This window comes from Halobacterium hubeiense, from assembly GCF_001488575.1.
Lineage (GTDB): Archaea > Halobacteriota > Halobacteria > Halobacteriales > Halobacteriaceae > Halobacterium > Halobacterium hubeiense.
In genome coordinates this window covers 1-55,074 of sequence record NZ_LN831305.1, presented here as the reverse complement: position 1 = coordinate 55,074, position 55,074 = coordinate 1, and the positions used below count along the sequence as shown (strand labels likewise).

At 58.7% G+C, this 55,074-nt stretch carries 58 protein-coding genes and 1 tRNA gene (1 of these 59 only partly in view); 30 read left to right on the top strand and 29 right to left on the bottom strand.

Going from position 1 to position 55,074, the window contains the following annotated elements; translation table 11 throughout:
- Positions 1–504: the 5' portion of an ABC transporter ATP-binding protein gene (locus HHUB_RS15695; protein WP_059059152.1), read on the bottom strand. The gene continues 267 nt to the left of window position 1, outside the view; the window shows 504 of its 771 coding nt (coding positions 1–504); it begins with the start codon at positions 502–504; its stop codon lies beyond the left edge, outside the window.
- A gap of 78 nt (positions 505–582) precedes the next feature.
- Here HHUB_RS15695 and HHUB_RS15690 point away from each other — a divergent pair, with 78 nt between their 5' ends.
- Together HHUB_RS15690 and HHUB_RS15685 are read left to right on the top strand one after the other, a co-directional pair.
- Positions 583–2,532: a NosD domain-containing protein gene (locus HHUB_RS15690; RefSeq protein ID WP_059059150.1), complete on the top strand. Its 1,950-nt coding sequence runs from the start codon at positions 583–585 to the stop codon at positions 2,530–2,532.
- 188 nt (positions 2,533–2,720) lie between these two features.
- The gene (locus tag HHUB_RS15685; RefSeq protein WP_059059149.1) at positions 2,721–3,788 is read left to right on the top strand and encodes an iron transporter; all 1,068 of its coding nucleotides are present in this window, start codon (positions 2,721–2,723) and stop codon (positions 3,786–3,788) included.
- 17 nt (positions 3,789–3,805) lie between these two features.
- On the opposite strand, the gene HHUB_RS15680 is transcribed toward HHUB_RS15685, so the two are convergent.
- The 3 genes from HHUB_RS15680 to HHUB_RS15670 form a co-directional block, all read right to left on the bottom strand.
- Entirely contained in the window at positions 3,806–4,237 is a 432-nt protein-coding gene (locus tag HHUB_RS15680; protein WP_059059146.1) for a disulfide bond formation protein B, read from the bottom strand.
- Complete coding sequence (locus tag HHUB_RS15675) at positions 4,227–4,757, bottom strand: DsbA family protein (protein ID WP_059059143.1); 531 nt, start codon at positions 4,755–4,757, stop codon at positions 4,227–4,229. The genes HHUB_RS15680 and HHUB_RS15675 overlap by 11 nt, the downstream gene beginning before the upstream one ends.
- A 360-nt stretch (positions 4,758–5,117) precedes the next feature.
- Positions 5,118–6,626, bottom strand: a complete 1,509-nt coding sequence (locus tag HHUB_RS15670) for a hypothetical protein (RefSeq protein WP_238324136.1) — start codon at positions 6,624–6,626, stop codon at positions 5,118–5,120.
- Positions 6,627–7,045: 419 nt separating this feature from the next.
- Here HHUB_RS15670 and HHUB_RS15665 point away from each other — a divergent pair, with 419 nt between their 5' ends.
- Positions 7,046–7,636, top strand: a complete 591-nt coding sequence (locus HHUB_RS15665) for a COX15/CtaA family protein (RefSeq protein ID WP_238324134.1) — start codon at positions 7,046–7,048, stop codon at positions 7,634–7,636.
- Positions 7,637–7,902: 266 nt separating this feature from the next.
- Positions 7,903–8,823 (top strand): metal-dependent hydrolase, encoded by a 921-nt coding sequence (locus tag HHUB_RS15660; protein ID WP_059059139.1) that lies wholly within the window; start codon positions 7,903–7,905, stop codon positions 8,821–8,823.
- Positions 8,824–8,874: 51 nt separating this feature from the next.
- On the opposite strand, the gene HHUB_RS15655 is transcribed toward HHUB_RS15660, so the two are convergent.
- Genes HHUB_RS15655 through HHUB_RS15645 form a run of 3 tightly spaced genes read right to left on the bottom strand, consistent with a single transcriptional unit; the run spans position 8,875 to position 11,122 of the window.
- The gene (locus HHUB_RS15655; protein ID WP_059059138.1) at positions 8,875–9,609 is read right to left on the bottom strand and encodes a hypothetical protein; all 735 of its coding nucleotides are present in this window, start codon (positions 9,607–9,609) and stop codon (positions 8,875–8,877) included.
- Complete coding sequence (locus tag HHUB_RS15650) at positions 9,606–10,364, bottom strand: hypothetical protein (protein WP_059059136.1); 759 nt, start codon at positions 10,362–10,364, stop codon at positions 9,606–9,608. Before HHUB_RS15650 ends, HHUB_RS15655 begins: the two co-directional genes overlap by 4 nt.
- Complete coding sequence (locus HHUB_RS15645; protein ID WP_082687318.1) at positions 10,361–11,122, bottom strand: ABC transporter ATP-binding protein; 762 nt, start codon at positions 11,120–11,122, stop codon at positions 10,361–10,363. The genes HHUB_RS15650 and HHUB_RS15645 overlap by 4 nt, the downstream gene beginning before the upstream one ends.
- A 334-nt stretch (positions 11,123–11,456) precedes the next feature.
- Between HHUB_RS15645 and HHUB_RS15640 the strand changes: the two genes are divergently transcribed.
- Together HHUB_RS15640 and HHUB_RS15635 are read left to right on the top strand one after the other, a co-directional pair.
- Positions 11,457–12,359: a cation diffusion facilitator family transporter gene (locus tag HHUB_RS15640; RefSeq protein WP_082687328.1), complete on the top strand. Its 903-nt coding sequence runs from the start codon at positions 11,457–11,459 to the stop codon at positions 12,357–12,359.
- A gap of 238 nt (positions 12,360–12,597) precedes the next feature.
- The gene (locus HHUB_RS15635; RefSeq protein WP_059059131.1) at positions 12,598–13,752 is read left to right on the top strand and encodes a multicopper oxidase domain-containing protein; all 1,155 of its coding nucleotides are present in this window, start codon (positions 12,598–12,600) and stop codon (positions 13,750–13,752) included.
- A 200-nt stretch (positions 13,753–13,952) separates the two neighbouring features.
- On the opposite strand, the gene HHUB_RS15630 is transcribed toward HHUB_RS15635, so the two are convergent.
- The 3 genes from HHUB_RS15630 to HHUB_RS15620 form a co-directional block, all read right to left on the bottom strand.
- Entirely contained in the window at positions 13,953–14,138 is a 186-nt protein-coding gene (locus HHUB_RS15630; protein WP_059059128.1) for a DUF7333 family protein, read from the bottom strand.
- Between the two features lie 405 nt (positions 14,139–14,543).
- Positions 14,544–15,296, bottom strand: coding sequence for a DUF7260 family protein (locus HHUB_RS15625; protein ID WP_082687317.1), 753 nt, complete (start codon positions 15,294–15,296; stop codon positions 14,544–14,546).
- Between the two features lie 103 nt (positions 15,297–15,399).
- A complete protein-coding gene (locus HHUB_RS15620) occupies positions 15,400–15,963 on the bottom strand; it encodes a plastocyanin/azurin family copper-binding protein (RefSeq protein ID WP_059059123.1) in 564 nt (187 codons plus the stop codon).
- A gap of 98 nt (positions 15,964–16,061) precedes the next feature.
- On the opposite strand from HHUB_RS15620, the gene HHUB_RS15615 reads away from it, so the two are divergent.
- The 3 genes from HHUB_RS15615 (at position 16,062) to HHUB_RS15610 (ending at position 17,934) form a co-directional block, all read left to right on the top strand.
- Positions 16,062–16,136, top strand: a tRNA-Glu gene (locus tag HHUB_RS15615).
- A gap of 39 nt (positions 16,137–16,175) precedes the next feature.
- Entirely contained in the window at positions 16,176–16,595 is a 420-nt protein-coding gene (locus HHUB_RS16380) for a hypothetical protein (protein ID WP_082687316.1), read from the top strand.
- A gap of 535 nt (positions 16,596–17,130) precedes the next feature.
- Positions 17,131–17,934 (top strand): hypothetical protein, encoded by an 804-nt coding sequence (locus HHUB_RS15610; RefSeq protein ID WP_143416472.1) that lies wholly within the window; start codon positions 17,131–17,133, stop codon positions 17,932–17,934.
- A gap of 301 nt (positions 17,935–18,235) precedes the next feature.
- Here the strand turns inward: HHUB_RS15610 and HHUB_RS15600 are convergent, their stop codons facing one another.
- Positions 18,236–20,611, bottom strand: coding sequence for a heavy metal translocating P-type ATPase (locus tag HHUB_RS15600; protein WP_059059230.1), 2,376 nt, complete (start codon positions 20,609–20,611; stop codon positions 18,236–18,238).
- A gap of 362 nt (positions 20,612–20,973) precedes the next feature.
- Between HHUB_RS15600 and HHUB_RS15595 the strand changes: the two genes are divergently transcribed.
- Together HHUB_RS15595 and HHUB_RS15590 are read left to right on the top strand one after the other, a co-directional pair.
- Positions 20,974–21,270, top strand: a complete 297-nt coding sequence (locus HHUB_RS15595; protein WP_059059120.1) for a PadR family transcriptional regulator — start codon at positions 20,974–20,976, stop codon at positions 21,268–21,270.
- A 68-nt stretch (positions 21,271–21,338) separates the two neighbouring features.
- Positions 21,339–22,226, top strand: a complete 888-nt coding sequence (locus HHUB_RS15590) for a hypothetical protein (protein WP_059059119.1) — start codon at positions 21,339–21,341, stop codon at positions 22,224–22,226.
- 319 nt (positions 22,227–22,545) lie between these two features.
- On the opposite strand, the gene HHUB_RS15585 is transcribed toward HHUB_RS15590, so the two are convergent.
- The 5 genes from HHUB_RS15585 to HHUB_RS15565 all read right to left on the bottom strand — a co-directional run bounded on the left by HHUB_RS15585 (position 22,546) and on the right by HHUB_RS15565 (position 26,465).
- Positions 22,546–24,828 (bottom strand): copper-translocating P-type ATPase, encoded by a 2,283-nt coding sequence (locus HHUB_RS15585; RefSeq protein WP_059059117.1) that lies wholly within the window; start codon positions 24,826–24,828, stop codon positions 22,546–22,548.
- A 131-nt stretch (positions 24,829–24,959) separates the two neighbouring features.
- Positions 24,960–25,157: a heavy-metal-associated domain-containing protein gene (locus HHUB_RS15580; protein ID WP_049938511.1), complete on the bottom strand. Its 198-nt coding sequence runs from the start codon at positions 25,155–25,157 to the stop codon at positions 24,960–24,962.
- 145 nt (positions 25,158–25,302) lie between these two features.
- Positions 25,303–25,698 (bottom strand): hypothetical protein, encoded by a 396-nt coding sequence (locus tag HHUB_RS15575; RefSeq protein WP_059059115.1) that lies wholly within the window; start codon positions 25,696–25,698, stop codon positions 25,303–25,305.
- Between the two features lie 137 nt (positions 25,699–25,835).
- The gene (locus HHUB_RS15570; protein WP_004515576.1) at positions 25,836–26,111 is read right to left on the bottom strand and encodes a DUF7521 family protein; all 276 of its coding nucleotides are present in this window, start codon (positions 26,109–26,111) and stop codon (positions 25,836–25,838) included.
- A gap of 3 nt (positions 26,112–26,114) precedes the next feature.
- Complete coding sequence (locus tag HHUB_RS15565; RefSeq protein ID WP_049938495.1) at positions 26,115–26,465, bottom strand: ArsR/SmtB family transcription factor; 351 nt, start codon at positions 26,463–26,465, stop codon at positions 26,115–26,117.
- A gap of 114 nt (positions 26,466–26,579) precedes the next feature.
- Here HHUB_RS15565 and HHUB_RS15560 point away from each other — a divergent pair, with 114 nt between their 5' ends.
- Together HHUB_RS15560 and HHUB_RS15555 are read left to right on the top strand one after the other, a co-directional pair.
- Complete coding sequence (locus tag HHUB_RS15560) at positions 26,580–27,140, top strand: DoxX family protein (protein ID WP_011222420.1); 561 nt, start codon at positions 26,580–26,582, stop codon at positions 27,138–27,140.
- Positions 27,141–27,168: 28 nt separating this feature from the next.
- Entirely contained in the window at positions 27,169–27,567 is a 399-nt protein-coding gene (locus HHUB_RS15555; RefSeq protein ID WP_059059114.1) for an SHOCT domain-containing protein, read from the top strand.
- An 11-nt stretch (positions 27,568–27,578) separates the two neighbouring features.
- Here HHUB_RS15555 and acnA read toward each other — a convergent pair whose 3' ends face one another.
- Together acnA and HHUB_RS15545 are read right to left on the bottom strand one after the other, a co-directional pair.
- Positions 27,579–30,362 carry an aconitate hydratase AcnA gene (gene acnA, locus HHUB_RS15550; RefSeq protein ID WP_011222418.1) on the bottom strand — a complete coding sequence of 928 codons (2,784 nt, stop codon included), beginning with the start codon at positions 30,360–30,362 and terminating at the stop codon, positions 27,579–27,581.
- Between the two features lie 71 nt (positions 30,363–30,433).
- Positions 30,434–30,631 carry a heavy-metal-associated domain-containing protein gene (locus tag HHUB_RS15545; protein ID WP_049938510.1) on the bottom strand — a complete coding sequence of 66 codons (198 nt, stop codon included), beginning with the start codon at positions 30,629–30,631 and terminating at the stop codon, positions 30,434–30,436.
- Between the two features lie 134 nt (positions 30,632–30,765).
- On the opposite strand from HHUB_RS15545, the gene HHUB_RS15540 reads away from it, so the two are divergent.
- The 7 genes from HHUB_RS15540 (at position 30,766) to HHUB_RS15515 (ending at position 37,648) form a co-directional block, all read left to right on the top strand.
- Positions 30,766–31,356, top strand: a complete 591-nt coding sequence (locus HHUB_RS15540; RefSeq protein ID WP_049938493.1) for an AsnC family transcriptional regulator — start codon at positions 30,766–30,768, stop codon at positions 31,354–31,356.
- 94 nt (positions 31,357–31,450) lie between these two features.
- Positions 31,451–34,057: a heavy metal translocating P-type ATPase gene (locus HHUB_RS15535; RefSeq protein WP_004594598.1), complete on the top strand. Its 2,607-nt coding sequence runs from the start codon at positions 31,451–31,453 to the stop codon at positions 34,055–34,057.
- Positions 34,058–34,074: 17 nt separating this feature from the next.
- Positions 34,075–34,299: a DUF7123 family protein gene (locus HHUB_RS17690; RefSeq protein WP_004594599.1), complete on the top strand. Its 225-nt coding sequence runs from the start codon at positions 34,075–34,077 to the stop codon at positions 34,297–34,299.
- The gene (locus HHUB_RS15525) at positions 34,296–35,297 is read left to right on the top strand and encodes a DUF63 family protein (protein ID WP_004594600.1); all 1,002 of its coding nucleotides are present in this window, start codon (positions 34,296–34,298) and stop codon (positions 35,295–35,297) included. The genes HHUB_RS17690 and HHUB_RS15525 overlap by 4 nt, the downstream gene beginning before the upstream one ends.
- A 28-nt stretch (positions 35,298–35,325) precedes the next feature.
- Positions 35,326–36,501, top strand: a complete 1,176-nt coding sequence (locus HHUB_RS16375; protein WP_011222414.1) for an NAD(P)/FAD-dependent oxidoreductase — start codon at positions 35,326–35,328, stop codon at positions 36,499–36,501.
- A gap of 319 nt (positions 36,502–36,820) precedes the next feature.
- Positions 36,821–37,354, top strand: coding sequence for a DoxX family protein (locus HHUB_RS15520; protein WP_004594602.1), 534 nt, complete (start codon positions 36,821–36,823; stop codon positions 37,352–37,354).
- A 6-nt stretch (positions 37,355–37,360) separates the two neighbouring features.
- Complete coding sequence (locus tag HHUB_RS15515; RefSeq protein WP_004594603.1) at positions 37,361–37,648, top strand: hypothetical protein; 288 nt, start codon at positions 37,361–37,363, stop codon at positions 37,646–37,648.
- 264 nt (positions 37,649–37,912) lie between these two features.
- Here the strand turns inward: HHUB_RS15515 and HHUB_RS16370 are convergent, their stop codons facing one another.
- Complete coding sequence (locus HHUB_RS16370) at positions 37,913–38,452, bottom strand: universal stress protein (RefSeq protein ID WP_237582713.1); 540 nt, start codon at positions 38,450–38,452, stop codon at positions 37,913–37,915.
- A gap of 294 nt (positions 38,453–38,746) precedes the next feature.
- Between HHUB_RS16370 and HHUB_RS15510 the strand changes: the two genes are divergently transcribed.
- From HHUB_RS15510 to HHUB_RS15495, 5 genes are all read left to right on the top strand, one after another.
- Positions 38,747–38,887 carry a YHS domain-containing protein gene (locus HHUB_RS15510; RefSeq protein ID WP_011222411.1) on the top strand — a complete coding sequence of 47 codons (141 nt, stop codon included), beginning with the start codon at positions 38,747–38,749 and terminating at the stop codon, positions 38,885–38,887.
- Between the two features lie 59 nt (positions 38,888–38,946).
- Positions 38,947–39,549, top strand: coding sequence for an AsnC family transcriptional regulator (locus tag HHUB_RS16365; RefSeq protein ID WP_004594609.1), 603 nt, complete (start codon positions 38,947–38,949; stop codon positions 39,547–39,549).
- A gap of 216 nt (positions 39,550–39,765) precedes the next feature.
- On the top strand, positions 39,766–40,389 hold the full coding sequence (locus HHUB_RS15505) for an ABC transporter ATP-binding protein (RefSeq protein WP_004594610.1): 624 nt from the start codon (positions 39,766–39,768) through the stop codon (positions 40,387–40,389).
- A gap of 127 nt (positions 40,390–40,516) precedes the next feature.
- Positions 40,517–41,119, top strand: a complete 603-nt coding sequence (locus tag HHUB_RS15500) for an ABC transporter permease (RefSeq protein ID WP_004594611.1) — start codon at positions 40,517–40,519, stop codon at positions 41,117–41,119.
- Positions 41,116–41,868 carry an ABC transporter permease gene (locus HHUB_RS15495; RefSeq protein WP_004594612.1) on the top strand — a complete coding sequence of 251 codons (753 nt, stop codon included), beginning with the start codon at positions 41,116–41,118 and terminating at the stop codon, positions 41,866–41,868. The genes HHUB_RS15500 and HHUB_RS15495 overlap by 4 nt, the downstream gene beginning before the upstream one ends.
- 284 nt (positions 41,869–42,152) lie before the next feature.
- Here HHUB_RS15495 and HHUB_RS15490 read toward each other — a convergent pair whose 3' ends face one another.
- From HHUB_RS15490 to HHUB_RS16360, 7 genes are all read right to left on the bottom strand, one after another.
- A complete protein-coding gene (locus tag HHUB_RS15490; protein WP_004594613.1) occupies positions 42,153–42,899 on the bottom strand; it encodes a plastocyanin/azurin family copper-binding protein in 747 nt (248 codons plus the stop codon).
- Positions 42,900–42,918: 19 nt separating this feature from the next.
- Positions 42,919–43,227: a thioredoxin family protein gene (locus HHUB_RS15485; RefSeq protein WP_004594614.1), complete on the bottom strand. Its 309-nt coding sequence runs from the start codon at positions 43,225–43,227 to the stop codon at positions 42,919–42,921.
- 123 nt (positions 43,228–43,350) lie between these two features.
- Positions 43,351–43,704 carry an SHOCT domain-containing protein gene (locus HHUB_RS15480; RefSeq protein ID WP_004594615.1) on the bottom strand — a complete coding sequence of 118 codons (354 nt, stop codon included), beginning with the start codon at positions 43,702–43,704 and terminating at the stop codon, positions 43,351–43,353.
- Between the two features lie 3 nt (positions 43,705–43,707).
- Positions 43,708–44,124 carry a DUF302 domain-containing protein gene (locus tag HHUB_RS15475; protein ID WP_004594616.1) on the bottom strand — a complete coding sequence of 139 codons (417 nt, stop codon included), beginning with the start codon at positions 44,122–44,124 and terminating at the stop codon, positions 43,708–43,710.
- Positions 44,125–44,219: 95 nt separating this feature from the next.
- Positions 44,220–44,573: an SHOCT domain-containing protein gene (locus HHUB_RS15470; RefSeq protein ID WP_004594617.1), complete on the bottom strand. Its 354-nt coding sequence runs from the start codon at positions 44,571–44,573 to the stop codon at positions 44,220–44,222.
- A gap of 57 nt (positions 44,574–44,630) precedes the next feature.
- Positions 44,631–44,951 carry a hypothetical protein gene (locus HHUB_RS15465; protein WP_004594618.1) on the bottom strand — a complete coding sequence of 107 codons (321 nt, stop codon included), beginning with the start codon at positions 44,949–44,951 and terminating at the stop codon, positions 44,631–44,633.
- Between the two features lie 168 nt (positions 44,952–45,119).
- Entirely contained in the window at positions 45,120–45,719 is a 600-nt protein-coding gene (locus HHUB_RS16360; RefSeq protein WP_011222408.1) for a helix-turn-helix transcriptional regulator, read from the bottom strand.
- A 260-nt stretch (positions 45,720–45,979) separates the two neighbouring features.
- On the opposite strand from HHUB_RS16360, the gene HHUB_RS15460 reads away from it, so the two are divergent.
- Positions 45,980–46,807 (top strand): IS5-like element ISH28 family transposase, encoded by an 828-nt coding sequence (locus tag HHUB_RS15460; protein ID WP_010890407.1) that lies wholly within the window; start codon positions 45,980–45,982, stop codon positions 46,805–46,807.
- Here the strand turns inward: HHUB_RS15460 and HHUB_RS15455 are convergent.
- Positions 46,797–48,185, bottom strand: a complete 1,389-nt coding sequence (locus HHUB_RS15455; protein ID WP_059059112.1) for a permease — start codon at positions 48,183–48,185, stop codon at positions 46,797–46,799. The genes HHUB_RS15460 and HHUB_RS15455 overlap by 11 nt on opposite strands.
- A 328-nt stretch (positions 48,186–48,513) precedes the next feature.
- Between HHUB_RS15455 and HHUB_RS15450 the strand changes: the two genes are divergently transcribed.
- Positions 48,514–49,980 (top strand): amidohydrolase family protein, encoded by a 1,467-nt coding sequence (locus HHUB_RS15450; protein WP_011222406.1) that lies wholly within the window; start codon positions 48,514–48,516, stop codon positions 49,978–49,980.
- A gap of 29 nt (positions 49,981–50,009) precedes the next feature.
- Here the strand turns inward: HHUB_RS15450 and HHUB_RS15445 are convergent, their stop codons facing one another.
- Positions 50,010–50,534 carry an ArsR/SmtB family transcription factor gene (locus HHUB_RS15445; protein WP_004048660.1) on the bottom strand — a complete coding sequence of 175 codons (525 nt, stop codon included), beginning with the start codon at positions 50,532–50,534 and terminating at the stop codon, positions 50,010–50,012.
- A gap of 201 nt (positions 50,535–50,735) precedes the next feature.
- On the opposite strand from HHUB_RS15445, the gene HHUB_RS15440 reads away from it, so the two are divergent.
- From HHUB_RS15440 to HHUB_RS15430, 3 genes are read left to right on the top strand one after another with little or no spacing between them, the layout of a single operon-like run.
- A complete protein-coding gene (locus tag HHUB_RS15440; protein ID WP_004594622.1) occupies positions 50,736–50,951 on the top strand; it encodes a heavy-metal-associated domain-containing protein in 216 nt (71 codons plus the stop codon).
- Positions 50,952–50,955: 4 nt separating this feature from the next.
- Positions 50,956–52,875, top strand: coding sequence for a heavy metal translocating P-type ATPase (locus tag HHUB_RS15435; protein ID WP_059059110.1), 1,920 nt, complete (start codon positions 50,956–50,958; stop codon positions 52,873–52,875).
- Between the two features lie 28 nt (positions 52,876–52,903).
- Complete coding sequence (locus HHUB_RS15430; RefSeq protein WP_004594625.1) at positions 52,904–53,557, top strand: hypothetical protein; 654 nt, start codon at positions 52,904–52,906, stop codon at positions 53,555–53,557.
- 33 nt (positions 53,558–53,590) lie between these two features.
- Here the strand turns inward: HHUB_RS15430 and HHUB_RS15425 are convergent, their stop codons facing one another.
- Positions 53,591–54,823 (bottom strand): tyrosine-type recombinase/integrase, encoded by a 1,233-nt coding sequence (locus tag HHUB_RS15425; protein ID WP_049987695.1) that lies wholly within the window; start codon positions 54,821–54,823, stop codon positions 53,591–53,593.
- Between the last annotated feature and the right edge of the window lie 251 nt (positions 54,824–55,074).

The window sequence follows — 55,074 nt, the reverse complement described above, 5'->3', positions numbered from 1 at the left end:
GCTCGTCGGTTCGTCGAGCATGACTAGGTCTGGGGCCCCCAGAAGGCTCACCGCAATTCCCAGGAGGCGGCGCATACCTCCGGAGAGTGCGTCCGTTCGGCGGTCGGCCGCGGCTTCGAGGCCGACCCGAGCGAGTGCGGCGTCGACATCGGTCTCGCTAGCGAGCAGTGCTGCGTAGAACGCAACCGTCTCTCGGACCGTGGCCGAGGGCTGGAACCGCGGGTCTTGGGGAAGATACCCGACAGGTCGCTCACCCTCAGCATGGAGCGCGAGTTCGCCAGCTGTCGGGCTCTCTACGCCCGTAACGAGTTCTGCGAGCGTGGTCTTTCCGGAGCCATTCGGCCCAATAATCGCCGTAACTGCATCATCTGGAATTGAGAAGGAGAGTTCCGAGAGAACCTCGACGTCACCGAATGATTTCGAGAGTTCCGACGCTTCGACGACGGCTGACGCGGCCGTCGCAGCATCGTTGTCACCGCGGTTAGGAGCCTCACGACTACCCATTACGTATTATGGTTTCCGTGCCACTCGAAAAAGTGTACTGCCCCAGCATTCTTTGTGGCTCCTCCCGTATCGCCATCTATGGAATTCTGGCACGTGGCTGCTGCTGGCCTCCTCGTGTTCGCGGCGGTCGTCGGGCCATTCGCCGTGAGCGGGGGTGGCCAGCAGGCGGCTGCGGTCCCGATGTCAGATACGAAATCAACGGGTGTTCCAGAAAGCGTCGTCGTTCAAGCCGCCGACTCGACGATTGCGTTGCCGACCGGGCAGGTATCGTTCTCTCAGTTCAAATTCACCGTTGGCTACTACGGCATCACGTCCATGGTCGCGGGATTGCAAGAGAGCACGGAACGTGAATTTGGGCGGCCGATGGCAGTGTACGTCTCGGATTTCTCTGGCACCGGCGTCTACGTTGGCGACGATGGATTACTCAGAACACCGCAAGACGCAGATCCAGAGTGGGTACCAGCTGATGCGGCGTACTTCGTCGTCAACAGTACGGCCAGTATCCCCACGCGGAAGCAAGCAATCGTGCCGTTCTCGAACCGGAACGATGCAACGGCATTCGCTCAACAGTACGGTGGTCGCATCAAACAATGGGACGCAGTCAAACAACTCGATGTCCGAAGTGCGGCCCGGACGACCGCTGAATGGGAGCGCACCAGTGATGCACGAAGCGAGCAGGCGAACGAGACGAGCGCACGTGCCCGCTCGCTACTCGAACGCCCAGTTTCGACGACGGTAGAACCGAACGAGTCACTGACCGCAGCAATCCAGCGCGCCCCCCCCAATACGACCATCCAGCTGTCAGCCGGGAATCACTCTGTCTCCGACGTCACGGTAGACAAGCCCCTGACGATCAGCGGCAGTGGCGTAAACCAGACGCGCATCATCGGTGACGAGAATCGCAGCGTCGTCTCCGTGAACGCCTCACGCGTCGCAATTACGGACGTTTCGCTGTCCGGTATCGGTACAGTGCGAACTCGCGGCCAAGCGAACATTACGAGTGTCCCCGTCCGCAACGGGTCGTTCCGGGAACGCTACTGGACGACGCACGGCTACGGCGACGCAGGTATCGTCTTCGAGGCGTCCACGCGGTCGCTGGTTGCCGACGTTCAAATCCAAACGCGCGCGAATGGAATTATCGCGCGGAATAGCCCGAATCTCACCGTCACGAACCTCACAGTTCGGGGAACGCGAGACTGGGAGGATGGATTCCTCGGGGTCTCGATTCTCGGCGCGCCCGCACTAGTTCAGAACTCGACGTTCTACGGCGGGAAAGTTGGTGTCTTCGCACACGACACGCAGTCGTTCACCGTCCGCGACTCCTCGATGGAGGGGATGATGATCGGCGTGTTCAGCGTGTTCGCTCAGGGTGCGTTCGCCGCTGACAACGATATCGAGGACACGTACGTTGGCGTCTACATCCACGACCGATCGAACCGAAACATTGTGACAGGGAATACCGTCACGAACAGCAAGAACGGCGTTCTTGTGTTCGGGCGGTCGAGCTACGTCGCGGAGAATGTTGTGACGCATAACCAGCACGGCGTCGTCGTGCAAGGCCAATATTCAGTGTATGAGGAAAACGTCGCGGCATTCAACCGGGTCGGCATTCGAGCGATGTCGTTGTTCCCGACGAACCGCGTCAACGACAACGACATCGCGTATAACCGGCGGTACGCCGCGACAGCACGGTTCAACGTGTTACACGTCTGGAAGGGGAACTACTGGCGGGGCGCACCCGGTATCGATACCGACGGTGACGGTTCCCTGTCGCGGTCTTTCAGGGTTACAGGCCCGGTCGGAATGGTCGCGGAGAGAGGGACTGGTGCACCGACATTGGCACGGTCACCTGCGCTTCAATTGCTACGTCAATTGCAGCAGACGATGCCCGGGATCCGCTTTGGTGGTGTCGTGGATGCCGCTCCACGAGCAAGTCCAGTGCGACCGGCGGTTTTGGAGCGACTCGATGACACTCAGTATCCCCCTGGACAGTTCGACGATGAAGACGACTGGGATTTCAGCTTCTAGCGGTTACGGTGACTCCGGTTTGGGCGGGCGGGCAGGTCGACCAACCCCCTTGCTGATACCCCTGCTTGATGAGTGGCTAACCAAAGATACACTCTCCTGGAGTCATACAAAACAAGGCTTGCGGCGATGGTCCCTGTGTCTTCTCGCAAACCGCAACGCCTACTCAATCCCGGAGAGAATTCTAGAATATGGACCGGCGGCGGTTTCTAAAAACCACGGGCGGGCTGGTCGGCGTAGCTGGCGTCTCCGGGTGTCTTCAGCGACTCGGATTCGAGACACAGTCCGCGTGGCGAGATCCACCGCTCGTCGAAGACCGGCCAGACGGTGTCTACTATCCGGCGATTGTTGAGGGGATGGGCGTATACGAAACGACGACCGCCGATGGTATCGGCGTCGCGTTGATGCACTCGTTCCCCCACCGATTCTGGACGGTGACCGGGACGAACAAAACAAAAGTCGTTGTCTCGTCGAATGACTCGCTGCATTTGATGGCGAGCGTCTGGGATGCCGAATCCGAAACGGTGCTCCCGACAGCGGTGTCAGTGGATATCCAGAATGAGGAGGGGAATGTCTCAACGACGAATCTGTGGTCGATGCTCTCCCCAAATATGGGGTTCCACTACGGGGACAACGTGGCACTGTCGGGGAGCGGCGAGTATGAGGCAACGGTTCGGACTGCGCCCGTTCAGGCAGCACGAACCCGCCCGTTCAAACGTCGGTTTACAGAGACGCGGACCGCACAGTTCCAATTTACCTTCGAGCCGTCTGAAACGTACGACCTTCCGATTCGCCGTCTCGATGAGAAGGCAGGCACGCGGGGGACGGTAGACCTGATGCAGATGGACGGCGTGCCAGCTCCAGTCGCCCCGCCCAAGGAACAACTCCCCGGAAGATTGCTCGACGAGCAGTCCGCTGACGGTGCCGTGTTCTGCGCGAGTCTCGTCTCCACAGCACGACGATTCCCGGGGACGGACGGACCGTATCTCGTTGTCTCTCCGCGTACGCCCTATAATCGCGTTCTACTCCCTGGAATGTCGCTCTCGATGGTCGTCAAGCGTAACGGGGACACTGTATTGGAAACGGGACTTGACGGTACAATCGACCCCGACCTCGGCTACTACTACGGAACGACCGCAAAGACCATCAGGCGGGATGATACCATTGTGGTTCGCGTTGAGACACCACCCCAGGTGTCGCGCCACGACGGTTACGAAACCGCATTCATGCAGATGTCCACTGTTGAATTCACTGTTTGATTCCGCCGAGCACTCACTCACTCGTCTACTTGCATCCCAGCATTCCTGTCCACTAAGAGTGAGGACAGGAGTAGCGCCGTCACCAGTACGAACGCAATCAGCGAGAGGTTCGGAATGGTCACTCTGAGTATTGGCGAGCGCCACTGGACCACGGCACAGGCTCCTTCAAAGCCACATGTTGTGGTTGTCGCCTGTAAGTAAGATTGATACGCAGCGATGATGATTCCGGCTGCTGACAACGGCAAAACAGTCCGCCAGACGTTGAGTCGTGATTCGAGCGTCGCCACCCCCAGAATAACTACTTGTGGGTACATCAGGATGCGTTGATACCAGCAGAGGTCACAGGGGACTAACCCCAACCCGAGACTGAACCAGAGGCTCCCCAACGTAGCGATCATGGCAACCAGTGTCGCCACACCGAGTACAACTCGGTCCCGGTCAAGAGGCATCCGTGAGGCCTTCAATCAGTGTTCGAGCCCGTGACTCGTCGCTTAACGGGTTGACCGTTTCGCCGTCGATGACGAGCGTGGGTGTTCCGGAGACTCCTGCTGATGCAGCCGCGTCAGTGGTGTTTTGAACTTCGGATTCGTACATTCCCTCGTCGAGTTGCTCTCGGACGCGATCGAGATCACCCACGCCCGCGGATTCAGCGAACGAGAGGAGCTTTTCAGCCGTCGCCCACGTTTCACCTTCAGGAGGCTGATTTGCGAAGACGTGCTCATGGTAGCGCCAGTACGTCTCGGGGTTCACGTTCCAAACTGCCAGCCCAGCACGCGCAGCTCGAGGAGAATCGGCCCCGAGGAACGGTTCGCCGTTGATGTACGCCAGCGCTCGAAACTGGATATTGACGTTCCCGTTCTCGACGTAGTCGGTGACGAAGTCGCCGAGAGTGCCGGTACTGAACTCGGCACAGTAGGGGCATTTCCAGTTTCCATAGTAGGTTATCGTCGGTCCGTCACTCGACCCCATCGTCGCGTACGTCAACGAATCTGGTGAGTTCGAGAGAGGCGCATTCGCAACGTCTTCGTTCACGTTCCCGTCAGTCGAGCTATTCGAACCACCACCAAGACAGCCACTCAGAGCAACGATGCTCCCCGTTGCGAGGACCTGTCGCCGCGACATTCGAGACGACAACGCCTCAGTAACGTTAGAAGAGCGCATGATAATTATCCGTTTGGTTCTTCACAGTAAGATTGCTTTGGTGCTGTCGCGTTCGTTTGGAGTGTGTTCTCTCAGGAGTCCCGTAAGGGTCGAAGCTTTGGGGTCTCTGTTGCACTGGCTCGACTCTTCTACGAGGCGAGAATCCGACCGTCTATGGTGGGGATTCGGTTACCCTAGATACGGTGGTGTCGCGCCAGCGAGGGAGAGAATCCAGAGACTGATCACCGTATATCCGATCATCACAACAATAAACGGGTACTGGCTACGAATCGCGACGAGACGGCTCGGGAACAGATCGTACGCGGCCGCATGTGCTTCCCAGATGGCGAGCAGGTGCCCGATCAATACGAACGCGACGCTGAGGCCGGTGAACCAACCAGGAGGAGCGAGGACTAATGGATTTGCAGGCGGGGTGAGTGGGGACACGGCTGCAATCGCAAGTGCGGGACTCAACGAGACGACCAGATTGGCGTAGTGGGCGAGGTGATAGCCAGCTGCGATAGCCAACAGTGGTGGAGCGAGTCGCAACGCGATCGAACGGCTGGTGACGTACGTGTTTGTCAGTCGTCGAGCGGCCTTTCCAGCATACCAATAGGCTGTGAGGAACAGGACGTATCCCGCGAGGAACAGAACTGTATAGACGAGTATAGCCATCGGTACAGTCGGAAGTACTGCGCCGAGTGGCGACTCCACAACGGCGCTAATCGTCTGCGCGCCAGCGGTCGTCGTGATGAATCCACTGTACGTGAGTTCCCAAACGAGGGCGATGATAAAGGCGACGTCGGACTCGTCAGTTACGATGGCTGAATCTGCGAGGTTGTTCCCGGGAAGCGACACCTCTAACGAGCCGTCTACGATTTGAATTGGTGCAACCGTCCCGTAGCACCGGAACAAAACAGCCAGCGGGTCGGCGTGCTTGAACCACGCATCAGAGCCGAAGACGATTGCCCCAGTAACCGTGCACAGTGAATAACCGAGGATCGCACTCGCCAGCACGCGCGGGACGGTACTGACCGGGAAGATTACCTCCACCCAAACAAGCGCAAGGACGCCCACGACTGCTGGCCAGCGAGCGAACGAGTCGGGATATTCGATGAAGCCTTCTGGGAGGAACGTCGTGAGAGCACGCCACGGGTTAATCGCAGGCCAGGGATTCCCGATCAGATACGCGACGACCGGCAGTCCACCACGAATCCCGACAAACGTTACGAGAACTGTGAGACTCGCAGCTGGGAGTTGGGGGCCACTGTACCCGACATAGACCATGAGACCGAGCGTAGCGAGGGCAAGTAGCTGGCCGAGTCTGGAGGCTCCACGCCGGATAGCTGGGACGCCAGGCAGCTGAACGGACCACGAGTGCAGCGCGTAGATGAATGCGCGGTCGGTGACGAAGCTAGCAAGGAGTGCCGAGGCACCGATTGTAGCTCCCCCTGTTGCCAGATACAGCCAGCGAGGGACAGCTAACGTTTCCCGGGGCTGTTTGGAGAGCGTCATTCCGTTAGCGGCGGTGACACTCTCGACGAGAACAATCAATATTGCTGCCCACGCAAGGGCCTGCACTCCGACGCGGAGAGCGGAACCGCTCACGCTGCTTGAACGGCCCTCCTTCGGGTCGGTTGTCTTTGCCGTGGACTCGTCAGTCTCGGGGCTCTCGGCGTTAAATGGCGAAGATAGCATAGAGAAATAGGAACCCGAAGTATACTGCGACGAGGCAGGCGAGCGCCCGCAGCCGAAACGAACTCAAGGCATCTTGTTCGTCTGCTCGTGCATCGTGGAAGGCTGTTCGTTCTGCCTCATCGATGTCAGGCCAATGTTCGAGGCCCCGATGAAGGGTGAGACGTTCCACAGTGGGGAAGGGGTCACCGCAGTACTGGCAAATCTCTGGCGAGTCGTTCGGTGGGACTGAAGTCTGGATAGTTGTCATAACCCTCAGCCAGTTATCTCGTACTATTGTTGGGCGGTTTGAAACGGTTCTGATTCTTCGATTGCAGTAAGAACTGCGTCTTCGCGCTTTATTAGAAATGCGGCACTGCCTAGTTGAGTACGGGGCTGATTCCCAACAAGTAGGAACCCGCCGATACGGTTTACCGAGTCAGATGAAAAAGGATGACACGGTAACAACGCACGGCTCACTTCAAGATACTATGCAGGTATCCTCAATCGTCACGCGAGTTCGATACGGCTTCCGGGAGTCCCCCGTCACATATACGCATCTATCAGGGGTCACACTCGTCGTAACCTATGCCGTGATGCTCCTCGGCGCATATACGAGCGCGATCGGCGCTGGATTATCGTGCCCAGACTGGCCAACGTGCTACGGAACGTGGGTCCCCTTTCTCCACTCTGGGATCGTTGCCAGTTCCTCGTATTCCACACTCCAAATCTTCGCGGAGTGGGCACACCGTGGACTGGCGATGACAGCCGGCTTCATCATCTTGGGGACGACGATCGGAGCGTGGCTTGCGTATCCCAACAATCGACTCGTCACATGGTCCGCGACGGGAGCACTGGTCCTCCTTCCGACACAGGTCCTCCTGGGTGGATTAACGGTGACGGAAAACCTCCAACCGTTCGTCGTCACTACGCATCTTGGCGTCGCAACGCTCATTCTACTCTGCCTGCTAACCACATTCCTCACCGGCTGGCTTTCCAGCCGAGAAAAAATGCAGTACGAGCAGGTACCATGAGTTCGTGTGTGTGAGACGATCCCGGTGACTAAACTTCACCGGCTCACTTCGAAGACGAGACGTATAACGCAGTGCAGTTCGCAGCAGTCTATCTGACGGCGATGGGGGTGGGACTCTATGCGCCTGACCACTTTGTAATCAGAAACCTCCCTAGGCGGGGGCTTGAGGATCCGGATTCACAATCGGCTGGACGACAAGTGCCGTTGAGCGATTCGTGTGTCACCGTGTCACGCGCCGCTTATTGCCGTAAGCGAAGTAGGAAGTCTATGTTCGTCGGGCACGGCCTCGGGGCATTCGCCCTCGTCGCGTTTCTAGCGACGGTGATGGGTTGTAGCCGTGAGCGAGCGATACGAGTGGGCATCATCGCCGGCCTGTTCGCATTCGTTCCCGACGTGGATATCGTGTACGCCCCTATCGGGTTGCTCGCACGGTCCATACAGACGGTGTCTCCTGATGTGTTCTGGGGGACTGCGAATACGATTCATCGAGGAGCGACGCACTCGCTTGTTGTCGGAGCGATTCTCGCTGCCGCTGTCGCAGCATGGAATGTCCCGGCACGACGTAGCCGGATTGTTGCTGTCGGCGGCTTCCTGTCCATCATCGCGATCGGAGCGGTCGTCGACGGCCTCGTGAACGCGGGAGTCCTAGTCGTGTACGTCGCTTCAGGGCTTGGAATCGGGGAATGGGCCCGCCGAAACGGAGCTGCAACACGCTGGCTGTTTGGTGCGGCGCTGATTGGTCTGGTATCACATCCGTTCGGCGACCTCTTTACCGGCGGACCTGCTGACTTTCTCTATCCGTTCGACGTTGTCTTGATGACCAGTCGGGTCGCGCTGCATCCGGACCCGACGGCCCACTTGCTAGCGGCATTCCTCCTTGAACTTGGAACGATTTGGTTTGCTATATTCGCGTACACGCGGTTGCAGCAGATTCCAATCCGTGGCCTGCTTCGTCCGCGTGCCGTAGCTGGAAGCGGGTACGCGGCTGCGGTCCTCGTCATTCCGACACCAACGATTCACACGGCTCCTCCATTCGTCTTCAGCATTCTCGCGCTCGCTATCGTCGGAGTCGGAATTCCGACACGGCCATTCAATCACCACAGACGCGGTGAAACGCTCGTCACAGGGCTCGCCGCCGTCACAGCTGGTGCTATCGCGTACGCAGCGGCTTACGGTACACTCGGTTAACGCAACGGCTCGCTGGTGCCGTGATTACTGTCGACACCTCAAGGTGCCGATTTATTCGATAGCGGTGACACGGTGGAAGACGACTACACCAACGAGCAAGACGATGGTGAAGTATCCCACGGCGCCGATGAAGTTCCAGAGGTCCAGCCCTTGAGTGAAGGCTGCGTCCATCGTCGCCTTCGTCGTAAAGTACCCCGGAAGCGCCTTCGTCCAGGCTGTGGAGTCGGTCGCCATCGGGTTCTGGAACAGCAGCATGTCCACGTACGGGAAGAAGAGCATGACATACACCCCAGCCAAGCGACTCAGAGAAACACCGATAATCACACCCAAGACGCCGTAAATCAGAGCCGTCAGCACAGTTGCGGCGACGAAGGCAGGTATCGACACCGGAGAAAATCCGACCAGGACGATTGCTAGCGAGACAGCACTGACGATTAGGCCACCAGCAGCGAGCAGACTCACACGGGAGACGACGAGGTCACGCGAGCGATACCCAGCCAGACGAAGCCGGTCGTCGGCGGCTTTCGAGGACTGCATTAGGAACAGTCCGACGATACCCGACAGCAGCCCGGCGGTGACGGGCGTCACCAGCGCTGCGACGAATTCCGAGAGCGTAACCGTCACTGACTCGCCGCTAATCGGGATAGTCAACGTCGCCTCCGGGACGATGTACATGAATCCCCCGATGAAGTACAGCGGGAGGGCGATCAGTAATCCGATCAGGGCCGGCGTTCGACGAAATTCCCGCAGCCCCATCGTCACAGCCGTTGTGATGCGGGTATTCATTGCACGACACCCCCCGAAACGATAGGTTCGACAGTGTGTGTGTAGGCCAGTATTGCGAGGCCGCCCAGAACTGCGACGATTGTCAGCGCCGGTAGCAACTCACCTGTCGCGAGTTCCCCGTCGAGGACAGCGCGGGTGACCACCTCGTGGCCGTACGAGGTCGGCGACAATTGCGTGATTCGGTCCTGAATCGGGAAAATGCCACTGGCAATGACGTTGTCCATATCCGCGAGGATAACCAGGGCGAGCGAGCCCTCTAGCGCTCGAGGGAGGACTGCTCCGACCAGGATTCCCAGCATCGCGTAAATGACACCAACGAGCGTGAGGCCCATGAACACGAACAGCGGCGAGGCGACGGGTTCGGACAACAGTCCAACTAGCGTCAGCGTGGAGACGCCCGCAATCACCAAGCTGATTACGACGAGCGTCGCAAATCGGGCGACGAGCAAATCTAGCGCGGGAAACCCACAGATAGAGAGGCGGTGATCGGCATCACGTGCGCTGATGAGTTGGAAGAGCCCGAGCACTCCCGCCAGAGCCCCGGTCGCAAACGTTGCGCCCGTGATTCTGGCGGTGGCATCAAGCGACGCGGGGAGGTTCAGAAATCCGAACTCGGGGAACTGACCGTACGCGACGCCGAAGATCTGAATGGAGGCGGCCGGGAGCACGACTAAGAGCACGAGGTTCAGCGGTTCGCGAAAGAACGACAGTGCGCTCGCCCGGATGCCCGCGGCGTATCGGCTGAGTAGACTCATTCGGACTTGCCTCCGGTGGTATCGGGTTGTTCGCAGTCGATTTTATCTTCGGTTGGCGTGGATGCCGGACCGCCTTCCTCATCGACGACCTCCCTGTGGAGGTGGCCGTCGTGAAGTTCGTAGATCACGTCGAAGCGGTCACGTTCGTTGATGATGTGGGAGATAATGGCGATACCGACACCGCGGTCACGGAGGTCTTCGGTGAGGTCCCAGAATGCTTGGAAGGTCTGCCAGTCGAAGCCTGTATATGGTTCGTCAAGCAGCAGAAGGTCGGGTTCGTGCATCAGCGCGACACTGAGATTGAGCTTTTGTTTGTTCCCACCGCTCAAATTCCGAACCTGCCGGTCCCGGAACCGCTCGAAATCAAGTTCTGTCAGCAACCACGACCGCGCCGCGTCGACTTCGCTGGGGGACATCTCGTAGGCCTCGCCGAATAATTCGAATGTTTCGTCGACGGTCAGCCGGTCGTAGAGCCGCGGCTCCTGGGGACACCAACCGATACGTCCCGACCGAGCGACGGTGCCGTCGTCGTAGTCCAGCACACCAGCCAGAACCTGCATCAACGTCGACTTGCCGCTGCCGTTTTCGCCCATAATGCCGACGATTTCACCACTACCGATCTCTAATGTCGCTCTGTCAAGAACGTCGACAGAGCGAGAGAACGGCAGCCAGGAGTCGTATGTCTTTTGGATGTTGATTGCTTCGACGACAGTATTTCCTGATTGACTACTTTGTGTGCTCCGCTGTGGGCTGCTCATGTCTTGCTTGAAATGTGAACACGCACTTTTGTTAAATTAGCTGCTAAAAAACGAACTATCTTATTCCATCTATAATAATATATTCTTGTTTTATTAATAATATGGGTTGCTACCAGCCCCCGACAGCTGATTCCCGGGCAATCCGTTCGATAGTCGGGCTAACCATTCACACGACTACCCCAGAAGAGTGGACTCTACGGAATGGCGGCTCTCATACTCACTCATAGAATCTTCCACTACGAGGACGGCCTATTGCCACGGACCACATACAAGTTATCGCCCCACCGTTGTTGGGATTGAAGGCACTCCGGGCTCTCACATGAAATATAACAAGATGAGTTCAGCAGGGCACAGCCATGAGCACAACGAGGACAGCAGTGTTCGTACGCTCGGAGCAGTAGCAGCTATCAATCTCGCCGGCTTCGTCATCGAGCTTGTGGGGGGGCTGACGTTCGGGTCTGTCGCACTTATCGGGGACGCGTTCCACATGCTGTTCGACTCGCTGGCATACGTGATCGCTCTGGGCGCGGCCTACATCGGAACGAATTCGAATCCCGGGGAGTACTGGAGTTACGGCTTGAGCCGGGTAGAGCCGTTTGCAGCGTTCTTGAACGGCGTGTTACTCGTCCCGATGGTGGTGTTCCTGGTCTGGGAATCCTATCAGCGCTACCTCGCACCCGTCGATATCAATCCCCAGATGACCATCCTCCTCGGAACTGGGGGATTGGTCATAAATCTCCTGTCAGTATACGTTGTTCAGGGTGGTGAGATGTCGCTGAACGAGCGTGGCGCGTTCTATCACCTTCTCGGGGATGCAGGTGCGTCGGTCGCTGTCATCGTCTCGATGCTGTTCGTGGAGTTCGGTGGGTACTACATCGCGGACCCGATTACGGCAGTCCTCATCGCTGCCATCATCATTTGGTCGGCAGTCAAGCTGCTCCGGGAGAGCGGCGCAATTTTCTTTCAGCGCAGCCCCATCTCGGTCGAAGATCTGGAAGCACGCATCGAAGCTTTCGACGACGTAACTGCGGTTTTGGACATTCACGTCTGGTCGCTGTCGAGTCGACTCGATGTGGCGACAGTCCACGTGACTAGTGACGTAGCTACCGTTGAGGAACGTGACGAACTTAAGCGGACGATCACTGAGCTGCTCCATGACGAATTCGGCATCGAGCATGTTACAGTGGATGTTCTTGGAGCGGATTCGCACACTCGGCCGACCGAGCACAGCGACTGATACTGGTTTTACGGGCTGTGCTGGTCTACCGATGGGCGAAGACGCGGATGTCAGCACTCTAGGGCGTACCTGCTAGAGGTGCGTGTTTTCGTTTGGTTTGTCTGGACTGGATTCATAGGAAGTCGCGTCCGCGGACTGTGACTCATGTGGGTTGTGTCGAACATCATCGGTCCTTGTCTCGCGGGGCGAGACATCGCCGTCCCCCTATGTATAGGTAGTCCAAAATCCGGGTTGTTCTATGACAAAACGCTTTGGCGCTCCCGGATCTGGGCTATTGCGTCGAGAATTTCTCGCAGCAACTGGCGCCACCAGCTTCTCAGCCATCGCGGGCTGTACTGGAGACAACGGAGGCCAGCCAGTCGCCACCACAGCGACAGAGACTAGTAGCCAATCCACGTCGGCTCCTCTTCCGTTTACGAGTCCGCCGACAGTCGTCGACGTTGACGAACAGGGCGGCGAAGTAACGATGCGAACGCAGCGAGCTCGCCATGCTGTCCACCCGCTCGAAACGATGGGTGGACCAGTCGAATTCCCCCGCGTCTGGGCGTGGCAAGCCGACGACAACGACCCCAGTGTACCCGGTCCGATCCTCCGGACCACCGAGGGTAATGCCATGGAAGTAACGCTCGACAACACGGACGGCCGTCGGCCCCACACGATTCACTTCCATGGTGTTCGAAAAACCTGGAAAAATGACGGTGTCCCGACGACAACCGGGATTCAGGTCCCCGCAGGTGAGAAACACACTTACAAAATCCCGGCAAACGTGCCGGGGACGCATTTTTACCACTGCCACTTCCAGACTCATCGGCATATCGATATGGGGATGTATGGTATCTTCCGCGTCGATCCGGAAGGCTATGAGCCGGCAGATCGCGAGTACTTCATGACGGTCAAAGACTGGGATTCCCGAGTCCCGAGGAAGTGGGCTGGGAATGCGGACTTTACCTATGACGCTGCCAGTCGAAATCCAGACGTATTTACCGTTAACGGGAAGAGCGCACCCCGAACGCTGCACCCCGAAGAAGGGTCGCCGATCATCGTCGACGAGGGCGACTCAGTTCGCATCCACCTCGTCAACGGCGGGTACATGTCGCACCCGATGCACATCCATAACCACCGCTTCCAGCGTGTCGAAAAGGACGGCGGGACGATTCCGGAGGCTGCCCGCCACGACATGGACGTCACGAACGTCGCCCCTGCTGAACGACACACGATCGAATTTACTGCCGATGCAGACCCCGGCATCTACCTGATGCACTGCCACAAGGTCAACCACGTGATGAACGGTACGTTCTATCCCGGCGGCATGCTCACCGGCATAATCTATCGATCCGTCATGGATACGGACATCTTCAACCAGCTTATGGAGTATGCCGGCTACTCCGCGTAGAAACGATCTACACGACCAGGACTGGTAACTGAACGATAGTGGTTACCCGGCTCTGGTGGACTCCTGTTAGTTCGACACCGTCCCGCTGAAACAGCCGTCGGTAGGACTGCGAACCGGTCATCGAAATAAATCTGAATCAACACTAGCTGGCGGCTAGCATGGACCACAACCCAGCGGATTTCGGCGACTGGGTCGGCCTGTTACGGACTGGCGCGGAATTCGCCGTGTTTCATTCCGAAGAAGAACGCGATGACTGAGAAGACGATCATCGAGGGCAGAACCATCATGAAGACTGTCGAGGAGGTCATCACGGTCGTGAGCGCAATCGCCGCGACGCCGACAATTACGACAAGGGGAGCCACCGAGCGCACAAAGTCGAATTCCATATGTACTGTTGTGACCGGATAGACAAAACCGTTAACAAAGTAGATTTGCTGAAAACCGGCAGTAATCGGCTACCATATGGATGCTCTATATCAGCGGCATATATTTGCCAATCCTGCTAGAGTCTACCGACTCCAACAGATTCCGTGAGCCGCAAGCTCTCGGGAAAATCCTTGCTGGGGATTAGTTTCTAACCCCATCGTTGGGCACGGTGGCTGGTATCCTCGCTAGAACACGTACCCCATTCCGGAGCGAGGCGTCAGTCCAAACTGATCCAAGATCACGACAAACCCCGAAACAAGCCAACAAGTAAGTGCTTCTTTCGGATGAATTCGCTGTACATCACGGGGATCCTTAACATATCGCCTCGCCGTAGATGACGACTGAGTAGGAGGTGAAACGGGAGACTACTCATATTGGGAGATAATCTCCAAGATATCGACAAACGTCGCCAATACCGGATAATCAACCTCCAGACCCTCATAGAGATACGAACAGAGGTCAGTGTGGGCATCCACGTCTGCCGACCGATTGATTCGATGAGCGTGGATTTCCTCCTGCCGTTGCTGGATCCAACTCTTACATTCATCACTCAACGTGTGAAGCGTGTCGTATCTGTCGGTCAATTCAGTATCTGAGATCCCCTGTAATTCCGTCGAATCAAATTCTGCTATCGCCTCTCGAATCTCTTGAACTGTAGATTGCGCGTCTTTGAGCGTATGGAATTCGTCTTCGAGAGTTTCTAGAAAGACCCGACGGTTGTCAATACACTGCTGTGCAGTCTCGAGGAGTCGTTGTTTGATGAGCGGTGAGAACGTAGTCGCTTCCGAGATCAGAACCAGTACATCGACCCCGAATTCAGCGCTGATGCTCGCCTCGAACGAATCACCGTACACGTCGCCGTAGTGGTCGACCGCCATCACAGTATCGCGATACCATGGCTCGATGGTATCACGGACCGGCTTCTCTTCGGATGTAAGGTTCTGATTCACTCCAACAACGGACCGTTCGAACCGAGGAGTCCGTGTGTCGACGGTCTGAATACGCTGGCGAAACCGTTGGAATGCTCGACATTCGCGTTCGACCTCGCGTCGTTCCTGCCGAACACTATCGAGGGCAGCATCCGTGTATGTCGGCCACGAGCCTTGTGCGAGCGTCATCGGCAGCGTGTGTCTCCATACTGGTGGTCCGAAGCACAGTCAGTGTCGGCCATATGGTGTACGAGCGATTCCGGAGCGCACAGCTCGCAGTGTACGCGGCTGCCTACCCGGAGAACGAGCTGTACGAGACGCTGCCTTGATCGACGATGGTCTGGCTTTCGGGAACGTCTCCGTCCGGCGGCATACTTTCCTCCGCGGGACCGCCAGGTTCACCGACGACGATTCGACCGACCATCCCCAAGGACTTGTGCGGGATACAGAAGTAATCGTACGTCCCCGTGGTCTCGAACGTATGCTCGTAGGTCGCACCCTGTTCGCTCAGCGTTTCACTATTGAACGCCTCCGCTCCCTCGGGGATCCGAGTTACTGAGGCCGAACTCGTGCCCTCTTTGTAAGCGGTTGCTGAGTGGCTCCCACTCTGGATTTCGAACGTGACTGTCTCCCCTGATTCGACCAACAGCCCGATTGGATCGAAATAATACTCGCTCCCTTCGGTGACCATCATGACAGTATTCGAGTCGCCCGACCCACCAGCCGTCTCCTGCGTTGCGGTCGTGGTCGGCTCGTCGCCACCGTCCCCGTTCCCCGAGCTGCTACACCCTGCGAGACCAGTTACGCCACCTGTTGCAAAGATTCCAGCTGTCTTGAGAACTTGTCGACGTTCCATACCGGGATATCAAAGCCCTCAGCATAAGGGGAAACGGCGGATTCCTAGTGAATAGGACACCGCCTGAATTTGAAGTACTGGGGCCACAAGTTCGAGATGCTCCGTTAGTGTAGCTCGGCCAATCATCTCGGCATCTCACGTCGCGGACCGAGGTTCAAATCCTCGACGGAGCATCCCCAGTCGTTCCACTGCTCTACTCATAACCCTCACAGATGGCCACCGCACAAGAAGAAACCGAGGAACACATTTTAACCCGTTATGTCTCTGTAGAGATCTGTGCAATCACCAGCCCGTGTCTAATTGTTCTTGCCACCGCCACGGTCGTATACAGCTGGCCACCGGCTGTTCTTGGATGGTTTGTATCCGGCTTACTCGGGCTTCTTGTCGCCGTAGCTTCCGGTCGGACATCAGCAATCAAGCCCAGTCTCATCAAGTGGCCCCGGCCTGAGTCAAGAGGCGATTTAGCGGTGAATGCGATCGCATACAACGGCGTCTTGATTATTAGCACCGTCCTCGGGCAAATCGTGTGGACAGCAGCGAATAGTCTCCTACTCGCTGCAGTGGTTGGAGCCGTTCTTCCGGTCTGGTTCCTCAAGCATATACAGTTCCTCGTATTTCTGAACAGCGAGTGAATTCACCGTGCCGGTCATACTTTCGGAGGAGGATATTTCCACACTCAGCATGATCCAACGACAGTCAAACCTAGGATATCAGGGGTGGATCAGTCAGGTAGAAGTGGCTCCCTGTCCAAGACAGAATATTGTCACCAGAAGAGCGTCAACCACGTGGGGGCCCTCCCGTGGACAGACCTCTCGAATCGGATCTATTCGGCCACTCTCTGTACTTCTCGCATCGATTGTTACGCTCACTCAGGTTCCCGTCGCGTCCGCCCACGGTACAACCGGAAGCGGTGGACTCTCGCAAGGACACGGTGTAATTATTGCTTTCGTTGGTGCCGTTATTCTCGGTGGATTCATCCTTCTCAAACGGACAGATCGGATTACGGCGACAACCGCTCTGTACGGCGTGTTCGCCGGTATCGCTATCACTGCACTCGGAGCCGTACTCTTCGAAGGGCTCTCCCCAGATCCGACATATACTGCGAGTTCGATGCCGTTCCCCCGAGCGTGGTATCAGCCACTGGCGCTGCTGAGTGGATTGGGCATCATGGTAGCGAGCTTCGTCGTTGGGTGGCTCCGCTGGCCATCCCGACCACGGTACACGTTTCTCGGCATCCTCATGGGATTGTGGATCTCGTACCCCTACCTCCTTCCAGGACTGGCAAGCGATACGCATCCACTCGGGTACGCAATCGTCCTCGGCACGCTAATCCTGGTCGGTTATGTCGTCTGGAAGGACGCAGGGAGTGTCATCCGCGCAGTCATGCGTGATCCGGTTGCGCGTCGCTTCGGCATCGGCGTCGGTGTCGTGTTAGCACTCTTTTTCGTCTCTATAACAGGCTACCTCTCGTTTTTCCCCGAGGAGGGCTTCCCCGAAGAGGTGACGGTCGTCGTTCTACCCGCAATCTATCAGCTAGTATCGTGGCCGACGCTCGAAATCGCGATTCCGCATCTCCCGTTCATACATATCCCGTTCTTCTTAGCCCTGTCACCCGGCCAGGTCATCGTCGTCGGGATGCTGAGCGCACTTATCGGATTAAACGCCGCTCTCATAGCCCGGCACTGGCGCGTCGAGGAACGAGCCGGCATGACCGAAGGGACCGCCGGAAGTGCTGCAATCGTCGGGACGTGTACCTGTGGCTGCTGTGGGCCACTCGTCGCGAAGATCGCGGTACTTGCTGCCGGGCCATCGATTGCCGCCCCTCTCTACTGGGTGTTCGTCGATTCGGCCTCGCCGCTCAGTGCAGTATTCATCGTTGGAAGCTTCGTCCTCTTCACCGGAAGTCTGATCTACTCGGTCCAAGCAGCCCGACAGCCCGATCAATCGGCTGCCATCATCCCGGCGGACTGAGGTAAGGTATCTACCGTGATCTCACGGTACCTAGGGGGTACAAATGTCTCAATATATGAAGGGGAAACGTCGTCAGTACGTGTTTTTGGTACTGGCAGCGGTACTGATCGTTGTCGGTACCCTCGCGACCGGCTTCCTCCCGTCGACCCCGTTCTACCAGATCTTCTCTGGAGCTATCATCGTCGCAGGCTTTGCGGTCGGGTACGCGGGCCTCAGTGTCTTCGAACTTCTCAAATGAAGCGATATGAACCGACTCCACCCGGTTACAGCAGGTATCTGCCGCTTCGCGGGGTTAGAGCCGCTACTCGGTAAGCAGGTCTCGAAACGAATTCGCCGCGAGGAGACCGCCGGTCGCCACGACCGCTCCCATCGCAAACACCGGATTCAGCAACCCCGTCGCCGCAAGGGGCATCGTGAGCCCATTGTAGAGCAGCGCTAGCCCGTTGTTCTGTTTGACACGCCGACGAGCTGCATCTGCGAGGTCGAACGTCGTCCCCACCGCTGCGAGGTCGTCATCGACGAGAGAAATATCCGCGGCATCGGACGCGAGTGCCGTTCCACCACCGAGCGAGATTCCCAGGTCTGCGGTCGCAAGAGCCGGTGCATCGTTCGTTCCATCACCAACCATCGTAACCTGTCCCCGGGACTGTAACCGCCGGATCGTCGCGGTCTTGCCTGCCGGCGGGACCCCCGCAAACACGTGATCGATGCCAGGATGACTGTCGAGAAAGTCAGTGGCAGCCTCGTCATCACCGGTCAGAACGACGATATCGATATCACGGTCATTCAGCTGCGTGAGTGTGTCATCCCAACCTGCCCGTGGTTCGTCGCCCACGACGATGACGCCCTCTGCATGACCGTCACGACCGACGACGACCGGAAGGTGACCGGTCGTTCGTGCCTCTGCGGCACGCGTCTCGATCCGCTCGCTAACCGACCACCCCAGTTCCGCGAAGAGATCGAGATTCCCTACGAGAACGCGCGTGTCCTCGACGACTCCTTCGACGCCGGTCGCGTGGCTCGTGAATTCAGTGATGTCCGCTGCGTACTCGTGGTCACTGCCATCGGCAACCCCCCCATCGGCTCTCGAGCGATCGCCCTCCTGATTCCTTTGTACAAACGTATTCACGATTGCGTCGGCCGCTGGGTGGGATGCTCGCTGTTCGAGGGCCGCGACGATTGCAAGCAGATCCGACGGTGCATCCGCCTCGAGGACATCCATCTGGCCGGTCGTGAGCGTCCCCGTTTTGTCGAAGACGACGACATCGACGTCCCGAAGGCGCTCGAAGACGGTCTCGTCGAAGATGACGATGCCCCGCTCTACCGCTTGTTCGATACTGGTTGCCACCGAGAGCGGGGTTGCCAGGCCAAGTGCCCACGGACACCCCACCAAGAGAACTACCAGCGCTGTCAGGACGGCGACGGGAATGCCAGCCCCCACCAGAAGCGACCCCAATCCAGCGAGTACCGCCCCACCGACGACGACCGGGATGATGACTGACGCGAGCCTATCGGCCTGCCGCTGGACACCGTGATCCCCACTCTGGAGATTCCAGACAGAGGTGATGAGGCGATCGATACTACTGGTTGTCTCATCGCTCACCGTGAGGACAGCAGCCCCATTTGTGACGATCGCCCCGCCGACGACCTCGTCCCCAGCTTGTTTCGATACCGGTAGCGACTCGCCTGTCACGATCGCTTCATCGACCGTGCACTCACCCTCAGCGAGAACACCATCGACTGGGATGCGTTCGCCCTCACGGACGAGAACCCGTTCCCCGGGTTCAAGACCGTGTACGTCGACCATCGTCGTCGTCCCATCGGCGCCATACCGCCTGGCTTCGGTGACGTGGGAGATAGTGAGATTAGTCAGGCGATCCATCGCTCGCTGCTTGCTCAGTGATTCGTAGAAGATGGCAGCCACCACACTCGCGGCAACCACGATTGTGAGATCGTAGAAAATATCGATCCGACCGAGGAGAAAGGCGATCGTACTGTACACGTAGGCACTCACGATGGGGAGTGCGACAAGCAGGTCCGTGTTCGGCTGTCGCATCTTCAGACTGACATATGCACCCTGTAACAGCGGAAGGCCGGTGAACACGAGGACGACACCCGTCAGAACGAGAAAGAGCGGCAGGATCAACAGGCCATCTCCACCGCCGATCCCGGACGCACTCGCGTACATATCGAGCGTCCCCTCACCAAAGAACGACGAGAGCTGCGCCGGATAGAGGAGGACCGCATACGGGAGGAGCATGAACGTCCCGAAAATGACGCCAGCAGCGTAACGAAATCCCAGCACCTCGTCAATCCCTCGTTCATTCTGCTCGTCCGACCGGCGCGACTGCCCGATTATAGTCGGTGCGTCATCGCTCCCTCCAGCACGGAGGGTTGCCGAATAGCCGAGTGTACTCAGGGTATCACAGAGAGTCTCCTTCGAGACGCGGTCAGGGTCGTATGTGATACGGATCGTCTCGGTGACGTAACTCGCCGCGGCGTCAGTGACGCCCTCGCAGCCTTCAGCAACCGATTCCAGAAACGCTTCACACGTCGCACAGTGCATTCCGTCGACCTGGAAGAAGGCCCGTTCCTCAGTCCCCGTTGGACGCGGATCTGCCTCGCGTTCGCCCGCTCTAGTTCCGGATTCATGTATAGTGCCGTCTGTCGGGGCCATCTGACTGTGAACCCCATCGCTACCGAGCCCTCGATGGACGTTTCGACAACCATCACAGCAGAAGACGATGTCGTCCTCAGCCACGACTCGATCGTCGGGGACAGCCCTACCACAAAGCGCGCACGGGGGAGATAGTGATTGAGATGAAGGCACAATTGATTACCACCTGCTGACAGCGGGCCGATCACAGCCACGGAGCCTCAACGGCGACCTCAGCCGAAAGGACATTACCGGAGATACAGATGCCTCGATATTAAACGCTATTCGGTGACGAGTATACTAGTAGATACCCTTGGTCCCAATCTCCGCCTCGGGGTACCAGAGAGAACACATGCCACCCCTCAAAAATTGAAAACAGACGGATGCACGATCTAACTGGGTTTCAGCGGGACATCTTGTACGTGATCGCCGGGCTCCAGGAACCTCACGGGCTCGCAGTAAAGGCCGAACTCGACGACTACTACGAACAGGAGATCAATCATGGGCGGCTCTATCCGAATCTCGACGATCTCGTCGAGAAAGGACTGCTCGAGAAGGGTGAACTCGACAAACGGACGAACGTGTACACGGTCACACAACGCGGGGTGCGGGAAATCAAGGCGCGACGTGAGTGGGAAAGCCAATATTTAGAGGACGTGAACGCACCCACGACGTCGTAGAACCAGGCAAGTAGAACTCAATATAAAAGCGGGACTGCTTTACCCACTTTCCACGAATACACAGTGAGATGGCTCGGCTCGTTTTCTATCACCACCCACAGGCCGAGAATTTCTCACTCAAATATAGCTCGGCATCGGTAGCAGAAATTCGTTCTCAGCGGGAGCGATCCGACGAGTCGACAAAGCTCATCGGGTATTCCTTCGAAACACCGGTCTATGTGCTCTACGAAGGCGATACAGATGTCGAATTAGCCCAAGACATCAACTTCGATCAGGAATGGTTGAGCGACCGTATTCGTGACCTTCCCCGTCCTGGGCAAGTTGTCGCCTTCCGGTTAGTGGAATTGCTCGAAGCTGCTGTCGATGTTCGAGATGAGGATGAGTTCCGACTCTACAAGGAGTTCGAACCACAAAAGATCCAGCAAGCCCTCAATCACGTATCTTGGGAAGCCCCACTTCCGACCGTCGCTGGAGAGGTGATGTCGAATTTGATTCTCCGACATTCCCTCCCGAATGCGAATCATCGAACTGGTATCGCGATGCTTCAGTTCTGTATTGAGAGTGTGGACCCGGATTTTGGGATGCCACGAACGCATGTCGACGACAATACCTGGCGAGAGTGGGTCGATCCCTACATCGTGGATTCCAAGCGGCTCATCACGGTCCGCCGGAACAACCTCCGTTTCAAGCAACTCGAAGAGCTGGACGTCGACCTCGTCGAACGGAAAGACGGGATCCAAATTCGATTAGCCGAGTTCGAGCTGGATATGCACTGGCGAGAGGCCCTTTCGAAGTACGCTGAGCAGCATGAATCCCACTGTACGGACTTTGCGCAGGCAGTCCTCCAACGTGCAGGACGGGACGATCTACTCGACCAGCAAGGGCCAACGAAACACGAGTTCATCACCTATCTGGAGGACGGACTCGTCGAACGGGACTTCAGAGAAATGTTCTGATCAGTCGCGAAGCTCGGCGACTGACTGACCAACCTCACGGACGTGTTCACTTCGCTCGAGGTCGAGTTCCTCGGCGAGGTAGTCAACCGTCTCTTCGAGGCTCATATTGGAAAGAAGTCCGTCAAGCGGTATAAACCTAGTGCTGACGCAGCAATGTAGCCCATCAGACGAGCGTCTGTGTATACCGAACTATGCACCCTTCGGAAAACTGTGGAACCGGTGACCGCGTAGCGATACCCACCGAAATTACGCAGTGTCGCCATTTGCTGTCCACCAACCGGACTCAATTGAAAGAAGCTCCGAAGCGTTCGGGAGCGTTTCAGTCTGCAGGTTGTGCGTCAGTCGCTGGTGTCCCGCCTGGAAGCTCGGGAATGGACAGGTCCACGCGGCGGAGCAGCTGGGCGTTGATCGCGACGATGACTGTACTCAACGACATCAAGAGCGCACCCACAGCGGGGGACAGCAGAATCCCAATCGGTGCCAACACGCCTGCTGCGAGCGGAATCGCGAAGACGTTGTAGCCGGCGGCCCAGACGATGTTCTCCTGCATCTTCCGGTAGCTCGCCTTACTGAGCTTCACCAGCCGAACGACGTCCATCGGGTTGTTCTGCACGAGAATAACGTCGGCCGACTGGACCGCGACGTCGGTGCCACTCCCGATCGCAATGCCGACGTCGGCTCGCGTCAGCGCCGGCGCGTCGTTGACGCCGTCGCCGACCATCCCCACGAGTTTGCCCTGGTCCTGGAGTTCCTGGACTTTCTCGTCCTTGTCTTGGGGTAGGACCTCCGCGAACACCGTGTCGATGCCCAGTTCGTCGGCGACAGCGTTGGCGACGTCCTGGGAGTCCCCAGTCAGCATCGCCACCTCGATGCCCAGATCGTGGAGCGCGTCGACGACGCGGAAACTCTCCTCGCGGATCACGTCGGCCATCGCGAAGGCGGCGATCAGCTCTCCGTCACGAACGAGATACACCACAGTCTGGGCGTTCTGACCGGCCTCGTCAGCGAAGTGCTGGAGATGGTCGGGAATTTCGCTATCGAGTTGGGCCAACAGGTTCGGGCCACCGACGTACACCTCGTTTCCGTCGACATTCGCCCGGACACCCTTGCCTTTAATCGCCTCGAAGGCTGTCGCGTCAGGAGTAGTTACATCTCGCTCGTCGGCGGCCTCACGGATCGCTCGGGCGATCATGTGTTCGGAGTCACTCTCGACGGCTGCCGCCAGCCCGAGCGCGTCGTCCTCGTCAACGCCGTCGACGGTCGCCATATCCACGACGCCGTGTTCACCCTCAGTAAGCGTCCCTGTCTTGTCGAAGATGATGGCATCCAAGTTCCGCGCGTCCTCCATCGCAATTCGGTCGCGGACGAGCATCCCGTTGCGCGCTGCAAGTGAGGTGTTGATCGCGACGACCAGCGGGATGGCGAGCCCGAGGGCGTGTGGGCAGGCGATGACGAGCACCGTCACGACTCGCTCGATGACCGTCGCGTCGAACGAGACTGCGACCGTCCACGCAATCGCGGTCACGACTGCCGCCCCGAGCGCGACGTAGAACAGCCAGCCGGCCGCCCGGTCGGCCAACACTTGCGTCTTGGACTTGCTCTGTTGAGCTTCCTCGACGAGGCGCATGATGCCCGCGAGTGTTGTCTCCTCGCCCGTCGCACCGACGCGAACACGGAGACTGCCGTCGCCGTTGATGGTGCCGCCGATGACCTCGTCGCCAGGCTCTTTCGAGACGGGCTTGGACTCGCCGGTGATCATCGACTCGTTGACGTCGGAGTCACCCTCCTCGACGGTGCCGTCAGCAGGGACACTCGCGCCCGGCCGGACGAGCACGAGATCGCCTTCCGAGAGCTCACTGACGGGAACTTCTTCGGTCTCCCCGTCGTCGGTGATACGCTCGGCGGTGTCTGGCATCAGTTTCGCCAGTTCGTCGAGCGCGCTGGAGGCCCGCCGGACCGACCGCATCTCGATCCAGTGGCCCAGCAGCATGATGTCGATCAGCGTGACGAGCTCCCAGAAGAACGCCGACTGCGTCGGGAAGACCACGCTCGCGAGGCTGTAGACGAACGCGACGGTGATCGCCATCGAGATGAGCGTCATCATCCCCGGCGACCGATCTTTCAGCTCCGGTACCGCCATCTGGAGGAACGGCATCCCACCGTACGCGAAGACGATGACCGCGAAGACGGGGTTGATCCACTCGCTGCCCGGGAACGCGGGGACGGAGAACCCGAGCCACTCCTGCAGCATTTCGCTGTATAGCAGGACTGGGATCGACAGGAGCGTCGAGACGAAGAAGCGCCGGCGGAACATCTGCTCGTGGCCCTTGTGCATCCCGCCATGCCCCTCACCGTGGCCCTCATGGGAACCGTGGTCGTGTCCTTCGCCCTCGTGTCCAGCGTGCTCGTGCTGCTCGTCGAGCACTGTCTCACTCTCCGCAGCAGGGTGTGCCTCTTCTTCCAGTAGGTCCTGTTCTACCCGCTGCTCGTCCGACTCGGCGTCCGATTCATCCTGCTCGCCGTGTTCGTGCTGGTGACTGCTGTCGTCCTGCTGGTGTTCCCCTCCAGGGAGATTCTCATTTGTATCTTTGTGGTCGTCCATAGCCCATATTCTCTGTAGAGGTGGATCCGCTGGCCCCCTGAATCTTCCCCACTGAACTGTACAGCAGGACCAGCGTAGCGAAGCTTCAAAGACAACGGTTGGCCGTTGTCTCGGAGTGGTCCGCGCGATTCTCAGGCGTAAGCGGTGTACCCGGCGTCTTCGACGGCCTCCACGAGAGCTGTGACATTTGCCTCACCATCGACGCTCGCCTGTTCGCTCTCCCTGTCGACGGTCACGTCAGTCACGCCGGATACCTCTTCGAGGGCCTCTTCGACCGTCTGCTCACAGTGACCGCACGACATTCCTTCCACGGTGATGGTCGTCGTCATACAGAGGTACATACGGCTCCCTCTCTTTAGCGGATTTCCCCTTCGATTATACTGGTCTCTTGGGGGTCAAACTTTAGATTCCAAGTGATACGTGCAGCCGAAACGAACCAAATTTCAGATTCAGCAACTGACGATGCGGGAAGACTCAGGTACCGTTGTGGCGCTCCAGATACGTCTTCGCCGCTAAAAAGACGTATAGTGCGCCGATAGCCCGAATACCCGAGCGGAATCGCTCGTTCCATTCGACCGACTCCGGACGCTCGTACAGGAACGCGGTGGCAAATCTTCGATACAGATCGGGAAACAGGAAGACGATAGCGCCGAACACACCGGTAAGATTCATCAGCCACGCGTATGCTCGCCCATTGAGGAGGGAAATCGCAGCTATCAGAACGCCCTCAGACCGGATAGCTGGGCGGACCCACCCTCTCACTGTTCCCCCGCTTCGATTCGCAATCGCAAGTTTCTCGAAGAGACTGACGATTTTGTCCGGGAACAGCGCTGAGAGAGCGCCAAGGACACCCACGAGTGTTCGAATCATACGATACTGTACGACCGGTACGGACATAATTCCCGCTGCGACCCTACACTGGTGAGAATAAGGGGAATCCGAACAATAGCGACTTCGAATGAGGAACAACGCCCAGAGGCCGCTTCTCGAATGAACGTCCCGAATCCTCAGGGGTTCGGGGCATACAGGGCGTAGAGAATCGACAGCATCCCGGCGGCGGTGACGAGTGCTGCGACGAATCCTGCTTCGAAAATCGACACTTGGAGGAGTTCGAAGAGCACGCCCTCGAGGAGGCCGCCGAGCCCGACCAGCGCGAAGCCAGCCGCGACGTACAGGAGTAACTGCGTGTGATGCCGTTGGTATCCGCGATAGGCCTGGTAGGCGATCACCAGCGCCAGGGCGGTCGTGAACAGCTTGCCGATGACGAATAACGTGTGTTCCATGAGTCAGTCTCCCCGCATTTCCTCGAAGATGGACGTAATCCGGTCGGCGGGGTCCGGCCGAACATCGATCTGCACGTCGAAGCCCTCTGCTTGGAGGAGTACTTCGACACGCTCGAGTCGCGCCTCGTACTCGCTGTAGTGCCGTCCGCCGGGGTCGACGTGCGTGTACTCCTCGAGGAGGCCCTGCTCGACGAGGCGGGTGACACGCCGCGAGACGGTCGGGCGTGACATATCGCATTCCTCGCTGAGCTCCTTCGCGGAGAGTCGGTCGGTCTTCGTCGCCACGAGGATGTTGCGGGCGTACTCGTCGTCGAGTGTGGCGAAGATGTCCGACGGGTCGGCCTCCTCAGTCACACGTCCGTACTCGCTACAGGAGGGTAATATAGCCCGCCGGTTTTCTGACTCAGAACGCCGGCTCGCTATTATATCGTCTCTACCCGCCTACTGATAGTTGAAGGTGCAATAATTATGTCCACACTCGACTCCGGCATGAACCAGCTTGAGAGCAGAGTCGGCGGCCTGACCGTCGGCGGGAAAGTCCACAGCCTCAGCGCGTGGTTCGTGCTGGCGCTCCGTCTCATGATGGGCTACGCGTTCGCGTACTCCGGGTTCACGAAGATCACCGGCGAGTTCGCGGCCGGCGGCTACCTCTCGAACGTTGCGGCGACGAACGGCAACCCGCTGGCGGGCCTGTTCGCGTGGATGGGTTCGACGCCGTGGTTTGTCGAGTTCGCGAACGTCGCCGTGCCGTACGGCGAGCTGTTCATCGGCCTCGGCCTCCTCGTCGGCGCGTTCGTCCGCCTCGCGGCGTTCTTCGGCGCGCTGATGATGCTCATGTTCTACTTCGGGAACTGGGACATGGGTCACGGGTTCATCAACGGTGACTTCGCGTACATGCTCGTGTTCCTCGCGGTCGCCGCGTTCGCCGCGGGCCGCATCCTGGGCCTCGACCAGTACATCGAGAACTACGACGTCGGCGGCGAGACGCTCGTCGAGCGCTATCCCGCCCTCGAATACATCCTCGGCTAACCACGCCGAGACCTTTGGGAGTACAACAATGCAAAATCCAATTCAAGCACGCGGGATTCGTTCTCTGGGATTCATCGTCGTTGGGGCACTGACTCTGGCCGTCGTCGCCGGGATGGTTCTAACGCACGCGACCGTCCCGGATGCAATGATGTGGGGGTGGCACGACAGTATGTGGAACGGCGGCCATATGGCCGGCTGGGGTGGCTGGGGCTGGGGGATGATACTGTTCGGGCTCCTGTGGATGGCACTTCTGATCGCCCTCCCAGTCTACGCCGTTTACTGGCTGACAACGCGGTCCCCTACGGACGGCCATACTGATGACAGCGCACTCGCTGTTCTCCAAGAACGGTACGCTCGTGGCGAAATCGACGACGAGGAGTTTGATCACCGTCGCGCCCGCCTGGTGTCCGACGACGATCGTTTCTGACCGCGTTGGTGTTACTGTCTGAGGAGGCGTCTGAGGACGTAGTGGAGGATTCCGCCGTGTTCGATATAGGTTACGGCGGCCGGCGTGCCGACCTGTGCTGTGACCGGGAACTCGACAGTCGACCCGTCCGCACGCTCGGCGATAACGGTCAGTTCGTCCATCACGTCGAGCCCGTCATCGAGGCCGTGGATCGTGAAGACCTCCGACCCATCCAGACCGAGAGATTCCCACGAGTCGCCATCATCGAACTGCAGGGGAAGCACACCCATGCCGACGAGGTTGTCGCGGTAGATGCGCTCGTAACTCTCGGCGATGGTTGCGCGGACACCGAGCAGGTCCGTTCCTTTCGCCGCCCAGTCCCGGCTAGACCCAGTTCCGAACTCCTCGCCAGCCATCACGACGAGCGGTATCCCCTCGTCCCGATAGCGGCGACTGGCTTCGAACACCGTGGTTTGTTCGTCGGTCGGGTGGTGGATCGTGTAGCCACCCTCGACGTCGTCGAGCATCTCGTTCTCGATTCGGACGTTGGCGAACGTCCCCCGCATCATCACCTCGTGATTGCCCCGACGTGCGCCGTAGGTGTTGAACTCGTGTGGCTCGACACCGTGATCGAGCAGCCACTGACCTGCGGGGAGGTCGGGACCGAACGGGCCGGCTGGACTGATGTGGTCGGTCGTAACGGTATCGCCGAGCGTCAGTAGACAGCGTGCGTCCTCGATATCGGCGACGCCGGGTTTCTCTACCGGGAAGTCCTTGAAGAACGGCGGTTCACGGATGTATGTCGAGTCCTCATCCCACTCGTAGACGTCACCCGTGGGCGCGTCGAGAGCAGCCCATCGCTCATCGCCCTCGAACACGGAGGCGTACTTCTCCTCGAACATCTCCGGAGAGACGTTCTCGTGGATTGCGGCCTGCACGTCCGCTGCGTCCGGCCAGATGTCCGCCAGATAGACTGGGTTACCCTCATCGTCAGTGCCCAGCGGCTCGTGTTCGAGATCGATGTCCATCCGCCCTGCGAGCCCGTAGGCGACGACGAGCGGCGGGCTCGCGAGGTAGTTCGCGCGGATCTTCGGGTGGATACGCGCCTCGAAGTTCCGGTTCCCGGAGAGAACGCTCGTCGTCCAGAGGTCGTGGTCGTCGATTGCCTGCTCGATGGGATCGGGAAGCGGCCCAGCGTTACCGATACAGGTGGTACAGCCGTAGCCGACGACGGCGTACCCGAGCTCTTCGAGATACGGAAGCAGCCCCGATTCTTCGAGATACTGCGTGACGACACGGCTACCCGGTGCGAGACTCGTCTTGACGTACGGCGGGACGTCTAGGCCTTTCTCGACGGCGTTCTGGGCGAGCAGTCCAGCAGCGATCATCACCGACGGGTTCGACGTGTTCGTACAGCTCGTGATGGCGCTGACGAGGACGTCTCCGTGTCCGATTTCGACCGTCTCACCGTCGAGGTCGACCTCGACACGTTTGGTTAACGGGTGCAGTTCCGATTCGGGTTCGACCTGAACGCCACCGTCGGTCTCCGCATCAGCTGCACCACCCTCACCGAGCCACCGCTGCAAGGCGTCCTCGTCGACATCATCGAGGTCGTCCTCGAACTCCCCGTGGAGAAGTCCCCGGAAGCTCTGTTTCACGTCCCCCATCGGAATCCGGTCCTGTGGCCGCTTGTGTCCGGCCAGACTCGGTTCGACTGTCGAGAGGTCGAACTCGACGACCTCAGTATATTCTGGTTCCTGTTCCCCGAACAGCCCTTGGGCTTCGAGGTACTCGCGAACGAGGTCGACGTGGTCGGGATCACGCCCGGTGAGTTCGAGATACTCGAGCGTCTGCTCGTCGACCGGGAACATACTGATCGTCGAGCCCTGTTCGGGCGCCATATTGGCGATCGTGGCCCGGTCGGGGACTGTGAGATTCTCCACACCGGGACCGAAGAACTCCACGAACCGGTCGACGACGCCGACCTCGCGGAGTCGTTCGGTGATGTGGAGCACGAGATCCGTAGCCGTCGCGCCCTCGGGTAATTCGCCTTCGAGACGGACGCCGACGACCTCGGGGAGTTTCATCGTGACCGGTTGACCGAGCATCGCCGCTTCCGCTTCGATGCCGCCGACGCCCCAACCGACCACACCGATGCCACCGATCATCGGGGTGTGGCTGTCCGTGCCGACGAGCGTGTCCGGCAGGAGCCAGTTCTCGCCGTCTTGCTCGCGGGCGTGGACGACCCGACCCAGATGTTCGAGATTCACCTGGTGGACGATACCGGTCCCCGGCGGGACGACGTTGAAGTTCTCGAAGGCGTTCTGCGCCCACTTGATCGCGCGATACCGTTCGGCGTTTCGCTCGTACTCCAGTTCGACGTTCTTCTCGTAGGCGTCCTCGGAGTCGAAGTAGTCGACCTGGACGCTGTGGTCGATCACGAGATCAATAGGAATCTCCGGTTCGACCAGGGTGGGATCTCGGTCTTTGCGGTCGACCTCGGATCGAAGGGCCGCCAGGTCGACGACTGCGGGTACACCGGTGAGATCTTGCAGGACGACTCGTGATGGAGAGAACGGAACCTCTGCGTCCGGTACGTCTGGCTTCCAGCCAGCAGCATTCTTGACATCCGCTGCAGTAACAGTTTCGCCGTCGGCGTTCCGGAGCACCGACTCAAGCAGAATACGGATGCTCACAGGGAGCGTGTCGAGGTCACAGAGCCCCTGCTCTTCGAGTGCTCGAAGATCGGCCATCTTGTACGTCGTCCCGTCGACGTCGAGCTCGCGGACGGCATCGAACGGAAGTGTATCAGTCATAGTATCTACACCTGGGATTGGCAGTCGTATCAATCCCTCTCCGAATCCGATTCGACGAGAATCGGGATTTGTTACGCAGAGGCATCGTATCCAGCGTCTTCGACCACAGTCACAAGCTCATCCCGTTCAGCGGACCCCTCGACCGTCGCGGATTCTGAGTCACGATCCGCAGTAGCGGACGTAACCCCCTCAACTTCTTCGAGTGCCTCTTCGACGGTCTGCTCGCAATGTTCACAGGTCATTCCTTCGACGGTGATTGTCTGAGTCATATCCATTCGTAGATAGGGGCGAGTATTCTATGTGGTTTTCTGCTTAGAATCCAATGTTGTCGCAGCCCTAGATCACCGATTTCGAAGGTGTGTTGTGGGCAACAATAATGTATCCTGCGAGACGAAGCGGTCGTATGCGCGATTTGGATGAAACCGACTTAGAAATCCTCTCGTTACTCGCTGATGACGCCCGCCGCCCGTTCAGCGATATTGGCGAGGAGGTCGACTTGTCGGGGCCAGCCGTTTCTGACCGGGTAAAGCGATTACAGGAAGCTGGCATCATTAACAACTTCACGATTGACGTCAACCGGGCTCATCTCCGAGCTGGTGTACCGGTATTTATTCAGGCCGAAATCGGCTCAGCGTCGTTGGAGGCCGCCCGCGAGCGGGCTCGAGAGTCAGATGGCGTTGAACACGTCTTCACGACCTCCGAAGGAGATCTTTGGTTCTATGCCCGTGTTGAAGCCCAGAACGTACGTCAGTGGGTAGATGGACTCTTTAACGAGATCGATGTAGCAGATTACACCGTCACACTAATTGACGAGCTTGAATGGACGCCGTCCGTTGATGGCGTCGAATTTGCACTCACCTGTGCTGAATGTAACAATACCGTTGATAATCAAGGTGAAACGACGAGAATCGACGGAGAGATCTATCACTTCTGTTGTCCGTCCTGTCTCACACGGTTCGACGATCGGTATCAGCGACTCGAAGAGGGAGCGTAACGCCGTCTTTGGAATCCAAATTTTCCTGCAGTCGAAACCCCGCCTCTCGAAGCAGTAAATCGCCTAAACCTAGACCCCGTATAGTAGAACAAGCATGACAAGCCAAACAATCCATCTTGATATCACGGGAATGTCCTGCGCCAACTGTTCGGCGACGATCCAGGACACTCTCGAATCGCTCGACGGGGTATCGGAGGCGGATGCGAACTTCGCCACCGACGAGGGTTCCGTCACCTACGACCCTGAAGAGGTATCGCTCAAAGAAATCTACGACGCGATCGACGAGGCCGGGTACGGCGCAGTCTCTGAGACGGTAACGATTGCCATCTCCGATATGACCTGTGCCAACTGCGCCGAGACCAACCAAACCGCTCTTGAAAATATTCCGGGCGTCGTTAATGCGGAGGTCAATTACGCAACCGACGAAGCACAGGTCACCTACAATCCTGCGGAAGTATCTATTGGTGCGCTGTACGATGCTATCGAGGAGGCTGGCTACTCGCCCGTCCGCGAAGATGGTGCCGACGAAGAGTCGGGCCAGGACGCACGAGATGCCGCCCGTCAAGCCGAAACTCGGAAACAACTCAGGTTGACCCTCTTTGGGGCAGTGTTATCGGCACCGTTGCTCTTCTTCCTCATCGACAATTATCTGCTCGGTGGCGCGATCGTCCCTGAAGCCGTCTTCGGTGTGGAACTTGGCTGGGTTGAGTTCCTCCTCGCCACGCCGGTACAGGCGATCCTCGGCTGGCCGTTCTATAAGAACTCGTACAAGGCGATCGTGAAGAACGGCCGCGCCAATATGGACGTGCTGATTGCGATCGGTTCAACAACGGCCTATCTATACTCTGTGGCAGTCCTTGCTGAACTCATTGCAGGTGGACTTTATTTCGACACGGCAGCCCTCATCCTCGTGTTCATCACGTTGGGTAACTATCTCGAAGCTCGGTCGAAGGGCCAAGCGGGTGAGGCCCTCCGAAAGCTCCTCGAAATGGAAGCCGAAACGGCGACCATTGTCCGCGAGGACGGCAGTGAAGAAGAAGTTCCACTCGAAGAGGTCACAACTGGTGACCGGATGAAAATTCGTCCAGGTGAGAAGATTCCCACTGACGGTGTCGTTGTCGACGGTCAGTCTGCCGTCGACGAGTCAATGGTCACTGGCGAATCTGTGCCTGTCGAGAAAGAGGAGGGCGATGAGGTCGTCGGCTCGACGATTAACGAGAACGGCGTCCTTGTCGTGGAGGCGACGAAGGTTGGAGAAGACACGGCCCTCCAACAGATCGTCCAGACAGTCAAGGAGGCCCAGTCGCGCCAGCCCGACATCCAGAATCTCGCCGACCGCATCTCCGCGTACTTCGTGCCTGCGGTCATCGCGAACGCCCTTCTCTGGGGTGTCGTCTGGTTCCTGTTCCCCGAGGCTCTCGCTGGCTTCGTCGACTGGCTCCCGCTGTGGGGTCAGGTTGCTGGCGGCCCGGCCCCGGTCGGTGGGACCGTTTCAGTCTTCGAGTTCGCGATAATTGTCTTCGCGTCCTCGATCCTCATCGCCTGTCCCTGTGCGCTGGGGCTGGCGACGCCCGCAGCGACGATGGTCGGGACGACGATTGGTGCCCAGAACGGCGTCCTGTTCAAGGGCGGTGACATCCTCGAACGCGCAAAAGACGTCGACACGGTCGTCTTCGACAAGACGGGCACCCTCACGGAGGGTGAAATGGAACTCACCGACGTGGTCGTCTTTGATAGCGATGGAAATGTGGTGACTGACGGTGGCGAGCCGACCCCAGATGGTGGACAGCTCAGCACCCGTGAGCGCCTCTCAGAGGATGATGTGCTTCGACTGGCGGCGATAGCTGAAAGCGGCAGCGAACACCCGCTCGCCCGTGCAATCGTCGAAGGGGCCGAAGAACGCGGCCTGGACGTGACTGAGCCTGACGACTTCGAGAACGTTCCGGGCCACGGGATCAAAGCAGTCATTGGTGACAGCGAGGTGCTGGTCGGCAACCGCAAGCTGCTGCGGGACAACGGGATCGACCCCTCTCCCGCTGAGGAGACGATGGAACGCCTCGAGAACGAGGGGAAGACGGCGATGCTGGTCGCCTACGAGGGGGAGCTCGTGGGTGTGGTCGCCGACGCCGACACAGTGAAGGAAAGCTCCAAGCAGGCTGTCACAGCACTCCAAGAGCGGGGAGTTGACGTGATGATGATTACGGGCGACAACGAGCGAACTGCCCGTGCGGTCGCTAAACAGGTGGGTATCGACCCGAAGAACGTCCGCGCAGGAGTCCTTCCTGAGGACAAGTCCAACGCGGTCGACAGTATTCAAGACGAGGGCCGGCAGGCGATGATGGTCGGTGACGGCGTCAACGACGCTCCGGCACTCGCGGTCGCACACGTCGGGACAGCAATCGGCTCCGGCACCGACGTCGCCATCGAAGCTGCAGACGTCACGCTGATGCGAGACGACCCGCTCGACGTGGTAAAGGCGATCCGAATCTCAGACGCGACACTCCAGAAGATCAAACAGAACCTCGTGTGGGCGCTCGGTTACAACACGGCGATGATTCCGTTAGCGTCGCTCGGCCTCCTCCAGCCCGTGCTCGCTGCAGCAGCAATGGCGTTCTCGTCGGTGTCGGTGCTGACGAACAGTCTCCTGTTCCGGCGGTACACCCCCGATCACGACTACAAGCTCTTCGGATTTCTTCGCTAACCGTCACCTCTAGATCAATGTCGAATATTTCCCGGCACACGGTTCGAAGGTACCTCGTCGAGACAGCCAGTAGCGAACCGACATACCTCCGGGCTCGCGAGATTGCCAGCGACCTCGACGGATCTCCCAAGGCAGTCGCGCAGTATCTCAGCCAGCTCCAGGACGAACTCACAATCGTTTCACTCGAACAGTGGGGGCGCTCGAAAAGCACGACGTGGCGATTGGAGGTGAACGGGTCGTGAGTACTGTCACCCGCCGCGTCGAGACTGTCCTTCCGGAGACCGGCTCACGCGAGTGGTGGGCGCTGTACCTGCTGGCCCCGCTCGTCCTCCTCGGTGGGGGCATCCTCGTGTTTCCGACGTTGGTCTACGACCGGTTCATCTGGCAGTATCTCTGGGGACCAGTCGTCGCCGATGCGGCCGGTCAGCCAGTCACGCACGAGGGGGTTCGTGCTGTCCAGGGCTACAACGCGGTGAACACGGTAATCTACCTCGCGGCAGTCGTATACAGCCTCCCCGGACTACGTGCGTATCTCGACCAACTCGACGTCACGTTCGACGCACGACTGGCCTACGGGTTCGCTCCGATCATCATCGCAGGTGGGGCGATGCGCGCCCTCGAGGATCTCGGGCTGCTCGGGGACTACGCGGTGTGGTTCATCACGCCATCGATTTACATCGTCGTCACCGCTGTCACCATCCTCGCGCTCGGTGTCGGTGCACTCTTGCGTGACCAAAATATCGGATCTATCCCGCTAACAGTCGGGCTCGTCGGGTCGGTGTGGGCTGTCGGGGCCGTCTGGTGGGCTGTTTGGCACGGCCTCTCGACATCGACCCCACTCCGCCTATGGGTTCCTGTCGCGACGACGGGGATAGCGCTCGGCGTAACCGCACTCTACTACTGGGGCGCGAGTTTCGTCAATATCACACACCTTCGACACCCGCTAATTCTGCTGGCCGTTTTCGGCCAGTTGTGGGACGCTGCGCAGAATCTCATCGGTGTGACGTTCCTCGGCTACTCCCCAAAGCTGGTCGTGACGAATCTCGTGTACCAGGCGACTGGATTCTCCGGATCGACGTTCGTGCTGAAACTCGTCGTGACTGTCGGCATCGTGTGGTATCTCGCCGATGCGAAAGAGGAGATGAATCACACGTGGTGGTGGCTTATGACGTTCTTCATCGGAGCGATCGGACTCCCGATGGGCGTTCGTGGGTCACTTCGGATGCTGTTGGGAGCTTAACGATGGCCTCAAAGATTGGCAAAAACCGATGACACGAACGTCCAAAATTGCGGTAATAGGTGGAGGGATGGCCGGGCTTGCAGCAGCTGCTGGATTCGACGACGCTGGATTCGTCGTCGAACTATATGAGCGGCAGTCCTACGATAGCAAACGCGTTAATTGCGGAGAAGCGATGACAGCGGTATCGAAGATCCCACTCGAGCCGACTGTAGAGAACGGCTTTCTCAATCCGCTGCCAGCGATGGAAGTGGAGGTGTATGACGGAATCGACGCCGATCGCCACCGCACTGGAGCCGGCACCTTTCCTGCTGCGGATACATATATAACGGACCGAAATGTCGTTGAGCAGTCCTGGGCAGAACAACTCTCAGAGAAGGGTGTTGACATCCACGAAAACCAGTCTATCACACGGACAGATTTCCACGAGTTCACCGATGAGTATGATCTCGTCGTTGATGCAACCGGTCAGCCATCACTCTCTAGTAAAGCGCTCGGAACAACCAACGAGTATTCAGGATATATGGTAGCGCTTAACAGTGATGTCGAAGGGGACTTCACCGAGTTGTACCCGAACAGCCGGATAATTCTGGAGAACTATACAGGGTACTCGTGGGCATTCCCGAAGACATCGCAACGAGCCAACGTTGGTATCGGCTGGACGGTCAGTGACCGGCCTAGTGATTATATGAAGGCATTGAGGGAAGCCTGTAAGCGGAATGGGTGGCCAGTCCCGTCGCAGGAACGGACGAACGTCGCAATCATTCCCGAGGGACCAAGCCTTGATCCCGACAGAACCTATCTACCGGAGCATTCCGTCGTACGGGTGGGTGATGCTGCAGGTATCGCAAACCGACTCACCGGAAAGGGGATCTCACAGGCCGTTGAATCGGGATTCTTGGCCGCAGAGTTGGCTAACAGCGGCCAATTACACAATTTTCCTGACAGTTTATATCAGAGGATGAAAACGGAGTACATTTTCGCCACAGTTGTGAGATACTTTCTTGAAACTCGTAATCCCAAGGTTCTGGGAGCAGCAATTCGTGCCGCTGCCGGGATCGATATTGAAGACGTTGACCGGTCTCCGAGTACAGTTCTACTGCGTCTCCTCCGCCACCCTGTTTTGTTTGCCCGTATTTTCTCGAGACGACGAGTTTTAAACCGTGTCTATGGAGGAATGACTAACCAATGGGAGTTGATTAATTGACATCCGCTCGAGTTAAATTCTCAGAATCTGTTAGCTACTGGGAGGATCGGTAAGTACAGAGGATTAAATCAGCAAATGGAGTCCCTCAAGCGAATTTTCCGAGATCCAGAATTCGGTGGGCTCGGCTTCATCAGTGTTCCCGCTTACACGCCCCAGCACACAATCAGTCCGTAGAGGGTGACCGAATTCCTTCTTGAGAATCATCCAACTCACCTCGGATATCCGCGTTCCTGAAATGAGCCCCGACTCTTAGAAATCACGAACACCATCAATCTTTTTTACTACATCTGACAAAATCAGCCGTGAGGTGAAGTATGCCATGTCAACTCAATCCATCCGTACGAATTTTCTCGGAACCGAGACGTCGTTCTCGGTCTCGGGAGCCTGGTTGTCGTATTGGATCCTGCTGCTCCGGCTGACCGCCGGGTGGTGGATGCTCCACGCTGGCCTTGACAAAATCTGGGCGTGGCCCTTCGACGCCAGCTGGTTCGTCGGCGGAGCCGCTCAGGGCACGATTCTCGCCCCCTTCGTCACGCCGTTCAGCGACGGCATCCTGTTGGCGTTCGTCAACGTGGCGGTACCGCTTGGGCAAACCGCCATCGGTCTCGGGCTGATACTCGGTGTCCTCACGAGGACCGCCGCCTTCTTTGGTGCCTTCATGATGCTGTTCTTCTACTTCATCAACGGCTACGGTGGCGGCTGGGCCAACGGTATGGTCACGGGTGAACTCCTTGGGATCATGGTCTTCGGAACCATTGTGGCACTTGGAGCGGGCGGCGTCCTGGCAGTCGATAACCGCCTGCGTGAGATGGAACTGTTCGAGAACACGCGATTACGGAAACTCCTCGGGTGACTACCAATGAGTGACTTATCAACGGCAGACCAAATCGCCATGTACGTCGGCGGTGGCCTGGTTGTCTTGGGCGTCGTCGTGATCGGCCTGCTCGACATGCTACTGGGAGCCGGGCACCCAGTCGATAGCGAGGGAGCAATCGAACACGCTGCAGTGGTCCCCATCGACATTAGGGCGGGCATCATCCTGCTCGGCTTGGTGATTTGGGGACTCGTCGCCGTTTACAAGTTTGCCGCAGGGTCGGCACCGTCGGGATCGACTACGGGCCAAACCCCATCCGGCATGGACGACTAGTTCAACAACTCAGTCCGTGGAGCCATTTGCCAGTTAACTTTTCGCGTTGCTCGCACTAACGTCCATCTGATGCACCTAAACGTGAAGACAAACACGATTTTTAGGAGTAGCCCTGTCGTTTCTTGGTTTTCCTTCTGGTCAGTACGCGCGCTTTATTCAGCAGAACGAACTTAACACTCTTTGGTTTGGTAGAAGAAACGGGGATTAATACGCAATTAGAATTTCCGAATTTAAGACTGAAATTAGTATATTACAAATAATATTTCAATATAGCCTTGACTTCCGATTCTGGTTTGTCTTTCGAAGAAAGGTGTACGGGTGTTTTTTCAATTCAGCTGTCCTTCGGTTAATCGTTAGAACGGGGTAATCTGCTTCCTCGATCACTTGAGCTGCGACGCTTCCCTGTAATAGCCGACGAATGCCAGTCAATCCTCGTGTCCCCATTGTAACAAGGTCGATGTCAGTCACCTCAGTGTATTTGAGAATCTCCTGCTGAGGTTGACCAAAGCTCAACGTAGTTCGGACAGGAACGTCCAAGGTCGCTTCCTTCTCCGTAATGTCCTCCAAGAGCCGAGTTCCCCGCTGTTCCCAAGAGTCAGTGACCTCTTCCCACGTGAATCCAGGCCGACTCGAATAGGACTGTTCGGAAATGATAAAAAGTCCATGTAGGGTTGCATCATACCGTTTAGCAATTTGTAGCCCATGTTTGAAGGCCACAGATGCCTCGTCGTATCCATCCGTAGGCACGAGAATATCTGTGAACTGACTAGTAGATAACTCTCCTACCGGATCAGAGGGATCCATATCAGGTATCGTCAAGACAGGAAGGGTCTTCACTGCTCGTGATTGTCGTGTGGTGGATCGTGACCCATAGGTTTAGAATTGGTTCAGACTCCAGTATTTATATAGGACACAGATAGGAATCCGTTGGTATACTCGAACGATAGTTCGGGATTGTGAGGTACTAACCGTTGATTGTGGAGTCAGAAAAGCCAAACCGTGCAGCACGGCTCAAATCGCTATGTATCCCGACTTTGGATTGCTAAGAACAAATTGCTTGATTCAGGCCCTCGTACCATTGATGTGGGGTGAAACCGAATGGCAACTGATCCAGTCTGTGGAATGGACGTCGATGAAAGTGATCCGGCGGCCACAGCTGAGTACGACGGTCAGACGTACTACTTCTGTGCCGAGGGCTGCAAGGAGACGTTCACCTCGACACCGGAGGAGTACGTCTAACCGTCACACCCCACACCTGCGTCGTAGCTCCCCCACACCCACCCCCATTCCGCCTTTCGATGACCCAACCAGAACTTGACGACACGGATCGCGAAATCCTCCGTCTTTTAGCGGAGAACGCGAGACGACCCTACAGCACTATTGCTGAGGCTGTAAATCTTTCACCCCCGTCCGTTTCAGCACGCGTCCGTCAGTTGGAGCAAGAAGATGTCATTCGTCGATTCACCGTTGATCTCGACCTCACACAGTACGAAAACCGGATACACGTCATGGTACGCCTCCAGCCTGAGCTCGGAAAGACGGATTCTCTTCGAGAATCGATCCTCGAGACCCCAGCCGTAGAACACGTATTCACAACTGCGGAGGGCGAAATCGTAGCTGTTGCGACGCCGCCGCGGAATACAGTCGGAAACTGGGCGCAGCAATATCTACCACTGACTGACGTGCGGCGATACGACGTACAACTGCTGTCGAACGCTGCTCAATCAGCGTATGCCGAGGGGACTGAATCCGCACTCAAATGTGCAAATTGCGGAACCACTGTCGGTGAAGACGGACTAGCCACCCGTGTCGGTGGTTCACTCCAGCAGTTTTGCAGTGAGAACTGTGAAACAACGTATAGGGAACAGTATACAGAAAGTCAAGAGAAATCTGATGCTTAGAGTCTAGCATTAGCTGTATACTCAATTCCTGATTGCTTACGAGTTTGCTGCAAATAGTTTTGATTTGAAACAGTAATCGCAGTGAATTAGAAGCGTGTGTATACACCTATGGAAGCGTCCACAACCACCAAAGGAGAAGCTACAAGCAACAAGGTACTCGTCCGTGCTAATGAGATTGAAAAAACGTACGGATCGAGTTTTCCATTTACGCGGTCAGTGACCGTCCTCACCGATGCCGATCTCGAAATTCGGACGGGGGAAATCGTCGGGATCGTCGGCGCGAACGGGTCGGGCAAATCCACGCTCATGAACATCCTCGTCGGTGTCCTCGAACAGGATTCCGGAACAGTCGAACGGACGGGAACCGTTGGCTGGTGTCCACAGGAACCACTGCTTTACGACCGCTTGACGGTCGGAGAGACGTTCCGACTGTTCGGTTCCGGATACGGAATGACCGCCGAAGAAATCGACGAGGCCAAACACCGCTTGGCGTCGAAACTCGATTTCGAGCAGTACCTTGACTACCGAATCGACCAACTCAGTGGTGGAAACCGGCAGAAAATCAATCTCAGTATCGCCCTGATGCACGATCCGGACGTCCTCATGCTGGACGAGCCCTACACTGGATTCGACTGGGAAACGTATCTCACGTTCTGGGATCTCGCCGAGGAACTCGCTGCCGACGGAACAGCTGTCACGATGATTTCACACCTGATCGAAGAGCAAAGTCGTCTCGACCGCATCTATGAGGTTCGTGACGGACAGGTCTACGACGTGACTGACCAGGAAGGCGAGACTGATGCAACGGCCAGTGAACGGGGGGAAGAGACCGATGAATAGGGTTTGGACGGGGATTCGGGCGAACGTCTCCACCTTCCTCAGAACCCCCCTGAATGTTGTCCTAGCACTTCTCCTTCCGATTGTCGTTATCGAAGGCTGGGGACAAGCAATGGCTGGGTTACCAAGTATGCCGACGGTCGAGGCGATTCCGATCGAGCTAGGTCGCCTTCTCGGAGCGATATTCGGGGTCGCCATCATTGCCGGCCTGATGGGACTCGCGCAGATGATTAGTGCGCGTGCAGCCGATCGGCGACTCGTTCAGACAGGCTATCCACCCCGAACACTGCTTGCGACTCGATTAGCGGCGCTCGGAGGAGTGACCGTTGTCGTGGCTGCCGTAAACTACGGCGTTCTCTGGCTGACGATTTCACCGGGAGCCCCTGTCCTGACGTTCGTATTCCTCGTACTTGCCGGCCTCGTCTATGCGTTTCTTGGCGCACTCGTCGGGGCGCTCCTTCCACGACTGTTCGAAGGCTCGCTCGTCGTGGTGTTCCTTGCAATGATGGATGCGTTCCTCAGTGGCGACAGTCCGCTGGCCGCCGACGTTCCCGAGTTCGTGGAATACTTCCCGCTCTATCATCCAAAGGAACTCCTTCAGGAGGCGATGTTCCAAGGCACATATACGACGGGTGATCTCGGCTTCGTCGCCGGATACCTGCTAGTCCTGCTTGTACTCGTCACCGCAGTGTTCGGAGTGACGATGCGCACCAGTGGTGGGTGGTCCGCATGAGTCGTACGACAACGGCGTTCACAATCGGCATCAAAGAACAGGCGCGAAACTACGTCCTCGTCGCTCTACTGGTCGTCCTACCGGTCTCGTTCATCACGTTGGCGTTCGCAGTCACCCAGGACGTCGAGATGCCGGTTCGGACGCTCGTCGACGGTGAGACGGTGACGGTCATGCGAGGGATGCCTGAGGTCCACGGCGTGATTATGACGCCGATTACGAGCGCCCTCATCGCGGGACTCGCCGGGTTGTTCCTGATGCGAGAAGCCAAAGACACAGACGGTCGTCTGGCAGTCGCCGGCTATCGTGCACGACAGGTAATCACTGCCCGGTTTGGGGTCCTCGCAGCAATCACTCTCATCGTTACCGGCGTCTCAGTCGGCGTGATGCTCGTCGATTTCCAGCCTGAGCATCTCTGGTGGTTCGTCGCAGCGATGCTCGTCGTCTCGGTCACGTATGGTCTCATCGGGATGCTCGTCGGGGCCGTTTTCGACCGCCTAGCCGGGATGTGGCTAATGCTGATTCTCCCGATGCTCGATATCGGACTCTTCCAGGATCCGCTGTTCATCCAGTCCGAGCCCGAATGGTGGATGAAACTACTCCCCGGCTATTGGCCCGTCCGTGTGATGGTCGATACCGGACTCACAACGGACGTAGATACGACTCTCTCATTGGTGTGGGCTACTGGATACCTCCTCCTCGTAGCTGTCCTCACAATCGGCGTCTACTACCGAATTACACAGGAGAAGTAAGATCAGGCCAGTAGACTACTTACTCCGGTAACTGTAGGGGAGAAGACCCAAACAGCACTATATCCAGCTTCGCTCAATTGGATAGTTTGACTCGGATTTCACTACGACCGTCTGATCGGGCAAACGGTTCGGTGGACTCTGGTTGCTGCTGTGTTCCTCGTTCTCTGGGCACCGATGAGTGCGGCTTACGTTCCGCGGAGAAGTGCCGCGGCGTAGGAACAGGTCTTCGAAGGACTCCTGAGCGAGGGACCTCAGGCGTGTAGAAATGGCGACGACACCGCGCCTTACCGAGATGGGTCTTCACTCCCAGTCTCCAACCGTTCACGACGCTTCTGGAACTCTTCTTCGTCGATCTCGCCTCGTGCGTAACGACGTTGGAGGGTTTCCATAGCGGAATCGTCACTCTCTGGAGGTGCATCGCCTCGACCCATTGCCCAGTAGAGGAAGCCGCCGACCAGCCCCAGCATCCCGAGTGCCCCGCCGACGAACGGCAGCCCACCGAACCATCCACCGTTCCGGCCGTGCATCATCCCTGGACCCATCATTCCGCCATCGGTACTCCCACTGCCGTCGACGTCCGAGCCGACGGCAACGGCGCCGTTCTGGACGATCGTTTCGCTGTCTGGGACCTCGCCGTCCGGGATCGGGCTGTCTTCAGCTGGACCGCCAGGGCTACCAACGACGATGCGACCGACCATGCCGACCGTCTTGTGAGGGATGCAGTAGTAGTCGTACGTTCCGGGCACCTCGAACGTGTGCTCGAAGCTCCCCTGCGAGATGGTCCCGCTGTCGAAGGCGGTGGCGTCGGCGGGAACGCGGTCCGGATAGGCCGTCGCCGAGTGAGCTCCGGCTGCTATCTCGAAGCGGACGGTCGTGCCAGGTTCGACGTGGAGCCCGATCGGGTCGAAGTAGTTGTTGCCCATCTTCACGACGGGCGTCTCCTGTGCGGCGACTGGTTGGGTGAATCCCGCACTCGCGACTGTGCCAGCACCGAGCGCTCCCAGGAACTGGCGTCTACTGTAGTCTGTCATTGTAGCTGGTTGGCTTCTGTTATCCACGGATGATGCTGGCGAGCCGGTTCGTGAGTCCGGGCGATTGCTGGCCGGCGCTCTCGATGGCAGCCTCCAATTCGTCCCGGTCGACGATGCCGATGAACTCGGCCGTCTGTTCCCCGTTTGCATACACGAGCGTCGTTGGCGTCTTTCGGACACCGTACTCCTCGGCCGTCTCCAGATCGGTCTGGATGTCGACCTCCCGGAACTCGACATCCGGATACGCATCTTCGATACCCTCGTTTTTCTCTCGCTGCGTTGCGCACGCTCCACAAGTCTCCTGTGTGAACAGGATAACTTCCGTCATAGTAGCTAGTATGGTCTTATGCTTTTAGCACACTTCTATTCACATCCGAAAGCTGTGAGGGTCACAGATTTCGGATTCCAAGGGGCCGGACGTGAGTAACGCCGGAGGTTGGTGGTCGGACCGTCACTCCGAGCGTTCGAGCTTGTTCCGACGCGCCTCGAACTCTTCCTCGGTGAGATCTCCGCGGGCGTATGCCATACGCAGCTCCTCCATTGCGGGATTCCGCGACGACTGCGATGCCGTCACGCGACGGAAGACGAGATATCCGCCACCGAGCAGGAGGAGGAGGAAGACCAGCTGGACGAGCATCCCGACGAGTGGCCACCAGCCGCTGGTCGTCCCGTATCCACCCATCATTCCACCGTATCCCATCATCCCGCCGAATCCCATCCCCATCGTGAGCAAGGGGAGGACGATGATCGCCCCGAGGATGAGGAGGACGATGGTTGTGGTGTCGAGTTGGTTTGATGATGTCATGGTTCAGATCTCGGTCGATGATTCGAGTTCGTCCGCGACGCTGGCGAGAACGCGTTCGAACCGGTCGTGGACCTCGTTCGCGATCGAGTCGAGTGCCTCGTTGTCGGCGATGCCGACGAGCTGTTGTGGGTCGACGGCACTCACCATGACCTCGCCGCCGTCGGTTTCGTAGACAATGACGTTACACGGGAGGAGTGCGCCGAGTTCGATCTCTTCGTTCAGGCCCTCGTGTGCCAGCCCCGGGTTGCACGCACCGAGGATGCAGTACTGTCGAAACTCCTCGCCGAGTTTCTCCTCGAGCGTCGCTTGGACGTCGATGTCACAGAGGACGCCGAATCCTTCGTCTTTGAGCGCCGCAATCGTCGTGTCGACGACGTCGTCGAACTCACCGGTGACTGAAGTCTGTATTGTGTATTCCATGAAGTATCATACCCCGTCTACGGGGTTAACGGTTGGGTGCCGCAACGGCGGCCGTTGGGAATATGATGTATCGGCTGGAACAGCAGCTGCTCCAGTCATCCGGTGCGTTCGAGCTGTTCTCGCCGCCGATCGAATTCGTCATCCGAGAGCTCTCCGCGGGCGTAGCGCTCACGGAGAACCGACAGCGACTGCTCTTCGTTCCCACCGGAGCCTCGATTGAGGAGCGCATAGACAATGTAGAGCGGAACGGCGATGAGGAGCCCCATCCAGAGGAACCCCCAGAGCCCCATCGCTCCACCGAAGAGGCCCCAGCCGCCCCCCATCATGCCGCCGCCGTAGCTCCCACTACCGTGGGCAACAGCCGGTCCAGTCGCCGCAACTAGCAGCGGGACGGCGAGGATCGCGAGTCGCCGAGCAGTGCGTCCGATGTGAGTGGTGAGTTGCGTCATTATCTTGCGTTGGTGAGTTGTGGTGTTCGATTGGAGCGATCGAAACGGCCAGAGCCGTCAGCAGTGGCCCTGCCCGTACATCCCGCCGTTGTAGCCGTCGTCAGCCCCGTCGTGGTATTCCCCGTCAGCCATGTCCTGGGCCATCTCGTCGACGGTCACACCCATGTGCGACTCCATCCACTCGACGCTACCCGGGCCCATGTGTTCGGTCATCTGTGCCTCCATCCAAGTGGCCCATTCATCTGCGGTGGCATTGTCCGTAGGCGCGTCGTCAGCGGTCGTTGCGTTGTCGTGTGCGCTGACTGCCGGTGCGGCGAACGCGAGTCCGACAATCGCGAGCGCCACGAGCAGCCACCGGCCGAGTTTGAAGTTGGTCATTGTCTCTCTCCTCGGTTACTCGTAGGCCTGCTCGGGAGTTATCGACATGGGTGTGAATCCATACAGGAGAACGTTCGAGAACGTCTATAACATCTTCTAACCGTTTTGCTCGAGGGAGACCGTTCATACCTACGGAATTCGAGAGGGAGAGCGCCCGATAGATAGCGACTATTTTCCCGGTTGTTGCTGCCGAAGGTCATCACTCGGATACACACGATAGGTCCGACCCTGTCGTTCCCGATACAGCAGACCTCGCTCCTCGAGTGAACTCACGGTCTGGCTTACTTTACTCTTCGAGAACTCAGATCGATCCCGAAGTTCAATCTGCGTGATTCCGGGGGAGTTCAGGACGGGTTCGAGGACGCGTCGTTCATCATCCGGTAAGAGATCGAGAACGCGTGCTTGGGGGTCCGATTCAGGATTGATAGACGTCGCCGGTGCAGCGTCATCATCCATCGACGTAGCTGTTGCCGCCGATGTCTGTGCAGGATCGACAGGCGCCGTTGTGTCGGCCACTTCTGGATCGGTGAGTTCTCCCCGGACCACGTAATAGACGCCACCGATAACGCCAGCAACCAGCAGGGTTCCAACCACGTACCAGAGGGGGTCTGGGCCGTGCATCGTTCCCATAGATGAACCCATCATTGACCCCATCGATTGCTCGATAGCCCGACGCTGTTGATAGGCCCGCCAACTGAGTACCCCGCCGGCCAGGAGAACGAACCCGAGAAGCACACCGACGACAGTATCTGCTCGACGGCGATTCATATGACAGCCCCGAGTTGCGGGATTTGACTATTCATACCGTCTATTTGAGCGCAGTAGGTGTGACAATTGCGGATTGAAACTGTGATGATGAACCCCATCACAGCGGATGAACCACAGTGCGATCATCAGTGGTCATGATCGTGATCGTGGCTCGATATTTGCGGGCTTTGATTAGTAAATTCGGCTCTGGTGAATCGCTGGACAGCGCCGGCTTCGACCGTCAGAACTAGTGGAATGAAGCGGGAAACCGCCGATGATCCATGTCGAAGATTTCCCGCTTCACGAAGAAAGCGGTTCAGTTAGCTAAAAATGCTGTCGGTGGCCGAGGCGAAGTCGCCGCCCCCGAAGGGGGTGGCGGCTTCGCCGACTACGCGATTGTGTCGCTGCACTGTCTGCGGGTGTACCTGGAGAAATCGTACCGGGAAACGCTTGATCTGCTGAGCGAGATGCCACACATACTGGCCGAGATCGGCCTCAACGAGGCCGATCTCCCCGACCACTCGACGCTAGTGAAGGCGTTTGACAGACTCAAAACAGCACTCTGGCGAGTGCTGCTGCGCCTGTCGGCGCAGCTGCACGACCCGAGCGGACACGCCGCCATCGACGCGACGTTCTTCGACCGCGAAACCGCCAGCAAGCACTACTGCCGTCGGACGAACTACCGCGTTCAGACGCTCAAAACCACCGCACTCGTCGATACAGAAACGCAGGCTATCCTCGACGTGCATTGCTCGACCGGGAAACCACACGACACACAGCTCGGCTGGCAGGTCGCCCGCCGCAACGCGGGCGACCTCGCCAGCCTCGCCGCTGACAAGGGCTACGATTGGATGGAACTCCGCAAGAAACTCAGGGAAGATGGCGTGAGACCGTTGATCAAGCATCGGATCTTCCGGCCCATCGACCACGCGCACAACGCGCGGGTCGATGGGCCTCGCTACCGCCAACGAGCGATGTGTGAGACCGTCTTCTCGACGATCAAGCGCACGCTCGGCGACGCCGTGCGTGCGCGAGCGTGGTTCCGCGAGTTTCGAGAAATCGTCTTGAAATGTGTCGTCCACAATATCAAGCGGGCCGTCACACCGTGAAATCAAACGCCTTCTGGCGATTCACCAGAGCCGTAAATTCCGTTGGTTCTTCTTCGAACGTACGCTTGCATTTCTTTGAGCAAAAATAGTACGTCGTCCCATCGTGGGACGCACTCGGGCCCTCATCGTCGGTTCGCATCCCGCACACCGGATCTCGATACTGACCTGGTGCGCCGAGTCCCCGCCGGTAGACATACAGAAGGAACCCGGAGAGCGCAAAGGCGATAATATTGAGGTAGAACGTGTAGTTGAGCTCGAAGTACGTCTGTTCAGTCGCCGTCTCGCCGCCCGCCAGATCTGGAACGATACCCAGCGCGTCGAACAGCAGCTCCATGAGGAAGCCGGTGAACGCCATCGTGACGAAGAAGACGCCGAGGATGTACAGCATCACCTTCCAGCCGTAGTACTTCCGGTAGACGTTCAGGACGGGCACGGTGATGAGGTCGGCGTAGACGAACGCGATGATCCCGGCGAAGCTGACGCCACCACCCCAGAGCGCGACGGCGAACGGGACGTTGCCCATACTGCCGACGAAACTGAGGACGGCGATGATGACGCCCATGACGGCGTTCTCGGCAGTCACGAGCAGGCCGTCGCCCTGAATGAACAGCGTGTTCCACACCCACTGCGGGACGAAGACGATGACGAACCCAGAAATAAGGAAGCCGGCGACGATGTCTTTCCAGATCATCGACCACTCCTTGCGGTACTGATTCCCGACCTTGTACCAGCCACCCCACGACAGCAACTCGTCACGCCACCCGCCGCTACTCGACGTCTCCTGGCGATAGGTCTCCATACAGCCCTCCGAGCAGAATTTGAGCGTCTCACCGCCGTCGGTCGTGAGCGTGTACTCGTCTTTCCCCTCCATCCCGCAGGTGGGATCTTCCGTGACGCCCGCCTGGCGGTCGCGCTCGTTGAGCTTCTCGCGGACTTCGTTAAACAGGTTTTCGGGAAGCGTGAGGTGGACGATGGCGGCCATGACGGCGATGAGAATCAGGCCGCCGAGCAGTTCCGCGACGAGGAACTCCCAGCCAAGCAGGATGAGAATCATCAGCCCTAGTTCGACGATGAGGTTCGTCGACGCGAACATGAACGCGAGGAAGTTCACCGCGTGCGCCCCCTTCTTGAACAGGCCCTTCCCGATGGCGACGGCGCCGAAACTACAGCCACTGCTTGCTGCTCCGAACACAGTCGCCTTGGTAAGTCCAGTTAGATCGCCCTCACCCAGCACCTGTGCCATCCGCTCCTTCGAGACGTAGACCTGGACGAGACTCGTAATCGTGAGGCCCATGATGATCGCCCACGCCGCCGTCCAGAGAAATCCGACACCGATACGAAGGGATTCAAGAACTCCGTCGATTATCGTCGCCTGCATAGGTGTATCATTGTAGGGATCATCTATTGCGGTTTTGATTAGAATATACTGCCTATGAGGGTATCAGTACTATGGCATCGTAACCGTCGGCCATAGATGATCTATCGTGAAGAGGGGAAAACATTGCAAACCTCCACAAGCTCCACGGAATCCGACTTCAGATTCAAAAGGGGAATCTGATTAAATCACGCCGACGTATTAGAGGCTAATGGGACCAGTAGAGACCGATGATATCCCAAATGAGGGGAACACCACCTGGAAGAACAGCCTTCGCCGGCCTGCTCGGTTGTCCAGTACGGTAACTGTCACATCCACTTCCTAATTTACGATGGCTGTCGATCTGGCAATCCATGATGCACTCGTTCTCACAGCCGACGAGCGGAACCGCCTGTACGAGCGCGGCACAGTATGCATCACCGATGGCTGTATCGAAGAAGTCCGACCATCACGTGCAGGAGACGGAGAATTAGAAGCATCCACCGTTATCGACGGGAACGGGAAACTGGTGATGCCGGGGTTGGTGAACGCCCACACGCACTTGGAGATGACACCGCTCATCGGTGCGTTTAGCGAACTCGAGCTGACGGAGATGCTCGGGAGTGGGACGGCCTTGTTTAACAGATTAGGGAACGGCGAATTCGAGTACCTCGTCGAGGCAGGCGTCGAGCTCGCAGCGCTCAATTTCCTCCTGGGCGGTGTCACGACCGTGAACTCGATGGACGCACGGCCTGCCGCAGGTGCAGAGGCGTTCGGGGAAGCAGGGCTCCGCGGATTTTTCGGCCCGGCGATCTCGGACCTCTTCTGGGACCAACCAGTCGATCAGCAGTTCTCCCGTGCTCGCGAGTTCGTCGAAACGTACCACGACACGTACGACGGCCGAATCAGGGCGACGATCTGCCCGCACGACGACTGGTCGTGTACCCGGCAGCTGTGGGAACGGACCGCATCCCTCGCCGCAGAGTATCCGGACCTGCTCGTCCACACGCACTTGCTCGAACTCGAGGAGAGTAACACGATGGCACGAGCGAACGGTGGCGAGGACTCGGTAGGATTGCTCGACGACGTTGGACTCCTGGACGACCGACTGGTCGCTGCTCACTTCCGCCTCGGCGACGAAGAGGACATCCAGCGAACCGCCGAGGCGGACGCGGCTGTTGCGCACTGCCCGTCCGTCTTCTGTTACTGGAATCCGGACGGGGAGACGCAGTGGACGCCCGTTCCCGAGCTTCGAGCCGCCGGCGTCGACGTCGGAGTAGGGATTGACGACCACTACTGGCACGACTCGTACAGCATGTTCGGTGAAGCGCGGCAAGCTCGGCTGGCGGCAAATCTCAAGCGTTCAGCCGGGCAGTTCGACTCGATGGAACTGATACGAATGCTCACTATCGAGGGCGCACGCGCGCTGGGGATGGGCGACGAGATCGGCAGTATCGAAGCGGGAAAGCGCGCGGATATTATCCTCCTCGACGTCGACAAACCGAAGTTCACGCCACTGACCAACGTTCCCGCACACGTCGTGAACAACGCGGTCCCGGCCGACGTCGAGACAGTGATCGTTGACGGCGACGTCGTCCTCCGGAATGGTGTGCCCGAGACAATGGACTCGGACGACGTGCGACAGCGAGTAAATCAGGCTGTCGAACGCTTCATGGACGAGACAGGCTGGGAGTTAGACATTGGTGGTAGTGAACCGCCGACCAGCATCGAGACTGTACGGGACCTCCCAAAGCGTGGCCCTGCGCGACTCCTGACTCGCCTCGCGATGCAATCCGCGCGTGATCGGTTCTCCTTCTAAGACCCTGCCAGCGTAGGGGTGGTTCCCCCTCAGGAATTTCTGTGGGCGCGAACGAACGCACGTCGCAGGACGGTCAGAAGAACGTACGTCTCGTACTTCTGGGTCTGGCAGTGCTCGCAGGGCTGCATATCCTCGACGATCTCCTCAATAGCGTCGTCGTACTCGTCGGTGAGCGTAGTGAGCGCGTCCGTGATCTGGGGCTGGGCAGCGTCGATCATCTCCTCGACGGCGGCGTCGGCCGAATCTGGTAGTGAGTACGAGAGGACGATCGTGTTCGCGTGGTAGTACTTCGTCGTCCCACCACGCCCCTCCTCGAAGCGAACGACGTCGACGAGGCCCGCATCCCGGAGCTCGTTGATGTGATGGCGGACCGTGTTCTCCGTCCGGTCGATGCCGCGATCGTCGAGGCGTTCGTGGACCTCGGTCGCAGTTAGGGCTTCCTCGGACAGAATGTCGAGGACCATCGCCCGCATCGGCTCGTCGATGGCGTCCGAAATCCGAGTGTCTCGCACCGCGATGTCGTCGAGACGGTGGTCGGTATCGGAATCACTCATACGAGGACTGAGCGCGAGCACGCGGGAAAAGGTAGCGGGGCAGGAGTCGGGTAGGTGTCTGTCGAGGTATCCAGTACAGGATGGACCCGCGATAGCGAAAGCCCTAGACGACCCGTTTGACTGTTCCAACGACTCGTATCCGAATTCAAACATATCATATAAAAAATACTTATTGAGGTACGGGCACTATCTCAAACTGTAATGAGCGACACAACCCAATTCCGCGTCCTCGACTTCGACTGCCCGACCTGCGCGAGTACCGTCGAACGCGCCCTGTCGAACGTCGACGGCGTCCAGCACGTCGAAGTCCACTACGCGACCGGCCGCGTCGAGATCGAGTACGACGACAGCGTCGCTGACCCCGACGCCTTCGCAGAGACCATCGAAAACCAGGGGTACACTCCCCAGCCCGCCTAACACTATGAACAAACAATCGATCACGCAGTACTACCGGAACCACCGGAAGGCCATCGTCACGGCGACAAGCGGCCTGCTGTACGGCGGTGGCTGGAGTCTCGGCTACCTCACGAGTTTCGAGATGGCAAGCGCCGCCATCCTCGTCCTCGCGACGGTCGTGGGTGGCTACGACATCGCCAAGACCGCTTACCACGAGGTCACCAACCGGACGCTCGGCATCAAGACGCTGGTGACGCTGGCCGCCATCGGTGCTATCGTCATCGGGGAGTACTGGGAAGCCGCCGCCGTCGTCTTCCTGTTCAGCCTTGGCAGCTACCTCGAAGGCCGGACGATGCGGAAGACCCGGACGGCACTTCAGGAGCTACTGGAGATGACGCCCGACACGGCGACCGTCCGTCGCGACGGGACACTCCAAAAGGTCTCCGCCCGCGATGTCGAAGAGGGCGAAGTCGTCGTCGTAAAGCCGGGCGGGAAGATCCCGGTCGACGGAACCGTCGTCGACGGCGAGAGCGCAGTCAACCAGGCGCCGGTCACCGGCGAGAGCGCGCCCGTCCACAAGGCCGACAGCGACGAGGTGTACGCCGGGACGGTCAACCAGGAGGGCGCGCTAGAAATCCGGACGACGGGAGCGGGATCGGATACGACTCTCGAACGGATCATCCGTCGCGTCGAGGAGGCCCAGGAGGCTCAGTCGCCCACGGAGAGTCTCATCGACCGGTTCGCGAAGTACTACACGCCGGCCGTCATTGCCCTGGCTATCGGCGCGTACGCGGTCACGCAGAACGCGATCCTGTCGCTGACGCTGCTGGTCATCGGCTGTCCGGGCGCGCTGGTCATCGGGCCACCGGTCAGCATCGTCTCGGCCATCGGTAACGCCGCCCGGTCGGGCGTGCTGATGAAGGGCGGCGAACACCTCGAACGCGCCGGCAAGATCGATCTCGTCGCCTTCGACAAGACGGGGACGCTCACGAAGGGCGAGACCACCGTCTCCGGTATCGAGGGGTTCGGCGTCGCCGCCGCCGACGTCCTCTCGCTCGCAGCGACCGCCGAGAAGAAGAGCGAACACCACCTCGCGGACGCCATCGTCGACATGGCCCGCGAACGCCAGACGGCTGCGACGGACGGTGGAGCGACGGTCGCCCAAGCGGACGATACGGACGTGGGGCGCAGGTCGGTCCCCGATCCCGACGACTTCGACGTGGTCGCCGGCAAGGGCGTCATCGCCCATGCCGATGGCCAGGAAGTCGTCGTCGGCAACCGCGCGCTGCTGGACGACCGCGACGTCGATGTCCCCGATCGGGTCGCCGACTACGTCCGCGAGCGTGAGGGGCGCGGCGAGACAGTCGTCCACGTCGTTCGGGACGGGGACATCATCGGCGCGATTGCGATGCGGGACGAGCTCCGGGAGGCCGCTCCTGGGGTCGTCGCGGCGCTCCAAGACGCTGGCATCGAGACGGTGATGCTCACCGGCGACAACGATCGGACGGCCGCTGCCGTTGCCGAGGAGGTCGGTATCGACGAGTACCGTGCCGAACTCCTCCCCGAGGACAAGCAGTCCGTCATCGAGGGCTACCAGGCCGACGGCCACGTCGTCGCGATGGTCGGCGACGGCATCAACGACGCGCCATCGCTGGCCACTGCCGATGTCGGCATCGCGATGGGTGCTGCGGGAACGGACACCGCTATCGAAACGGCTGACATGGCGTTGATGGCCGACGACCTCGAACGCATCCCGTACGCGGTCAAACTCAGCAAGGCGACGCGCTGGAACGTCCTCGAGAACGTCGGGCTCGCGGTGCTGACCGTGACCGTCCTCCTCGCGGGCGTGCTCACCAGCTACGTCACCCTCGCGTCGGGAATGCTGGTCCACGAGGCCAGCGTCCTCCTCGTCATCCTCAACGGGATGCGACTGCTCCGCTACTGACCACGAGACACGATCACAACCACAACTCATGACATCGAATTCGACGGCGACTGACACGACCCAGACGAGAACCAATTGGCAGGTCGACTACGACGCCGACCCGATCGAAATCCGCGACCCCGTCGCGGAGGCCCTCGGCGTCCTCGAACCGGGCGAGCCGTTCGTCGTCACCTACCGGGACGCGGTGAAAGAAGCCGGACACTCCTGTCCGACAGCCTCGGGTGCCTATCGGATCGTCCAGCTCGGGCTCGACGCCCTGTATCCCGACGACTATCCAGTCCGGAGCGAAATCGAGGTCCAGACGGCCGGCCCGCAGGACGATGCCGCGTACGGCGTGATGAGCCGCATCATCTCGTACGTGACTGGCGCGACCGGCGATGACGGATTCAGCGGGCTCGCCGGCGGCTATGGCGGCCGCCGCGACCTCCTGCGCTTCGACGCGTTCGACCCGGACACGGCGGACCCGACGTTCCGGTTCCGGCGAACCGACACGGACGAGACCGTCGAAGTGACCTACCACGTCAGCGACGTTCCTGACGGTGGACCCGCAATCGGGAACCTCCAAGGGATTCTCGACGAATCGGCAACTGACCAGCAACGAGAGGCTTTCGCTGACGCCTGGCACCGCCGGGTACAGGTCGTCCTCAGCGACGACTCGCTGTTCACCGTCGACGCGGTGTGAACGCGACGGTCTACCCCTCTCACTCGAAATAAGTTACTGCGGTACACTATCGATCTCCTCAAGGGCCTCAGTAGCGACATCACCTAACTCACCAGCCTCGATATGCGAGTACCGCTCACGAACCATCTCCTCAGAATTATCGAGATATCGGGCCGCCACAGTATATCCGAATGCCCGGACCAGAACCTCGCCCATGCCACGACGGCCACCGTGCGGAGCAAGATAATCGTGTTTCGGATGGTCGATGTCGATCTCCGCGGCCTCCGAGAGTCGTTGGAGAATCGACCGTGCGCCGTCCGTCGTGATCGACGGCGGCCGAATGTCCACATCGAGCGCCAGCAGCAGGTCGCGAGCGTACTCCGCACGGCGTTCAATGATTGCTTCTGGGCGTTCCCCTCGTTCGGCGAGGTTTTCCCGGACGAGCCCTGCGAGCGTCCGTTGGTCGAACGTCGGAAACACCGGCCAGCGCTCCGTTGGTGGGTCCATCAACTGGCGATAGCTTCGCAACGGCGAGATCACCGGATCGGGAAGGCTCGCGGCATCCCATTGCTGTTTCTTCCGGTAGACGTCCATACTCCCGTCGTCGACGGAGAGGTCCTCCCAGCGGACGCCGCGCCGGCGCGGGTCGTTCGGATCGCGGAGGAGTTCGCCAACGCGGACGGCGGTGTACGCGAGGACAAACACCAGCGCCCGGTCACGAGCCGCCTTCAACGCCGCGTAGCGTGCTCGCTGCTTGTCGAGGGGATCAGTATCCTCCGGGAGTGTCGTGTACGCCTCGACGGCGTCGCGGGCCCGTTCGTCGACGTGACGGGTGAGGGCGTGGCGCTGTTCGGACGTCCAGGCCTGCTGGTCGCCGGGCTTGCGACCGTCGTCCTCCGGCAGCGGCGCCATCGCACTCGCTCGCTGCGCGTAATGCGCTTCGAGATATCCCTCGTTGACGCACCAGCCACACCACGCAGAGATATAGCGGTAATAGGTTTGTACTGTGTTCTGCTTGAGTCCCCGATCTCCACCGAGATGTCGGGCGTACTCCCGGAACACGCGTTCGTCGAGATCGTCGAAGGTCGGCTCGCGGCCGACGTCGTCGGCGATCCCGGTCCAGTCGTCGGCGCCGCGGTCGCCGGCGGCCCACTCGGCGAACCGTTCGAGCTCGCGTGCAGCGTTACGTCGATAGTTCCCACCGCCGCCGCCCCGGCCTTTCCCCTTGTCTTGGAGGTAGCGCTCGAAGCTGTCGTCGAGCGGCGTCGAAAGCGCTCGGTCAGGCATTCACCGGCCCTCCACCGTCCTGCAGCCCCGGTCTCGGGTCCTCTACCCTGGGGGAAGCGTCGTCGTGAGGCGGTTGCAGCATTCGTGCTTCACCGACGGCGCCGGGGTACTTCAAAGTGGTCGTGATTACTGGTATAATCAGGACCATCAGGGTTAGATCCGAAATGCGTCGGTTTCGACGGTTTCCAGGTCCCTATCCGTTGAGTAGTCGATACCCATACTAGTATAAAGTATATTCTGCTATATCAAAT

What these genes read in the sequence shown, in the direction of transcription:
- HHUB_RS15690 (WP_059059150.1), top strand. Translation starts at nt 583, where the DNA reads ATGGAATTCTGGCACGTGGCTGCTGCTGGCCTCCTCGTGTTCGCGGCG.
- HHUB_RS15685 (WP_059059149.1), top strand. Translation starts at nt 2,721, where the DNA reads ATGGACCGGCGGCGGTTTCTAAAAACCACGGGCGGGCTGGTCGGCGTA.
- HHUB_RS15680 (WP_059059146.1), bottom strand. Translation starts at nt 4,237, where the DNA reads ATGCCTCTTGACCGGGACCGAGTTGTACTCGGTGTGGCGACACTGGTT.
- HHUB_RS15675 (WP_059059143.1), bottom strand. Translation starts at nt 4,757, where the DNA reads ATGGGGTCGAGTGACGGACCGACGATAACCTACTATGGAAACTGGAAA.
- HHUB_RS15670 (WP_238324136.1), bottom strand. Translation starts at nt 6,626, where the DNA reads ATGCTATCTTCGCCATTTAACGCCGAGAGCCCCGAGACTGACGAGTCC.
- HHUB_RS15665 (WP_238324134.1), top strand. Translation starts at nt 7,046, where the DNA reads ATGAAAAAGGATGACACGGTAACAACGCACGGCTCACTTCAAGATACT.
- HHUB_RS15660 (WP_059059139.1), top strand. Translation starts at nt 7,903, where the DNA reads ATGTTCGTCGGGCACGGCCTCGGGGCATTCGCCCTCGTCGCGTTTCTA.
- HHUB_RS15655 (WP_059059138.1), bottom strand. Translation starts at nt 9,609, where the DNA reads ATGAATACCCGCATCACAACGGCTGTGACGATGGGGCTGCGGGAATTT.
- HHUB_RS15650 (WP_059059136.1), bottom strand. Translation starts at nt 10,364, where the DNA reads ATGAGTCTACTCAGCCGATACGCCGCGGGCATCCGGGCGAGCGCACTG.
- HHUB_RS15645 (WP_082687318.1), bottom strand. Translation starts at nt 11,122, where the DNA reads ATGAGCAGCCCACAGCGGAGCACACAAAGTAGTCAATCAGGAAATACT.
- HHUB_RS15640 (WP_082687328.1), top strand. Translation starts at nt 11,457, where the DNA reads ATGAGTTCAGCAGGGCACAGCCATGAGCACAACGAGGACAGCAGTGTT.
- HHUB_RS15635 (WP_059059131.1), top strand. Translation starts at nt 12,598, where the DNA reads ATGACAAAACGCTTTGGCGCTCCCGGATCTGGGCTATTGCGTCGAGAA.
- HHUB_RS15630 (WP_059059128.1), bottom strand. Translation starts at nt 14,138, where the DNA reads ATGGAATTCGACTTTGTGCGCTCGGTGGCTCCCCTTGTCGTAATTGTC.
- HHUB_RS15625 (WP_082687317.1), bottom strand. Translation starts at nt 15,296, where the DNA reads ATGACGCTCGCACAAGGCTCGTGGCCGACATACACGGATGCTGCCCTC.
- HHUB_RS15620 (WP_059059123.1), bottom strand. Translation starts at nt 15,963, where the DNA reads ATGGAACGTCGACAAGTTCTCAAGACAGCTGGAATCTTTGCAACAGGT.
- HHUB_RS16380 (WP_082687316.1), top strand. Translation starts at nt 16,176, where the DNA reads ATGGCCACCGCACAAGAAGAAACCGAGGAACACATTTTAACCCGTTAT.
- HHUB_RS15610 (WP_143416472.1), top strand. Translation starts at nt 17,131, where the DNA reads ATGGTAGCGAGCTTCGTCGTTGGGTGGCTCCGCTGGCCATCCCGACCA.
- HHUB_RS15600 (WP_059059230.1), bottom strand. Translation starts at nt 20,611, where the DNA reads ATGGCCCCGACAGACGGCACTATACATGAATCCGGAACTAGAGCGGGC.
- HHUB_RS15595 (WP_059059120.1), top strand. Translation starts at nt 20,974, where the DNA reads ATGCACGATCTAACTGGGTTTCAGCGGGACATCTTGTACGTGATCGCC.
- HHUB_RS15590 (WP_059059119.1), top strand. Translation starts at nt 21,339, where the DNA reads ATGGCTCGGCTCGTTTTCTATCACCACCCACAGGCCGAGAATTTCTCA.
- HHUB_RS15585 (WP_059059117.1), bottom strand. Translation starts at nt 24,828, where the DNA reads ATGGACGACCACAAAGATACAAATGAGAATCTCCCTGGAGGGGAACAC.
- HHUB_RS15580 (WP_049938511.1), bottom strand. Translation starts at nt 25,157, where the DNA reads ATGACGACGACCATCACCGTGGAAGGAATGTCGTGCGGTCACTGTGAG.
- HHUB_RS15575 (WP_059059115.1), bottom strand. Translation starts at nt 25,698, where the DNA reads ATGATTCGAACACTCGTGGGTGTCCTTGGCGCTCTCTCAGCGCTGTTC.
- HHUB_RS15570 (WP_004515576.1), bottom strand. Translation starts at nt 26,111, where the DNA reads ATGGAACACACGTTATTCGTCATCGGCAAGCTGTTCACGACCGCCCTG.
- HHUB_RS15560 (WP_011222420.1), top strand. Translation starts at nt 26,580, where the DNA reads ATGTCCACACTCGACTCCGGCATGAACCAGCTTGAGAGCAGAGTCGGC.
- HHUB_RS15555 (WP_059059114.1), top strand. Translation starts at nt 27,169, where the DNA reads ATGCAAAATCCAATTCAAGCACGCGGGATTCGTTCTCTGGGATTCATC.
- acnA (WP_011222418.1), bottom strand. Translation starts at nt 30,362, where the DNA reads ATGACTGATACACTTCCGTTCGATGCCGTCCGCGAGCTCGACGTCGAC.
- HHUB_RS15545 (WP_049938510.1), bottom strand. Translation starts at nt 30,631, where the DNA reads ATGACTCAGACAATCACCGTCGAAGGAATGACCTGTGAACATTGCGAG.
- HHUB_RS15540 (WP_049938493.1), top strand. Translation starts at nt 30,766, where the DNA reads ATGCGCGATTTGGATGAAACCGACTTAGAAATCCTCTCGTTACTCGCT.
- HHUB_RS15535 (WP_004594598.1), top strand. Translation starts at nt 31,451, where the DNA reads ATGACAAGCCAAACAATCCATCTTGATATCACGGGAATGTCCTGCGCC.
- HHUB_RS17690 (WP_004594599.1), top strand. Translation starts at nt 34,075, where the DNA reads ATGTCGAATATTTCCCGGCACACGGTTCGAAGGTACCTCGTCGAGACA.
- HHUB_RS16375 (WP_011222414.1), top strand. Translation starts at nt 35,326, where the DNA reads ATGACACGAACGTCCAAAATTGCGGTAATAGGTGGAGGGATGGCCGGG.
- HHUB_RS15520 (WP_004594602.1), top strand. Translation starts at nt 36,821, where the DNA reads ATGTCAACTCAATCCATCCGTACGAATTTTCTCGGAACCGAGACGTCG.
- HHUB_RS15515 (WP_004594603.1), top strand. Translation starts at nt 37,361, where the DNA reads ATGAGTGACTTATCAACGGCAGACCAAATCGCCATGTACGTCGGCGGT.
- HHUB_RS16370 (WP_237582713.1), bottom strand. Translation starts at nt 38,452, where the DNA reads ATGGATCCCTCTGATCCGGTAGGAGAGTTATCTACTAGTCAGTTCACA.
- HHUB_RS15510 (WP_011222411.1), top strand. Translation starts at nt 38,747, where the DNA reads ATGGCAACTGATCCAGTCTGTGGAATGGACGTCGATGAAAGTGATCCG.
- HHUB_RS16365 (WP_004594609.1), top strand. Translation starts at nt 38,947, where the DNA reads ATGACCCAACCAGAACTTGACGACACGGATCGCGAAATCCTCCGTCTT.
- HHUB_RS15500 (WP_004594611.1), top strand. Translation starts at nt 40,517, where the DNA reads ATGCCGACGGTCGAGGCGATTCCGATCGAGCTAGGTCGCCTTCTCGGA.
- HHUB_RS15495 (WP_004594612.1), top strand. Translation starts at nt 41,116, where the DNA reads ATGAGTCGTACGACAACGGCGTTCACAATCGGCATCAAAGAACAGGCG.
- HHUB_RS15490 (WP_004594613.1), bottom strand. Translation starts at nt 42,899, where the DNA reads ATGACAGACTACAGTAGACGCCAGTTCCTGGGAGCGCTCGGTGCTGGC.
- HHUB_RS15485 (WP_004594614.1), bottom strand. Translation starts at nt 43,227, where the DNA reads ATGACGGAAGTTATCCTGTTCACACAGGAGACTTGTGGAGCGTGCGCA.
- HHUB_RS15480 (WP_004594615.1), bottom strand. Translation starts at nt 43,704, where the DNA reads ATGACATCATCAAACCAACTCGACACCACAACCATCGTCCTCCTCATC.
- HHUB_RS15475 (WP_004594616.1), bottom strand. Translation starts at nt 44,124, where the DNA reads ATGGAATACACAATACAGACTTCAGTCACCGGTGAGTTCGACGACGTC.
- HHUB_RS15470 (WP_004594617.1), bottom strand. Translation starts at nt 44,573, where the DNA reads ATGACGCAACTCACCACTCACATCGGACGCACTGCTCGGCGACTCGCG.
- HHUB_RS15465 (WP_004594618.1), bottom strand. Translation starts at nt 44,951, where the DNA reads ATGACCAACTTCAAACTCGGCCGGTGGCTGCTCGTGGCGCTCGCGATT.
- HHUB_RS16360 (WP_011222408.1), bottom strand. Translation starts at nt 45,719, where the DNA reads ATGAATCGCCGTCGAGCAGATACTGTCGTCGGTGTGCTTCTCGGGTTC.
- HHUB_RS15460 (WP_010890407.1), top strand. Translation starts at nt 45,980, where the DNA reads ATGTCGAAGATTTCCCGCTTCACGAAGAAAGCGGTTCAGTTAGCTAAA.
- HHUB_RS15455 (WP_059059112.1), bottom strand. Translation starts at nt 48,185, where the DNA reads ATGCAGGCGACGATAATCGACGGAGTTCTTGAATCCCTTCGTATCGGT.
- HHUB_RS15450 (WP_011222406.1), top strand. Translation starts at nt 48,514, where the DNA reads ATGGCTGTCGATCTGGCAATCCATGATGCACTCGTTCTCACAGCCGAC.
- HHUB_RS15445 (WP_004048660.1), bottom strand. Translation starts at nt 50,534, where the DNA reads ATGAGTGATTCCGATACCGACCACCGTCTCGACGACATCGCGGTGCGA.
- HHUB_RS15440 (WP_004594622.1), top strand. Translation starts at nt 50,736, where the DNA reads ATGAGCGACACAACCCAATTCCGCGTCCTCGACTTCGACTGCCCGACC.
- HHUB_RS15435 (WP_059059110.1), top strand. Translation starts at nt 50,956, where the DNA reads ATGAACAAACAATCGATCACGCAGTACTACCGGAACCACCGGAAGGCC.
- HHUB_RS15430 (WP_004594625.1), top strand. Translation starts at nt 52,904, where the DNA reads ATGACATCGAATTCGACGGCGACTGACACGACCCAGACGAGAACCAAT.
- HHUB_RS15425 (WP_049987695.1), bottom strand. Translation starts at nt 54,823, where the DNA reads ATGCCTGACCGAGCGCTTTCGACGCCGCTCGACGACAGCTTCGAGCGC.